This is a genomic window from Pseudomonas sp. REST10, assembly GCF_029542605.1.
In the GTDB taxonomy this organism is placed as follows: Bacteria; Pseudomonadota; Gammaproteobacteria; order Pseudomonadales; family Pseudomonadaceae; genus Aquipseudomonas; species Aquipseudomonas khazarica.
This window is the reverse complement of the sequence record NZ_CP035677.1, coordinates 1,244,591-1,301,371: the sequence shown is the minus strand read 5'-3', so window position 1 is coordinate 1,301,371 and position 56,781 is coordinate 1,244,591. Positions and strand designations below refer to the sequence as shown.

Genomic DNA, 56,781 nt, shown 5'->3' with positions numbered 1-56,781 from the left:
TTCGACCCGCAGACGCACCTGTCGTCGCTGATCGCCCTGGCCGTGCTGGTCGCCTTCGCCTCGGCCACCCAGGACATCGCCGTCGATGCCTATCGCCTGGAGATCCTCGGTGACGAACACCAGGCAGCCCTGGCGGCCGCCTACATGACCGGCTATCGCGTCGCCGCACTGCTGGCGACGGCGGGCGCGCTGTACTTCGCCGAGGGCTTCGGCTCGACGGCGGAGAACTACCGCTTCGGCGCCTGGACCGGCACCTACCTGGTCTTCGGCCTGCTGATGCTCCCCGGCCTGCTGACCTCCATCTGGATGCGCGAGCCACCCGCACCGCCACACATCCACGCGGCGCCACCCAAGCATGGTTTCTTCCACCAGTTGCTGGCGATCGCGGCGGTCATCGTGCTGGTGATTGCCGTGCCGACGATGTTCATCCAGTTCTACCAGAGCGACCTGGTGGCCATGCTGCTGGGTGAGGTCAGTGCGCAGGAGCTGCTCTACAACGACCGCGCCTTCCTCCGCGCCATGCTCTACAGCACCCTGGCCTGCGTCTGTGCGTCGGGGCTGTTCTGGGGCGGCCTGGCGCCGGTGCTGAAGACCGCTGCGGCGAAGTACGGCTTCTTCCATCAGTTGCTGTCCGTACTGCTGCTGATCATCCTGCTGATCTCCGTGCCGGCGATGCTCACGCAGTACTACGAAAGCGACCTGATCCTGCTGTTCCAGGGACAGATGAGCCTGCAGGAGCTGCTGTACTACGATCGCGCCTTCCTGCGTGCCCTGCTCTACACCCTGCTCACCGGTCTCTCCATCTCCAGCCTGTTCTGGGGCGGCATGGCCCCGGTGCTGACGCCGGTCAACGACTTCATCCTGCGCTATCGCTGGCAGGCCCTGCTGCTGCTCAGCCTGATCGCCACCTATCGCCTGTCCGACACGGTGATGGGGGTGATGGCCAACGTCTTCTACATCGACCAGGGCTTCAGCAAGGAACAGATCGCCAGCGTCAGCAAGGTCTTCGGCCTGGTGATGACCCTGCTCGGCGCCGGCGCCGGCGGACTGCTGATCGTGCGCTTCGGCATCATGCCGATCCTGCTGATGGGCGCGGCGGCCTCGGCAGCCACCAACCTGCTGTTCATGGTGCTGGTCGGCATGGGCCCGCACCTGAACATGCTGATCGTCACCATCAGCTGCGACAACTTCAGCGCCGGCCTGGCCACCTCGGCCTTCGTCGCCTACCTGTCGAGCCTGACCAACCTGAAGTTCTCCGCGACCCAGTACGCCCTGCTCAGCTCCATCATGCTGCTGCTGCCGCGCCTGATCGGCGGCTACTCCGGGGTGATGGTCGAGCACCTGGGGTATGCGCAGTTCTTCTTCGCCACCGCGCTGATGGGCATACCGACGCTGATCCTGATCCTGATCCAGTGGCGACGCGACAAGCGCCAGCCGCAGCTCGCCGCGACGCCGGCGAACGCGGAACAGGCCTGACCGACAGGCAAAAAGAAGCCCCGGACCTGCCGGGGCTTCTTCGTTGCGGCGGCTGCCTCACTCGGCCTTGGCCAGGTGCACCACGCGCTGCGGGAAGGGAATGCCGATCCCGGCCTCGGTCAGGCGCTCCTTGGCCAGCTCGGTGAAGGAGAAGGTCACCGGCCAGAAATCGCCGGTCGCCACCCAGACGCGCAGCGACAGGTTCACCGCGCTGTCGCCCAGCCCGGTGACGAATACGACGGGCTCAGGATCGAGGTGTACGCGCGGGTCCTTGGCGATCTCCAGCAAAACCTCACGCGCGCGCTTGATATCGCTGGAGTAGTCGATACCGACGTTGATGTCGGCACGCCGCCGCGGTTCACGCGAGTAGTTGGTGATGTGGCCGTTGGACAGGTTGCCATTGGGCACGATCACCACCTTGTTGTCGGCGGTCTTCAGCGTGGTGTGGAAGATCTGGATGTTGTCGACGCTCCCGGAAACGCCCTGCGCCTCGATCCAGTCGCCGGCGCGGAAGGGCCGGAACAGCATGATCAGCACGCCGCCGGCGAAATTCGCCAGGCTGCCCTGCAGCGCCAGGCCGATGGCCAGGCCGGCGGCACCGATCATGGCGATGAACGAGGTGGTCTCCACGCCGACCATCGAAGCCACGCTGATCAGCAGCAGAATGCGCAGGACGATGCGCACCAGGCTGCCGATGAAGCTGCCCAGGGCGCGGTCCACGTTACGCGCCTCGAGAATCCGCCCGATGCTGGCAGTGAGCTTGCTGATCAGCCACCAGCCGATCAGCAGGGTAATTACCGCCAGAGTCAGCTTGCCGCTGTACTCCAGCACGACTGGCAGCCAGGCCTCTGACAGCTTGACCAGTTCGTCGACGTTCATCTCCATGGAGGGCTCCTGTTTCCTGTGCATGAAACGAAACCGCCATGGCATGCCATGGCGGTCAAAGTGCTATCAACCTAGGGTGCGACGCCCGAGGGCCGCAAAAGGTTCAATCGCGGAAGTTGTTGTACTGCAGCGGCATGCCGAACTCGTGACCACGCAGCAAGGCGATGGCTTCCTGCAGGTCGTCGCGCTTCTTGCCGGTGACCCGCACCTGCTCGCCCTGGATGGCGGCCTGCACCTTGAGCTTGGCATCCTTGATATGGGCGACGATCTTCTTCGCCAGCTCCTTGTCGATGCCCTCGCGGAAGGTCACTTCCTGCTTCATCACCTTGCCGGAGGCGTAGGGGTCCTTGGTTTCCATGCACTGGCAGTCGATCTTGCGCTTGATCAGGCTGTTGCGCACGATGTCGAGCACCTGCTCCAGCATGAACTCGGCCTCGGCCGTGATGGTGAGGGTCTTGTCCTTGCTTTCGATGCTGCATTTGCCACGCAGGTCGAAACGGCGTTCGAGTTCCTTGGTGGCGTTGTCGACCGCGTTGGTCAGTTCGTGTTTGTCCAGTTCAGACACGACGTCGAACGAAGGCATGAGTAGGCTCCTGATGGACGGCGCGATACTCTTCACGGAGTGAACGCGCCTGACTTGACGATAACTAAGACGCGCCCATTATAACCAGACTGATACACGCCGCTTGGCGTCCTTCCTATCTGCCTACGAGCCAGCCCCAATGCCAAACCCCCATCTCAGCATCCTGGTGGTGGATGATGCCAAGTTTTCCAGTGCCATGATCGGCCGCGCGCTCAGCCAGGCCGGCTATCAGGACGTGCGCTTCGCCAGCAGCGCCACGGAGGCCCTGCAGTTGCTCGAACAACGCCCGGCCAGCGTGCTCCTGGCCGACTGGCTGATGCCCGAAATCGATGGCCTGGAACTCACCGCGCGGGTGCGCCAGCTGGACGAGACCGCCGATCACTACACCTACATCATCCTGCTCACCGGCAAGGAAGGCGAAAACGTCCTGGGCGAGGCCTTCGACCGCGGAGTCGACGACTTCATCAGCAAGGCCGCGATGAACGAGCAACTGGTGCCCCGCGTCTACGCCGCGGACCGCCTGTGCAACACCCTGCAGCGCCTGCTGCATGAGAACCGCATGCTGACGCAGAACATCGCCAGCCTGGAACGACGCAACCTGATCGACCCCCTCACCGGCCTGGGCAACCCCCGCTACCTGCGCCAGAAGCTCACCGACAGCCTGCGCCAGGTCGAATCGCGCGGCGGTGCGGTGTGCTACCTGCTGATCGGCCTGCAGGAGGCCAGCCAGCTGCGCAGCCGCTACGGCGACCGCTTCTTCAACGAACTGCTGCACGGCGTGGCGCGACGCCTGCAGCAGCTGGTCAGACCGCTGGACGTGCTGACCCGCCTGGACGACAACCACTTCGGCCTGATCACCCTGCTCGAAGACCTCCACGAATGCTCGCCCAGCAGCTTCAAGCGGCTGCACGAGGGCCTGAACCTCAAGGCCTTCAAGACCAGCGAAGGCTTCATCACCCTGAAAGCCGGCATCAGCCTGGTCGGCCTGGACGCCAAGGCCCTGCCCACCACACCCGAGCAGCTGCTCCAGCACGCGGAAACACTCCTGGCCGAATCCTACGCCAGCGGTCGGGTCGCCGCCGTGCGCCTGCCTCTGCCGTGACCTGGCACATCCTCGGCGCAGGCAGCCTGGGCAGTCTCTGGGCCACGCGCCTGGCCCGCGCCGGCCTGCCGGTCCGCCTCATCCTGCGCAGCCCGCAACGCCTGGCGGCCTATCGCGCAGCAGGCGGCCTGACCCTGATCGAGGCGGGCCAGCGCAGCCAGTACGCGATTCCCGCCGAGCTGGCAGAGGCCGACACGCCGATTCATCGCCTGCTCCTGGCCTGCAAGGCCTACGACGCCGAACCCGCAGTGGCGAGCATCGCCTCGCGCCTGGCAGCGGACGCCGAGCTGCTGTTGCTGCAGAACGGCCTGGGCAGCCAGGATGCCGTGGCGCAGCGCCTGCCCCGGCAGCGCTGCCTGTTTGTGTCCAGCACCGAGGGCGCGTTCCGCCCCGCCGACTTCCAGGTCGTGTTCGCCGGCAATGGCCACAACTGGCTGGGCGATCCGCGCGACCCTCTGCCGCCCACCTGGCTGGACGAGCTGCAGCGTGCCGGCATCGCCCATCAATGGAGCCCGGACATCCTCACCCGGTTGTGGCGCAAGCTGGCGCTCAACTGTGCGATCAACCCGCTGACCGTGCTGCATGACTGCCGCAACGGGGGGCTGAGCGAGCACCCCGCCGAAGTGGCTGCGCTCTGCGCGGAACTGACCGAGCTGCTGCAGTGCTGCGGTCAACCGGCGGCGGCGCAGGACCTGCACGCCGAGGTGCAACGGGTGATCAGCGCCACGGCGGCGAACTACTCCTCCATGCATCAGGACGTGGCCCAGGGCCGCCGCACCGAGATCACCTACCTGCTGGGTCATGCCTGCGCGACCGCGCAACGGCACGCCCTGCACCTGCCACACCTGAGCCACCTGCAGCAGCGCCTGCTACGACACCTGCGCGAGCGCGGGCTGCCGCTGGACTGAGTGCCGGGTGAGTGCAATCCGCCACTCACCCCGGCCTGACGTGGCAATGCCCCGGCAGCCGCGTTAACCTGCCGCTTCCATCCGCGACCTCGACACGCCCATGAGACTGCGCCAACGCCTCGACAACCTGCCGGTCGGCCGCAAACTGCTCGCGGCGCTACTGGTGTTGCTCGCGGCGGTCCTGCTGGTCGCCAACCTGGCCTTCATCAGCGCCGCCTACTGGATCACCCAGGAGAGCATGGCGCCTCAGGCCCTGCACACGCTCGCCCGGCTCATAGCCAGCCCGGCGCTGAGCAAGGAGGCCTTGCACTCGCCCGCCTCCGCCCAGGCGCTGCTCAAGCGCCTGGATGAATACGCGCCGCTGCGCGCCGCCGTGATCTACGACAGCAACGGCACCAGCCTGGCGCAGCTGCAACGCGGGGAAAAACTGCAGTTGCCGGAGCAGCTGAGCGAACTGCAGAACTGGCGCAACACCGCCTTCCGCACCAACCTGCTGGTGGACCTGCCGCACCCCAGCGGGCGCCCTGGCGCGCTGCTCCTGGTCGCCTCCAGCGAGCTGCCCGGGGCGTTCTACACCGGCACCCTGACCGCAAGCCTGGTGATACTGGCCTTCAGCGTGCTGCTCTGGCTGCTGGTGGCCAAGCAGATCAGGCGCCTGGTGACCAAGCCGATCCGTCGCCTCGAGGAATTGTCGCGCCAGGTGACCCGCGAAGAGAACTACGCCCTGCGCGCCACCCGCGGCAACCGCGACGAGATCGGCAGCCTGGCCGAAGCCTTCAACACCATGCTGATGCGCATGGAGGCACGCGAGCAGCAGCTCAGGCGTGCCCGCGACGATGCCCAGCAAGCCTTCGACCAGGCGCAGAGCCTGGCCGAAGAAACCCGTCACTCCAACCGCAAGCTGGAGCTGGAAGTCCAGGTGCGCGGCAAGATCGAGAAGAAGCTCACCGGCTTCCAGAACTACCTCAACAGCATCATCGACTCCATGCCCTCGGCGCTGATCGCCCTGGACGACATGCTCTACGTCACCCAGTGGAATCAGGAGGCCAGCGCGCTGTCCGGCACGCGCCTGGATGAGGCGCTGAACCAGCCGGTATTCCTCGCCTTCCCGCCGCTCAAGCCGTTTCTCGCGCAGCTCAAGCGAACCGCCGAACAGCACAAGGTGGAAAAGATCGAGCGCGTCACCTGGCACAAGGACGAGGAACCACGCCACTACGCCCTGACTTTCTATCCGCTGATGGGCAGCGCCGGCCGTGGCGTGGTGATCCGCATCGACGACATCACCCAGCGCCTGGCGCTGGAGGAAATGATGGTGCAGTCGGAGAAGATGCTCTCCGTCGGCGGTCTGGCAGCGGGCATGGCGCACGAGATAAACAACCCGCTCGGCGCCATCCTGCACAACGTGCAGAACATCCGCCGGCGCCTGTCCGCCGACCTGGAGAAGAACATCGAGCGGGCCGAGCAGGCCGGCGTCAGCCTGGAGGCCATCCAGCACTACATGGATGCGCGGGAAATCCCCCGCCTGCTCGACGGCATCCAGCACGCCGGGCAGCGCGCCGCCAAGATCGTCAGCCACATGCTCAGTTTCAGCCGGCGCAGTGATCGCCAGCTGTCGCCCTGCGAGCTGCCGGCGCTGATCGACCAGGCGCTGGAGATCGCCGGCAACGACTTCGACCTGGCCGACGGCTTCGACTTCAAGACGCTGCAGATCGAACGCCACTTCGAAGCCGGCCTGGGCCCGATAGCGGGCACCGCCAACGAGCTGGAGCAGGTGCTGCTCAATCTGCTGAAGAACGCCGCGCAGGCCATTCACCAGCGCGACGACGACAGCGAGCCGGGGCGCATCATCCTGCGCACCCGGCAAACCGGGCAATGGGCGGAAGTGCAGGTGGAGGACAACGGTACGGGCATGAGCGAGGTGGTGCGCAAGCGCATCTTCGAGCCCTTCTTCACCACCAAGGAAGTCGGCCAGGGCACGGGCCTCGGGCTGGCCGTGTCCTATTTCATCATCACCAACAACCACAAGGGGCAGATGGAGGTGCATTCCACGCCGGGCCAGGGTACCTGCTTCACCCTGCGCCTGCCGCTGGCCACCCTGCTCGACAACACAGGACACTGAACCATGGGTTTCCGCCTCTCCAAGATCTACACCCGCACCGGTGACCAGGGAGAAACCGGCCTGGCCGATGGCCGTCGGGTCGGCAAGGACCATCCGCGCATCGAGGCCATCGGCGAACTGGACAGCTGCAACAGCCAGCTCGGCCTGCTGCTGGCCGAACTGGACGAGGCGAGCACCACCTGGCCCGGCCTGCGGGAGGTCAGCGATGTGCTGCGCCCGTGCCAGCATCGCCTGTTCGACCTTGGCGGCGAACTGGCGATGCCCGACTACCAGGCCCTGCAGCAGGAGGAAGTGGAGCGCCTGGAAGTGGTGATCGACCGCTGGAACGAGGAAGTCGGCCCACTGCAGAACTTCATCCTGCCCGGCGGCTCGCGCCTGATTGCCCAGGCCCACGTCTGCCGCAGCTTCGCCCGCAGCAGCGAACGCCGCTGCCAGCACCTCAACGCCGTGGAGCCGCTGCGCGCCGTCGGCCTGGCCTACGTCAACCGGCTGTCCGACCTGCTGTTCGTCGCTGCGCGCCTGATCGCCAGGCGCCAGGGCGTCGCCGAGGTCCTCTGGCAGGCTGCCGAAAAGCCCTGAACCGCGACTACAGGGCGGCGCCTGGCCAGAACGCGCGGATACCGGCGACACCCTGCGCGCCGACCTGCCAGGCGCGCTCGATATCGCTCGGGCCAACGCCCCCCAGCAGATAGGCCGGCAGGTTGCAGCCCGCGAGCAGCTCGCTGGCTGCGTCCCAGCCCAGGGGTTGTGCCTCGGGGTGGGTGGCGGTGGCCTGTACCGGCGACAGGGTGACGAAATCCACCCCCATCTGCGCGGCCAACGCCAGCTCCTCGGCTGCGTGGCAGGATGCAGCCAGCCAGCGCTGCTCCGGGAAAGGCCGCCCACCCGCCGCATACTTGCGCAGCTGTTCGGCCGTCAGGTGCCAGCCGGCAGCGGGGAAGTCTCCCAGCCACTCCAGCGGCCCCTTGAGCATCAGTTGCGCCTTGCCTGCGCACAGCCCCTGCACGTCCACCGCCAGGTCGCGGTACTGCGGGTCGAACATGTTCGGCGCGCGCAGCTGAATCAGCCGTACGCCGGCGTCCAGGGCCTTGCGTACGCCGGCGAGCAGCTCGGCGGACTGCAGCCCGTCCGGGGTGATCAGGTAGCGCTCAGGCAAGCGTGCAGCGGCGACAATCGGCGTGTTGGCAGCGGGAAACTCGTACTCCAGCAACTGCCGCTCGCTGACCCAGGCCAGCGGCTGTCCCTCGGCACCGTGGGGCTCGCCGGTGAACGCCGTAACCTCCCAGACATCCAGCAGGACCTGCTTGTCCGGATAGTCATGGCGAATCTGGATCAGCGGACGGCTGGCCGTCGGACGGATCGCCAACTCCTCTTCCAGCTCGCGAGCCAGGGCCACGCTCACCGCCTCGCCCGCTTCCACCTTGCCGCCGGGAAACTCCCACAGGCCACCCTGATGCTTGTCCTCGGGGCGCCTGGCGATCAGGATGCGCCCATCGACGCCCCGAATCACCGCTGCCGCGACATGCACACGCTTCACCGCTTTACCTCCTGCAATGCTGCCTGGTACCAGCGCTGAAACGCTGGCCAACGATAGATGGTTTCGACATAGGCCGCCGCCGCTGTCGGCAGGGCCACATGGTAACTGCGCAGACGCGCGGCGACCGGCGCATAGAAGGCGTCGGCGATGCTGGCCGGGCCGAACAGGTAGTTGCCCTTGGCCGCGAAGCGCTCGCGACAGCCCGCCCAGATCGCGCAGATGCGATCGATGTCGGCCTGGGCGTCGTCCGCCAACTCGGTCAGCGCCTGGTCGCGTGCCAGGTCCATCGGCAGCTGGCTGCGCAGGGCGGTGAAGCCACTGTGCATCTCCGCGCAGACGCTGCGCGCCAACGCCCGGGCCTGGCGCTCCGCCGGCCACAGCTGAGCCTCGGGGTAGCTTTCGGCCAGGTATTCGGCAATCGCCAGGGAGTCCCACACCGGCCCCTGCTCGGTGATCAGCACCGGCACCTTGCCGGTGGGCGAATGGCGCAGCAGTTGCGCACGGCTGTCCGGCTGGTACAGGCGCACCAGCACCTCGTCGCAGGCCGCGCCCGACAGATCCACCGCCAGCGCGGCGCGCAGTGACCAGGAGGAGTAGTTCTTGTCGCCGATCACCAGTTGCATTGCCATGTCGCGTCTCCCGAGCATTCCATCGTTGAAGTCAGCCGACGTTAAGAGCCCGCTCGCCCAATAGCAAATTCCCGCGCGTCATGGGCTCATGAGGCGCGGGAATAGCTGGAGAACGACAGGCGAGGGACGAAACTCCCAGGCGGTTGCCGCCCAGGGTCTGACGCTCATCGCTGCCTCTGTCAGGTGCGATATTCGGCGTTGATCTTCACGTACTCGTGAGACAGGTCGGTGGTCCAGATCGTCTCGCTGCACGCACCGCGGCCGAGCTCGATACGGATGGTGATCTCCTCCTGGGCCATCACCGCCGCGCCCTGCTCTTCGGTGTAGGTGGTCGCACGGCAGCCCTTGCTGGCGATGCAGACTTCGCCCAGGAACACGTCGATCTTGCTCACGTCCAGTTGCGGCACGCCGGCATAGCCCACCGCCGCGAGAATGCGCCCCCAGTTCGGGTCGGAGGCGAACAGTGCGGTCTTGATCAGCGGCGAATGCGCCACGGCATAGGCCACGTCCAGGCATTCCTGGTGTGTGCCGCCACCGTTGACCTGCACGGTGACGAACTTGGTCGCCCCCTCGCCGTCACGCACGATGGCCTGGGCCACTTCCATGAACACCTCGAATACCGCCTGCTTGAGCTTGCTGAACAGCTCGCCGGAAGCCTCGGTGATTTCCGCCAGCGCGGCCTGGCCGGTGGCGATCAGCATGCAGCAGTCGTTGGTGGAGGTATCGCCGTCGATGGTGATGCGGTTGAACGACTTGTTCGCCGCATCGCGCACCAGGTCCTGCAGCACACCCTGGGCGACCTGGGCGTCGGTGGCGATGTAGCCGAGCATGGTGGCCATGTTCGGACGAATCATGCCGGCGCCCTTGGAGATGCCGGTGACGGTCACCGTCACGCCGTCATGGGAGAACTGGCGGCTGGCCCCCTTGGGCAGGGTATCGGTGGTCATGATGCCGGTGGCGGCGGCTTCCCAGTTGTCCGCCTTGAGATCGTCGAGAGCGGCCTGCAGGGCGCTCTCGATCTTCTCCACCGGCAGCGGCTCGCCGATCACGCCGGTGGAGAACGGCAGCACGGCGTTCTCCGTGACGCCTGCCAGTTCGGCCAGGCGCGCGCAGGCACGACGGGCACGGGCCAGACCGTCGGCTCCGGTACCCGCGTTGGCGTTGCCGGTGTTGGTCAGCAGGTAACGCACCTCGCCGCCCAGGCGCTCGCGGGTGACCAGCACCGGCGCCGCGCAGAAGGCGTTGGTGGTGGTGACCCCGGCGATCCGCGAACCTTCGGCACAGCGCATCACCACCACATCCTTGCGCCCCGGTCGCTTGATGCCGGCAGAGGCAATGCCCAGTTCGAAGCCGGGAACCGGATGCAGGGTAGACAGCGGGCCAAGACCAACAGCCATGAGATGCGCTCCTTCAAATAGATGGTGATCGCCTCGAGGCGACCGAATGAGATGGTAAAACGCCGCGAACGGTCGAACCGTTCGCGGCGCTGTCAGGGCGCTGGCAGCATAGCCGAAGCGCCCGCTACTGCAAGCGACGGGATCAGCTGATCTGGCCGTGGCAGTGCTTGTACTTCTTGCCCGAACCGCAGGGGCACGGCTCGTTGCGACCGACCTTCTGCTCGCTGCGCACCGGGGCGGAGGCCACCGCGACGTCGCCCTCTTCGGCGTTGCCTTCGTCAGCGGCCAGCGCCGATGCATCGGCGTGCTGGAACTGCATGCGCTCGGCCATGGCCTCGGCCTCGCGACGCAGGCGGGCTTCCTCTTCCGCCGGGTCCTCGCGGCGCACCTGAACGTGGCAGAGCACACGGATGGTGTCGCGTTTGATCGACTCGAGCAGCTCCTGGAACAGGGCGAAGGACTCGCGCTTGTATTCCTGCTTGGGGTTCTTCTGCGCGTAACCACGCAGGTGGATGCCGTGACGCAGGTGATCCATGGTGGACAGGTGGTCCTTCCACAGGTCGTCGAGCACGCGCAGCAGAATCTGCTTCTCGAAGGTGCGCAGCGCTTCGGCGCTGGCCTGGGTTTCCTTCTCGTTGTAGGCGGTGATCAGCTCGGCGAGGATGCGCTCGCGCAGGGTTTCCTCGTACAGCTTGTCGTCTTCGTCCAGCCATTGCTGGATTGGCAGCTGGATGCCGAAATCGCTCTGCAGCGTCGACTCCAGGCCTGCAATATCCCACTGTTCCGGCATCGACTGCGGCGGGATATGGCCGTTGATGGCGGCGGTCAGCACTTCCTCGCGGAACTCGGCGATGGTGTCGCCGACGTTCTCGGCAGCCAGCAGGCTGTTGCGCATGTGGTAGATCACCTTGCGCTGCTCGTTGGCCACGTCGTCGAACTCGAGCAGCTGCTTGCGCATGTCGAAGTTGCGGCCTTCGACCTTGCGCTGGGCCTTCTCGATGGCATTGGTGACCATGCGGTGCTCGATGGCCTCGCCGGACTGCATGCCGAGGGCCTTCATGAAGTTCTTCACCCGGTCGGAGGCGAAGATGCGCATCAGGTTGTCTTCCAGCGACAGGTAGAAGCGGCTGGAGCCCGGGTCACCCTGGCGACCGGCACGGCCACGCAGCTGGTTGTCGATACGACGCGACTCGTGGCGCTCGGAGGCGATCACGTGCAGGCCGCCGGCTTCGATCACCTGCTGGTGGCGCTTCTGCCACTCGGCCTTGATCTGCGCGACCTGCTCGTCGGTCGGGTTCTCCAGTGCCGCGACTTCCACTTCCCAGTTGCCACCGAGGAGGATGTCGGTACCGCGACCGGCCATGTTGGTGGCGATGGTCAGCGCACCTGGGCGGCCGGCCTGGGCGATGATCTCGGCTTCCTTGTCGTGGAACTTGGCGTTGAGCACCTTGTGCTCGATGCCTTCCTTGTTCAGCAGCTGGCTGACGTACTCGGAGGTCTCGATGGTCGCGGTGCCGACCAGGATCGGCCGGCCCTGGGCCTGGCAGTCCTTGATGTCGGCGATGATCGCCTGGTACTTCTCTTCCTGGGTCAGGTAGACCAGGTCGTTGAAGTCCTTGCGCGCGATCGGCTTGTTGGTCGGGATCACCATCACGTCCAGGCCATAGATCTGGCGGAACTCGAACGCTTCGGTATCGGCCGTACCGGTCATGCCGGACAGCTTGTTGTACAGGCGGAAGTAGTTCTGGAAGGTGGTCGAGGCCAGCGTCTGGCTCTCGGCCTGGATGTTCACCCCTTCCTTGGCCTCGATGGCCTGGTGCAGGCCTTCGGACAGGCGACGCCCCGGCATGGTACGGCCGGTGTGCTCGTCGATCAGGATCACCTGGCCGTTCTGCACGATGTATTCGACGTTGCGGTGGAACAGCGTGTGCGCGCGCAGGCTGGCGTAGACGTGGGTCAGCAGGCCCAGGTTGTGCGCGGAGTACAGGCTTTCACCCTCGGCCAGCAGGCCGGCGGCGGTGAGCATTTCCTCGACGTACTGGTGACCCGCCTCGTTCAGCTCGACCTGGCGCGACTTCTCGTCGACCTTGTAGTGACCTTCCTGGGTCACCACGCCCTCTTCTTCCTCGATGTGCTGCTTGAGGCGCGGGACCAGCTTGTTGATCTCGATGTACAGCTTGGAGCTGTCTTCGGCCTGACCGGAGATGATCAGCGGGGTACGGGCTTCGTCGATGAGGATGGAGTCGACTTCGTCGATCACGGCGAAATTCAGCTCGCGCTGGAACTTGTCTTCCAGGCTGAACGCCATGTTGTCGCGCAGGTAGTCGAAACCGAATTCGTTGTTGGTGCCGTAGGTGATGTCGGCGGCGTAGGCGGCGCGCTTGTCTTCCGGCGGCTGGAACGGGGTGACGATGCCCACGCTCAGGCCGAGGAATTCGTACAGCGGACGCATCCAGTTGGCGTCGCGGCGAGCCAGGTATTCGTTGACCGTGACCACGTGCACGCCCTTGCCGGACAGTGCGTTGAGATAGACGGCCAGGGTGCCGACGAGGGTCTTGCCCTCACCGGTACGCATCTCGGCGATCTTGCCCTCGTGCAGGGTCATGCCGCCGATCAGCTGCACGTCGAAATGGCGCATGCCCATGACCCGCTTGCCGGCCTCCCGGGCCACGGCGAAGGCTTCGGGCAGCAGTTGGTCGAGGGTTTCGCCCTTGGCCAGACGGGCCCTGAACTCTTCGGTCTTGCTCCGCAGCTGATCATCCGAAAGGGCGATCATCTGTTCTTCAAGGGCGTTGACGGACTGCACCGCCTTGAGCATGCGTTTGACTTCACGCTCATTCTTGCTTCCGAAAAGTTTTTTCAACAGAGGCGCAAACATATCGACAGGACTTCCGGCGAATGGATTGAGGTCGGCGCAAATCGCGACCTGGCAGCCAGCATGGCTGCGGGCGAAGGGGGCATTCTACCCGGAAAAGCCGGGGAGGAAAGTGACGTTGTCAGCCGATCGCTACCGCGTGATGGCACAGACAGCACAGGTCCCCGGACCAGCCCGGAAACACGGCCTGGCCCTATAGATGGGGACGATTGCGAACAATTCAAGAGAGGGCAGGCGCCGCTCGATCACTCGACGCCGCTGGTACGCGCGATGTACAGCGCCGGGTTGACCTGACGGCCGTCCTTGCTGACTTCGAAATGCACGTGATAGCCCGTGGAACGGCCGCTGCGACCGACCTTGGCGATGGTCTGACCGCGCTGCACCAGGTCACCGATCTGCACGGTGTTGCTCTGGTTGTGCGCGTAGAGGGTGACGTAACCGTCGGCGTGGCTGATCTCCACCACATTGCCGTAGCCGTTCTTCTTGCCGGAGAAGGTGACGATGCCGGCGGCCACCGACATCACGTCGCTACCCGGCTTGGAGGCGAAATCGATACCCTTGTGCACGCTGACCCGCCCGGTCAGCGGATGGATGCGGCTGCCGAACGGCGACGACACGTAGCCCTGCAGAACGGGACGACCGGAAAGGGTCTCGGCCTCGTTCAGGCGGCGCTCGCCGAGCAACTGTTCGAGCACTTCCAGTTGCTGCTCGCGGCTGTCCACGCGCAACGCCAGCTCATCCAGCGCATTCATGAACGGCGGCGGCGAATAGGCCGAGGCGCCGAGCGCATCTTCCGCACCACCCTGGCCGACGCTGAGGGAGAAATCGAATTCGCCGGCATCCAGCTCGGCCAGCTCGGTGAGGCGCTCGCCCAGGGCATCGAGACGTGTCAGTCGTGCCTGCAGCTCCGCCACATGCGCGGCGAAGGCGTCCAGCTGACGCTGCGCGTCCTGGCGCACCGCGCCAACCTGCTTGCGCTGCTGATCCAGCGCCTCGACCAGCGACGTGTCGACCACCGGTTCCGCGGTCAACCACTTGGCACCCAGCGCGGCGCCGGCGCCCAGGCTCAGTGCCAACGCCAGGAAAGCGGCCAGCAGCAGCCAGCGCAGATCCAGATTGATCGTTCGCGCCGAACCATGGCGGCTATTGAGTAGGATGATTTGCATGGCTTCCCCTCTCGCGGAGCACTATCGGCAGCACGCTCTGCTACCATGACCGCTCTGCAACCTAAGGCCTCCTGCCATGACGTTTCGTCCCTTGCCGGCCCAGGCACCCGCTACGCTGCTACGCGAAGCCAAGCCCCTGAAAGCGCTGTTCGGTCAGGCCCAACGCCTGACCAACCTGCAGCGTCTTGTGGAAAGCCAGCTACAACCGGCGGCCCGGGAACACTGTCATGTAGCGTCCTGGCGTGACGGCTGTCTGCTATTGATCGTGACCGATGGCCACTGGGCAACACGCCTGCGTTATCAGCAAAGAAGGCTGCAACGACAACTACAGGCACTCGAAGAATTCGCGACCTTAACGAAAATACTGTTCAAGGTGCAACCTTCGACAGGTCCGAATCGTGGAACCGTTCGCAGCGTTCGCCTGTCCAATAGCGCCGCACAGAGTATCCAGGCAACGGCCGAGGGCATCAGCGACCCCAGCCTGAAGGCCGCCCTTGAGCGCCTGGCCAGCCGTAGCGACAGCCAGACGCCCTGACCCGGAACTACTGCGTACCCTTGCGCCGCAGGCTGGCCGGGGTGAAGTAACTCGCCGGCGGCGGCGACAGATGGTACTGGCGCGGCGCCTTCTCGTTGTTGCGCAGACCGATCACCGTATAGCTGCGGGCGATCAGGTCATGGTAGACGATGTTCACCGGGGCGATGACCGGCACCTCGTAGGCATTCTTGGTGAACGCCAGGTTGACGTGCCACAGCTCGCCACGGGCGTCGTAGTTCTCCACCATCAGGGCGTACCAGCTGTCTTCGTCGAGGTAGAAGCGGCGCTTGGCGTGCACGTGGCGCTGGCCCGGACGCAGGGTCGCCTCGACCACCCACACGCGGTGCATCTCCCAGCGGGTCAGGTCGCTGTTGAGGTGGCCCGGCTTGACCAGTTCAGCGGCGTCCATGCCCGGTTTCTCCATGGCGTAGTTGTGGTACGGCACCAGCAGCGAACGCTTGCCGACCAGCTTCCAGTCGTAGCGGTCGGTGGCACCGTTGTACATGTCGGTGTCATCGGCGTAGATGCCATCGATCGGCATGTCGTAGGCCAGGGTCGGCGCACGCCGCACACGGCGCTGGCCGGGGTTGTAGATCCACGCCGAGCGCGGCTCGGCGACCTGGTCGATGGGCTCGTGCACCAGCAGCGCGCGGCCCACATCGCGCGACGGCGGCAGCAGTTCGCTGGCGAAATAGTAGAGGCGATTGCCCAGGCTCCCGGCGTCCTTCTTCGGGTCGTAGTAGCTGGACAGCAGCTGGATGCGCTCGCGCAACAGCGAGTAGCTGCCGCTGGTGGTGACCTGCGCGGTCACCGCCACCTCGTCGGTGTAGCGCGCCTGCCAGCGGGCGATGTGGTTCCAGATCGCCTCGCGGCCATCGGCCGGGATCGGGAACGGAATGCCGCCATAGGCGCCCACCAGGCCGTAGCCAGAGTCGCTCAGCTCGGCCTGCTGCGCATTGACGGCGGTGTTGCGGTAGATGTCCTCCGGTGCGGAAAAGCTGCGGTGGCTGGGGTAGACCGGCAGCTTGAAGGTCTGCGGATAGGCCTTGAGCAGCGCCTTGACGCCGTCGCTGAGGTTGTCCGCGTCGGCCTGCATGGTGCTGGCGTCGATCACCCGCAGCGGCGTTTCCTCGGCATAGGGATCGACGTGGAAGCTGCCCGGGCCGCCATAACCGGCCGGCGGCTGCGTCATGCCACCGGTCCACTGCGGAATGCCCTTGGCCGCATCGCCCTGGCGCTCGGCGCCGAAGGGGGTCAGCGTGCCCTGCAGTTGCGCCGCCTGTTCGGCACTCACCCTGGCCTGGGCTGCCAGGGGCAGCAGCAGGCCGAGGGAACACAGGACCGTACAGGTCCGTAGAAGGGTTCTGGTCATTGCGGGTCCTGCCATCAGAAGGAGTAGGAGACGTTGAGCGCGAGGTGATCGCGGTCGATCAGCGCGTTGTACTTGCGTGCGCCCCAGAACGAGGTGTAGGACAGCTTGCCGGCCAGCTTCTGGCCGTACCTGGCACCCAGTTCGACGGTGGCGGACTTGCGCCCCTGGATGAAGTTCTCGTTGAGCGCCGGCGAGGTGCCGGACACGTCCTGGCGGAAGGTGATCGCCGGCATCAGGTCGAAGTTCGGCGTCACGTCCTGGACCAGACCGGAGAGGTTCACCGTGTAGCCCCAGGCGAAGCTGTCCAGGTACGCATAGTTGACCGTGTCGAGCAGGCCGCCCGGCACATGGTTGAAGGCCGCCTCGGCCAGTACTACCAGGTCGTCCAGGCCGGCGCTGGGACCGAAGGCGTGGATCGCGGAGATCGAACCGGTGTACAGCTCGTGGCGCTTGTACAGGTCGATGCTGCGGCGTGGGTCATTGGCCGAGCCGTCGCCGAACTCGCCCAGGTCGATGCTCCCGCCACTGGCACCGCCGGCGCCGAGGGCGCTCTCGGCCAGTTGCTCCAGCTCGTAGGTCATCGACGGTTCCAGCGGCGCATTGGGCCGGTAGGTCAGCTCGCCTGCCAGACTGGTGTCGCCGATGGTGCCGGACACGCTGAGGCCGAACAGACGGATGTCCTCGGGGTAGACGAAGTCGTAGTAGGTGCTGTCGAGCATGGCCAGGCCGTCCACCAGCGGCACCGAGGCCGGGTCGAGCAGCTTGGTCAGGCCGCACAGGTCAGCGAAGCGCCCGCCGCTGCCGGCGCTGCAGGCCATGGACTGGCCCTTCTGCACACGCAGGAACGGCACCTTGCTGTGGTAGTTGAGGTAGTAGAGGCTGAACTCGGTGTTGTTCCACTGCTCCACCAGGTAGCGCAGGGCCAAGCCGTACTGGCCGTCGTCGCGGGCGTCGTGTTCACGGCCATAGCGGGCGCCGGCGACGATGCCGTTCTCGCCATTGAGCCCCGGCGCCAGCTCGGCCAGCGCCCCCAGCTCGCTGCGCAGGTCCACCAGTACACCGTTGCTGCCCTTGCCGAAGTAGTCCTGGTTATTGAGGAAGGCACCAGTGGGGATCATCTCGTGCCCCTTCCACTCCAGCCCGTAGAAGGTCTCGACGTTGAGCGCGTCGGTCAGGCCGAACTGCGCGGAAACCATGTTGGTCGGCAACAGGGCGTCCTTGAGGCTGGCGTTGGGCAGCACCACGCGGCCGATGTCCACCGGGTTGATCACGTTGAGACCGTCGGCATAGAAGATGCCTTCGCCCCAGTTGATCACCTGGCGACCGAGTCGCACGCTGACCGGCATCTCGCCAAGGTAGCGGTTGGTATAGAGGTAGGCATCGAGCAGGCGCGCGCGATGGCCGGCGCGGTTTTTCAGGTCCGAGGGGTAGCGCTTGTCGCTGTCGGTGTTGTGGGTAGCGAAGCCATCGCCGCTGGGCGCGTGATCCATGATCTGGGTGTCGTACCAGGCGGTACCGCGGACAAACAGGCCGTCCTGCTCGGTGCGCACGTGCAGCTCGGAGGTCAGCTTGAATTCGTTGGAGACGAACCCCTTGCCGTAGTACTCGCTGCCGTCGTTGTTGTTGATGAAGACGTTCTGCCCAGCGCGCGTGATGTGCTCGGGCGAACGGGTGCGGTACACCGATGTGAATTCGACGACGCTCTCGAGCGAGGTCGTCAGATCGGGACCGGTCTCGATTTCGAAAGCCTGCAGCTGCGTCCCCCACAGCCCCAGCCCCACCGCCAATGCCACCTTGTTTTTGTTGTATGACATATGTACCTCCTGAGTCCCGATGAAACTAACGGCAACCCCAAAGCCGGCATGGGGCCAGAACGGACAAAAAGGAGGGCTCAAGAGGCCTGTCACATTTTCAAACACTTTCATCGCGCGCCATTTGCGGCACACTGCCAGGCAGCCATCTTCGGGCAGTGAGGGATGCACAGGCATGAAACCCATCGTCGATCCGCGCTATTCGGAAGCCTCGGCACCGCCGCTGATTTCCCGCTTCCTGCTGCAGCACGCGGTCGCCTGCGGGCATGACCCGGAACTGCTGTGCCGTGGCCTGGGCTTCGCCCCGGAGGATCTGAAGCGGCCGGACTATCGCCTGTCCTTCCGCCAGAGCTACAGACTGGTGCGGCGTGCCCTCCAGGTGCTGGGCGACAACGGCCTGGGGCTGACGGTCGGCAGCCGGCAGACGCCGGTGTCCTGGGGGCTGGCCGGTCTGGCCATGCTGGCCTGCCCGGACCTGGGCACGGCACTGGACCTGGGGCTGCGTTACCAGTGGCACATCGGCAGCCTGCTCGACTATCACATCGAAATCGTGGACGACCAGGTGCTGTTCTACGCCACCCCGCGCTTCTTCGACCCGGAGGTGGCCGTGTTCTACCTGGAGGAAGCCTTCGCCAGCAGCCTGGCCATCGTGCGTTTCCTCACCGGCGCGGACCTGGTCGCCAGCCACATCGAGGTGCAGTACCCCGCCCCGCCCCACGCGCAGCGCTACGCGGAACTGTTCCGCTGCCCGGTGCGCTTCGCCTGCGAGCACAACCGGATGCAGTTCCCGGCCGCCTGGCTGCAACTGCCGCTGCCGACCCGCGACGACTATGCGGCGGCCGAGGCCTGCATGCTGCTGGACAGCGCGGGCCGGCACGAACAGGGACTGAGCGACCTGATCGAGACCATCGAGCGCGAGGTGCGCAAGCGCCTCGAGTCACCGCCGTCGCTGAGCCAGCTGGCCAGCCAGTTGAACCTGAGCGAGCGCACCCTGCGCCGGCGCATCGGCGATGCGGGCCTGAGCTATCACGGAATCGTCGACGAACTGCGCCGGACGCGGGCGCTGCAACTGCTCGGCCAGCGTGACAACCGCTTGATCGACGTGGCCTGCGCCACCGGTTTCAGCGATGTGCGCAACTTCCGCCGCGCCTTCAAGCGCTGGACCGGCGTGACCCCGCGCACGGCAAAACAGCGCATCGCCCAGGAATGACCGCGCCCCCTCAGGACTCCTGATACACCGGCCAGCGCTCGACGATGCGACCACCGCGCAGCGCCAGCAGGTCGCCGAACTGCAGCAACACCGACTCGCTCTGGGTCGGCCGCAGGAACACCTGGTCCTCCACCCCCAGCGCCACTGCCGGCGAGCCGTTGACCAGTTCCTGGTTCGAGCTGCGCCCGAACACTTCACTCAATTGCAGGCCGGCGGGCGAGGCGAAGTCGGCCTGCCAGTTGCCGCCGTAGATGAAGAAGGTCTCGCGCTGGTTGACGTCCCACCAGGAGAACAGCCGCGACTTCTCGTCCAGCGCCGGGATGCGCAGCGCCCCGGTACGCTTGAGCACCGGGGTGGCGATGTACACCGCAGGCACATGCTCGGCCAGCGACGGCAGATCGTAGTGGCTGGGCTTGAGCAGGCCGGTTCCGACGGCCACCTCGGTGCTCAGCGACTCGCCCTCGTGGGCGCGGTAGCTGGGGCTGCCGGCGGTGTTCAGGGTCAGGCCCTCGCGCCACAGCGCGGGGAAGCGCTGGCGGGTGAAGTCCACATGCCCCTGGTACCGCGCCATCACCTTGGCCAGCAGCTCATCCTGGGTACCGAGCAGCTCCGGCAGGTTCATGCCGACGAACGGGTCGTAGCCCATGAAGCCGGCGAATTCCAGATGCTGCGGGTTATCCGCGATCAGTTGCAGCAACTGCCCCAGCACCTGGGTGTCATGCACGCCACCACGGTGCAGGCCGACATCCAGTTCGATGTTGATGCGCAACCGCGTGCCCAGGCCCTGGGCCAGCGCCAGGTATTGCCCCAGCCGCTCGGGGCTATCGATCAGCCACTGCAACTGGCGGGCAGGGTCGAACGGCCCGCGGTGGTGCTCGTAGAACAGCTGCGCCGAGCGCACCGGCAGCGGCTTGCCGAGCAGGATGTCGGCCTCGGGGAAAAGCCGCGCGTCGTGATTCAGGAACGGCTGGTGGAAGGACATCAGCCGCCGGGTGTCCAGGCGCTCACCGATGTAGCGCAGCAGGCCGGGAGCCGGCAGCGATTTCTCCACCAGGCGCAGCTGCTTGCCGCTGCGTGCGAGCGACTGCCGGACCACCTCGATGTTGTGGTCGAGCCGGTCAAGGTCGATCAGCAGCGCCGGGCGCATCGGGCCGTTGGCCTTGAGCTCCTGGTTCAGCGCCTGGAAGTAGGCGTCATGCGGCTGGCCATGGTCGCGCGGCCGCAGCCAGGCAGCGGCCAGCAAGCCACCGGCACCGAGGCCGGCCAGTACGAAAGAACGTCGCTTCATCGTGGTTCCTCAGGCAAGACCGAAGATGCCGGCCAGGTGCGCGTTGACGAAGCGGCCGTGCGGGTCCAGCGCCTGGCGCACCTCGGTGAATGCCTGCCAGCGCGGGTACAGCGCCTGCAGCTGGCGCGCGCCCAGGCTGTGCAGCTTGCCCCAGTGCGGACGGCCCTGGTATTTCCAGAAGATCGGCTCGATCGCGGCGAAGAAGTTGTGGTGATCCATCGCGTAGTGCTGATGTACCGAGATCGAGCAGCTGTCGCGGCCCTCGAACATGCTCAGGGGAATGTCGTCGGCCTTGACGTAGCGGTACTCGATGGGGAACCAGGTGCGCAGGCTGCCCTCGTCGATGCGCTTGAGGATCTCGCGCAGGCAGGCCGGACCCAGCTCGGCCGGCACCGAGTACTCCATCTCGTTGAAGCGCACGTTGCGCACGTTGGCGAAGACTTCGTAGGAGTCGTCCACCCGGTCCTCGAAGCTGGCCAGGTGGCGCATGTTGTTCAGCAGGCTGCGGCGCAGGTCGGGGAAGTCGCTCAGGTACTTGTCCAGCCCCTCGATCAGGCCGACGAAGCCGTTGCCCCCCTCCTCCTCCGGCGACAAGGGCGGCGTCTCCGGGTCCTCGGTCTCGTTCAGCGCCACCGACAGCGCGTAGTCGGAGTGCGTGACCACCAGCATCTCCCAGTGCTGGTTGTCGCGCGTGAGGTTGTCGATATCCTCCAGCAGCTCCTCGGTCCTGGCTATCCACTGGCGCTCGCGCAGGCGATAGGCGTGGCGGTTCTGCAGGCGCACGCGGGTAACCACCCCCAGCGCACCGAGCGACACCCGTGCGGCATCGAACAGCGCAGGATTGTTGTCGCGGCTGCAATCGAGCACGTCGCCGGCCGCACTGACCAGCTGCAGGCCACAGACCTGGGCGGAATAGGAGCCGAAGTCGACGCCGGTGCCGTGGGTCGAGGTGGCGATCGCCCCGGCCAGGGTCTGGTAGTCGATGTCGGCCATGTTGACCAGCGCCTGGCCGACCTCCTTGAGCGGCGCGCCCATCTGCGACATCGGCGTGCCACCGGCGAATTCGGCCTGTAGGCTCTGCGCATCATGCTCCAGCAACCCGGAGAAGTGGCTGAGCGACAACAGGGTGCCGTCGGTGGGAACCAGCGCGCTGAAGGAATGCCCCGAGCCGACCGGACGGATCTTGCCCGGTGCCTGGCGAATGGCCTGGATCAGCTCGTCCAGGTTCTTCGGCGCCAGTCTTTCCAGCGGCAGGCAGCTCTGCGCACCGGACCAGTTGCGCCACGGGATCGGCCGCGAGGCGAGCGGCGATTCGGCCCAGAGCGGACGGCCCGGTAGTGCCAGCAGGGCGCCCAGCAGGCTGGCGCGCTGCAGCAGTTGACGGCGGGAGAACGGCTGGCCCATGTCAGCGGCCCTCCGTCGTTGCGGTCGACATGAACGCGATCAGCGCCTGGAACTCCTCCGCCGAGCACTGCATGCACAACCCCATCGGCGGCATGCCCTGGAATCCGCTGATGCTGTGCTCCAGCAGGGTGTCCATGCCCTTGGCCAGACGCGGTGCCCAGGCCTGAGCATCGCCGGTCAGCGGCGCGCCGGCAGACGGGCTGGCATGGCATTGCTGGCAACTGGTGGCATACAACTGCGCCAGCGCCGCGTCCGCCGGCACGGCATCCGCTCGCACCTGCGGCCCGGCCTCCTCGCCACAGCCGCCCAGTGCCAGGCAGGCAATGCACAGCGCAGCCATCCCCTTCCAACCCAACAGCCCTGCCCGCATGCTCGCCTCCCGACATCTTTGCTCACTCGATGGCGCCACACTAAAGCAGCACCACGCGGCGCATGAGGGCCCAAACGGCCAGCGAACAACCGGGAAACGGCCAAGGCGGGCGGCCGCAGGGAACGGGCAAACAAGCTTTCACGGCGCAGCCGTTCACGGGCACACCGGCTCACGCAGGGCCCGGAACACGATGAGCCGCTCAGCGGCGGCCATAAAAAAGGCCACCCGAAGGTGGCCTCAATTGCAGCTAGGAAGAGAGTTCGCTTACACGGCCGCAACCGGGCGCATGTAAGAGATTGGCGCGAGCGTGGCGTCCTCGAAGGTCACCATCTCCCAGGCATCGGTCTGTTCGATCAGGGTGCGCAGCAAACGGTTGTTCAGTGCGTGACCGGACTTGAAGCCCTTGAACTCGCCAATCAGGCTGTTACCCAGCAGGTACAGGTCGCCGATGGCATCGAGAATCTTGTGTTTGACGAACTCGTCCTCGTAACGCAGGCCGTCTTCGTTGAGCACACGATATTCGTCGACCACGATGGCGTTTTCCACGCTGCCACCGAGTGCCAGGTTCTGCGAACGCAGGAACTCGATGTCACGCATGAAGCCGAAGGTGCGGGCCCGGCTGACTTCCTTGACGAAAGACGTGCTGGAGAAATCCACACTGGCGCTCTGCGTGCGATTGCGGAACACGGGGTGATCGAAGTCGATCTCGAAACTCACCTTGAAACCGTCGAAAGGCACGAAGGTGGCGCGCTTGTCGCCCTCCACCACCGTGACCTCACGCAGGATGCGGATGAACTTCTTCGGCGCTTCCTGCTCCTGCAGGCCAGCGGATTGAATCAGGAATACGAAAGGACCAGCGCTACCATCCATGATCGGCACTTCGGACGCGGAGAGCTCGACGTAGGCGTTATCGATGCCCAGGCCTGCCATGGCCGAAAGCAGGTGCTCTACCGTATCCACCTTGACATCACCATTGATCAACGTGGTCGACATGGTGGTTTCACCGACATTCCCGGCCGATGCGCGGATTTCCACGACAGGGTCGAGATCGGTGCGACGGAACACGATGCCAGTGTCCACCGGTGCCGGCTTCAGGGTCAGGTAAACCTTTTCCCCCGAATGCAGGCCAACGCCGGTGGCACGGATAATGTTCTTCAGGGTGCGTTGTCTGATCATGGCTTGGCCGCTATATCGCTAGTTGCGAACTGTTTTCAACAATGGTCGGAAATGATAGCAGAACCGACCTTTGCTGAACACCAATCACTTTCATACTCCTGATAAGTTTCATCAATCAGCCTGACGACGCAGGAACGCCGGAATATCCAGGTAATCGAGATCGTCCTGGGTATTGAGCTTGGCTGCGGTAGCCGCGCCGCTGTGGCTCTGACGCTGCACGGTCGGACGCTCGTAGTCCTTGTAGTTGACCGACTGCTCGCTGCGCGGTTGTTGCGCGGCAGGCTGCTGGGCAACCGGCTGGCTGACGGCGACCTGCACGGTGTTGTCGATCACCTTGACCGGCTTCTCCATGCGCGCGCCCAGACCGGTGGCGACCACGGTGACGTGCAGTTCGTCGCGCATGTCGGCGTCGATCACGGTACCGACCTTGACGGTGGCCTGCTCGGACGCGAACTGCTCGATGATGTTACCCACGTCGGAGTACTCGCCCAGCGACAGGTCCGGACCTGCGGTGATGTTGACCAGGATGCCGCGAGCGCCCTGCAGGTTGACGTCCTCCAGCAGCGGGTTGCGGATCGCCGCCTCGGTGGCTTCGCGCGCACGGTTCGGACCGCTGGCGCAGCCGGTACCCATCATCGCCATGCCCATCTCGCTCATCACGGTCTTCACGTCGGCGAAGTCGACGTTGATCATGCCCGGACGCTTGATGATGTCGGAGATACCGCGCACGGCGCCGGCCAGCACGTCATCGGCCTTGGCGAAGGCGGACAGCAGGCTGGCATCCTTGCCCAGGATGGTCAGCAGCTTTTCGTTGGGAATGGTGATCAGCGAGTCGACGCTCTCGGCCAGCGCGCGAATGCCCTCGTCGGCAATCACCATGCGCTTCTTGCCTTCGAACGGGAACGGACGGGTGACCACGGCCACGGTCAGGATACCCATCTCCTTGGCCACTTCGGCGATCACCGGAGCAGCACCGGTACCGGTACCACCGCCCATGCCGGTGGTGATAAACACCATGTCGGTGCCCTGCAGCACTTCGGCGATGCGCTCGCGGTCTTCCAGCGCGGCCTGACGACCGACCTCCGGATTGGCGCCGGCACCCAGGCCCTTGGTCACGCCCGGGCCGAGCTGCAGCACGGTGCGCGCACCGATGTTCTTCAGCGCCTGCGCATCGGTGTTGGCGCAGATGAACTCGACGCCTTCGATGTTGCTGACGGCCATGTGATTGACCGCGTTGCCGCCGCCACCACCGACACCGATGACCTTGATCACCGCACTTTGTGGAATGTTGTCTACTAGTTCGAACATGATCCCTCTCCTTCCTTTCTAGTTGTAACGCCTACTGCAAATTTAGAAATTGCCTTGGACCCAGCGCTTGATGCGCTCGAGTACCGGGGTCTTGCTTTCGTCCTGGTAAGGACTGCCCACCGACATGGAAATGCCGTCGTGCTGCTTCTGCAGCCCGTACAGCAGCAAGCCCACACCGGTGGAATAAATCGGGTTGCGCACGACATCGGCCATGCCCTTGACGCTGTGCGGCACGCCCAGGCGCACCGGCATGTGGAAGATTTCCTCGGCCAGTTCGACCGCGCCTTCCATCTTCGCCGTGCCACCGGTCATGACGATGCCGGCCGGAATCAGGTCTTCGTAGCCGCTGCGACGCAGCTCGGCCTGGATCAGGGTGAACAGCTCGTCGTAACGCGGCTCGACCACCTCGGCCAGGGACTGGCGCGACAGGTCGCGCGGCGGACGATCACCGACGCTCGGCACCTTGATGGTTTCCCCGGCACCGGCCAGCTTGGCCAGGGCGCAGGCATAACGAATCTTGATTTCCTCGGCGTACTGGGTCGGCGTACGCAGGGCCATGGCGATATCGTTGGTGACCTGATCGCCGGCGATCGGAATCACAGCGGTATGGCGGATGGCGCCTTCGGTGAAGATGGCGATGTCGGTGGTGCCGCCACCGATGTCCACCAGGCACACGCCCAGTTCCTTCTCGTCCTCGGTCAGCACCGAATACGCGGATGCAAGCTGCTCGAGGATGATGTCGTCGACCTCGAGGCCGCAGCGACGCACGCACTTTTCGATGTTCTGCGCGGCGTTCACGGCACAGGTGACCACGTGCACCTTGGCCTCCAGACGCACGCCGGACATGCCCAGCGGTTCGCGCACGCCCTCCTGGTTGTCGATCACGTAGTCCTGCGCCAGGGTGTGCAGCACCCGCTGGTCCGCCGGAATGGCGACGGCCTGCGCGGCGTCGAGCACGCGCTCGATATCGGCGCCGCTGACCTCGCGATCGCGGATGGCGACGATGCCGTGGCTGTTCAGGCTGCGGATGTGGTTGCCGGCCACGCCGACGAACGCCGAGTGGATACGGCAGCCGGCCATCAGCTGGGCTTCCTCCACCGCGCGCTGGATCGATGCCACGGTGGACTCGATGTTGACCACCACGCCCTTCTTCAGCCCGCGCGACGGATGGGTGCCGATGCCGACGATCTCCAGCTGGCCGTCGGCCGTCACCTCGCCCACCAGCGCCACCACCTTGGAGGTGCCGATGTCCAGGCCAACGATCATCTTGCCGCTATGCGCGCTACTCATTTAATCCTGCCTCTTCTCAATTCACTTTCTGCTCGGCCGCAGCCGGCTCCACCGGCTCACGCCAGGCCACGGCCAGGCCGTTGGCATAACGCAGGTCGATGCGCGCGATCTTCGCGCTCTGGTCTTTCAGTTCCCGCTCGTAGATGGCGGCGAACCGACGCATCTTTTCCACCACGTGGTCCCGTCCCAGCAGGATGTCGATACGCTGCCCGCTGGCATTCTCGGTCGCCGAGAGAAACCAGCTGCCCCGCTCGCGCAACTGCAGCCCGACCACGGTGAACCCCATCGGCCGCAACAGCTGGCTGAGCATCTGGTACTGCTGCATCACCTTGGTCTGCGCACGCTTGGGCCCGGACAGCTGCGGCAGGTGCTGGTAGTTGTCCACCTCCTGCGGAGCAAAGGCCTGACCCAGGTTGTTGAGCAGCGCCTCGTCGCCCCAGCGGGCGATGGGCAGTTGTTCTTCCAGGCGCACGTCGATCTGGTCCGGCCAGACGCGGCGCACCTCGGCATGGGCGATCCAGGGCATGCGCTCCAGCTCCTCGCGCATGCCGCGCAGATCGACGCTGAAGAAGTTCGCGGCGATGAACGGGGCGATGCGGCGCTGCACGGCCTGCTGACTGACATAGGCCAGGTCGCCCTGCACGCTGATGCGCGCAATCGGGCGGTCGGCATAGGGCAGCAGGCGCTGCGCACCCTCGTATGCACCGAACCCCAGGCCGAGCAGCAGCAGCGGCCAGAGCAGACGGCCCATCCAGGCGAAGTCCGGCTTGGGCATGCGCAGGCGCATCGGCTCCTTGGCCACCAGACGGCTGGCGCCACGCGGCGCGGGCTTGCCGCGCTGCGGAGCCCTCAGCGAGTCCTGATGACGCAGAGCGATACTCATCGCTTAACCCCTCGCCTCGACGCTGTCAGCCAGGATCGCCAGCACCAGCTGCTGGAAATCCAGGCCGGCAGCGCGCGCGGCCATCGGCACCAGGCTGTGATCGGTCATGCCCGGTACGGTGTTCACTTCCAGCAGCCAGAACTGGCCACTGGCATCCTGCATCACATCGGCGCGCGCCCAGCCCTGGGTACCCACGGCCTCACAGGCGCGCGCGGTCAGGTCCTTCAGCTCGGCTTCCTTCTCGGCGGACAAGCCGCAGGGAATGCGGTACTGGGTGTCATCGGCCAGGTACTTGGCGTCGTAGTCGTAGAAGCTGTGCGGGGTGCCCAGGCCAATCGGCGGCAGCACTTCGCCACGCAGCACGGCGATGGTGTATTCCGGACCGGCGATCCACTGCTCGACCAGCACCTGGCTGTCGTAGCGGGCGGCATCCTGCCAGGCCGCGAGCAGCGCCTGGGCACTGTCCACCTTGGCCATGCCGATGCTCGACCCTTCATGGGCCGGCTTGACGATCAGCGGGAAGCCCAGCTCGGCCGCAGCGGCCTCGCAGTCGGCCGGCGAGGTCAGCACGGCGTGGCGCGGCGTCGGCAGGCCGAGGCTGTGCCAGACCTGCTTGGTGCGCAGTTTGTCCATGGCCAGGGCAGAGGCGAGGATGCCGCTGCCGGTATAGGGAATGCCGGCACACTCGAGCAGGCCCTGCATGGAGCCATCCTCACCGCCGCGACCGTGCAGCACGATGAAGGCGCGGTCGATCTTCTCGCGGCCCAGACGCTGCAGGAAGTCATCCCCCACATCGATGCCGAAGGCGTCCACACCGGCGGCCTGCAGGGCGCCGAGCACGGCATTGCCGGACTTCAGCGAGACCTCGCGCTCGGCGCTCTTGCCGCCGAACAGTACGGCGACGCGGCCGAAGGCCTTGGGGTCGAGGGTACTGTGCAGACTCATTTCGACTCCCCCACGAACAGCGGGTGCTTGATCAATTGCGGCGCCACTGCGCCGATATCGCCGGCGCCCTGGCACAGCAGGATGTCGCCGGCACGCAGCAGCGGCTTGAGCAGCGGTGCCAGATCGACGCCACGCTCGACGTAGATCGGATCGAGCTGGCCACGCTGCCGGATGCTGTGGCACAGCTGGCGGCTGTCGGCGCCCGGAATGGGTTCCTCGCCGGCCGGGTAGACTTCCACCAGCAGCAGCACGTTGGCCTCACCGAGCACCTGCACGAAGTCGTCGTACAGATCACGGGTGCGGCTGTAGCGGTGCGGCTGGTAGACCATCACCAGGCGGCGTTCCGGCCAGCCACCACGCACGGCCTTGATCACCGCGGCGACTTCGCGCGGATGGTGACCGTAGTCGTCCACCAGCATCACGCTACCGCCGTCGACCGGCAGCTCGCCGTAGACCTGGAAGCGCCGGCCGACACCCTGGAAGCCCGACAGACCGGCGACGATGGCCGCATCGTCGATGCCTTCGTCGCTGGCGATGGCGATGGTGGCCAGGGCATTGAGCACGTTGTGATTGCCCGGCATGTTGACCGACACGTCGAGCGGCTCGCAGTCCGGACGCAGCACGGTGAAATGGGTCCGCATGCCTTCCTGGCGCACGTTGATGGCGCGCACGTCGGCATCCTCGGAGAAGCCGTAGGTCACGGTCGGACGACCGATCTGCGGCAGCAGTTCACGCACCACCGGGTCGTCGACGCAGAGCACGGCCAGGCCATAGAACGGCAGGTTGTGCAGGAACTCGACGAAGGTCTTCTTCAGTTTGTTGAAGTCGCCGCCATAGGTGCTCATGTGGTCGGCATCGATATTGGTGACCACCGAGACCATCGGCTGCAGGTGCAGGAAGCTGGCGTCGCTCTCGTCCGCCTCGGCGATCAGGAAGCGGCTGGAGCCGAGCTGGGCGTTGGTCCCGGCCGCGTTCAGGCGGCCGCCGATGACGAAGGTCGGGTCCAGGCCACCGGCAGCGAACACCGAGGCCAGCAGGCTGGTGGTAGTGGTCTTGCCATGGGTACCGGCCACGGCGATGCCATGGCGGTAGCGCATCAGCTCGGCCAGCATCTCGGCACGCGGCACCACCGGGATGCGCCGGTCCAGAGCGGTGGCGACTTCCGGGTTGCTGGTGTTGACGGCACTGGATACCACCAGCACATCGGCCTGCTCGGCGTTCTCGGCACGATGGCCGATGAATATCTGCGCGCCGAACTTCTCCAGGCGCTCGGTCACTGGCGAGGCTTTGAGGTCCGAGCCGGACACTTCATACCCCAGGTTCAGCAGCACCTCGGCGATACCGCACATGCCCACACCGCCGATACCGACGAAATGGATGCGGCGGATACGGCGCATGCGCCGCACTTCGGCCTTGACGGCAGCGGGAGACTTAGCCACGGATCACCTCCTGGCAGATGTCGACCACCGTACGGGTGGCATCGGGCTTGGCCAGGCGCCGCGCGGTAGCGCCCATGACGTTGAGTTTTTCCAGGTGCATCAGAACCTCGGTGAGCTGCGCGGCGAGCTCGCCTGCGTCAGTGGCATGTTGCGGAAGAAGGACAGCGGCGCCCTCCTTCGCCAGGTATTCGGCGTTGCGGCTCTGGTGGTCGTCGATCGCATGCGGCAGCGGCACGAGGAACGACGGCAGACCAGCGGCGGCGAGTTCACTGACGGTCAGTGCGCCGGCACGGCAGACCACCAGGTCGGCCCAGCCATAGGCACGCGCCATGTCCTTGATGAACGGCGCGACCTCGGCTTCGACCGCAGCATCGCGATAACGCTCCGCAGTGATTTCCGCGTGTTGCTTGCCAGCCTGGTGGAACACTTGCGGACGCACGTCGGCAGCGACCTTGGCCAGCGCGGCAGGCAGCAACTTGTTCAGCGGTTCGGCGCCCAGGCTACCGCCCAGCACCAGCAATTTCGGCTTGCGCCCGGCCAGCGGCTCGCGCGGGGTTTCCAGGAACAGCTCCTCACGCACCGGGTTACCCGTGGTGCGCCGCCTGTCGGAGGCCTTGAAGGTGTTCGGGAAGGCCTCGCAGATGCGCGCGGCGATGTGTGCGAGCAGGCGATTGGCGGTACCGGCGACGGCGTTCTGTTCATGAATGACCAGCGGCACACCGGCCATGCGCGCGGCCAGGCCGCCCGGCCCGGTCACGTAGCCACCCATGCCGAGCACGCACACCGGCTGCAGCTCGCGCACGATGCGCCGTGCCTGCAGCAGCGCACGCAGCAACTGGAACGGTGCCTTGAGCAGGGACAGCTTGCCCTTGCCACGCAGGCCGCTGACATCGATCAGGTGCAGCGGCAGATCGGCCTGCGGCACCAGTTCGTTCTCGATGCCACGCGGCGTCCCCAGCCAGTGCACGCTGTAGCCGCGCGCCTGGAATTCGCGCGCGCAGGCCAGCGCCGGGAACACGTGCCCGCCGGTGCCGCCCGCCATGATCAGGACATTACCGCGCATGGGCGACCTCCTCGCTCGGTTCGACGAAGTCGTCTTCGCTGAACTCGATATCCTCGTTGCCCAATACGTTGCGCCGCTCCCACTCGATACGCAGCAGGACCGCCAGGCTGACGCAGCAGATCACCAGCGACGAACCGCCGTAGCTGAGGAACGGCAGGGTCAGGCCCTTGGTCGGCAGCAGGCCGGTGTTCACCCCGATGTTGATCAGGAACTGACCGATCCACAGGAACGACAGCCCGTACGCCACGTAGGCGGAAAAGAACTGCTTGGCCTTCTCGGCCCACAGGCCGATGTACAGGCCGCGCACGCAGACGAAGACGAACAGCGCCAGGGTCACCAGCGAACCGACCAGCCCCAGTTCCTCGGCCAGTACCGAGAAGACGAAGTCGGTATGCGCCTCGGGCAGGTAGAACTGCTTCTGGATGCTGTTGCCCAGGCCGACGCCGAACCATTCGCCACGGCCGAAGGCGATCAGCGCCTGGGTCAGCTGGTAACCGGAGCCGTACTGGTCGGCCCAGGGGTCGGTGAAGGTGATCAGACGCTGCAGGCGGTATTCCTGGGTCTGCACCAGCACGAACACGGCCCCCACGGCCAGCGCCACCATCAGGCCGAAACGCAGCAGGCCAACGCCGCCGAGGAACAGCATGGCCATGGCCGAGCCCATCATCACCACGGTGGCACCGAAGTCCGGCTCCAGCAGCAGCAGGCCGGCCATCGGCAGCAGCACCACGAACGGCTTGAAGAAGCCCATCCAGCTCTCGCGCACCTCTTCCTGTCGCCGCACCAGGTAGCCGGCCAGGTAGACCACGACGAAGACCTTGGCGATCTCCGATGGCTGTACGTTGAACGCGCCGAAACCGATCCAGCGCCGCGCACCGTTGACCTCGCGGCCGATACCGGGAATCAGCACCAGCACCAGCAAGCCGATGGCCGCCAGCAACAGGATCCAGCCGTAGCGCTGCCAGAAACTCATCGGGATCATCAGCACCACGCCGGCGGCGCCCAGGCCGATGGCCAGGTACACCAGGTGACGGATCATGTGGTACAGCGGGTTGCCGGACATCGCCGCCGCCACTTCCGAAGAGGCTGAGGTGATCATCACCAGCCCCAGACCGAGCAGGCCCAGGCAGCCGGCCAGCATCGGGAAGTCGACATCGAAGCCACGACCGAACAGCGGTGAGGGACGAACGCGCAGGAAGCCCAGCATCAGTGCAGTCCTCCCACGGCCTGGGCGAACAGGCGCCCGCGTTCCTCGAAGTTCTTGAACATGTCCAGGCTGGCGCATGCAGGCGACAGCAGCACGGCATCGCCGGCCTCGGCCAGCTCGCAGCCACGCTGCACCGCTTCCTCGAGAGTCCCCACCCGCACCAGCGGTGCGGCGTCGCCCAGGGTTTCGGCGAGCCGCTCGGCATCACGTCCGAGCAGCACCACGGCGCGGCAGAAACGCGCGACCGGCTGTTTCAGGGCAGAGAAATCGGCACCTTTGCCGTCACCACCGGCAATCAGCACCAGCTTGCCGGCGATGTCCGCGCCCAGGCCTTCGATGGCGGCCAGGGCGGCGCCGACGTTGGTGGCCTTGGAATCGTCGTAGTAGTTCACCCCGGCGCGCTCACCGACCCACTGGCAGCGATGCGGCAAGCCGGCGAACGTGCGCAGGGTGGCAAGCATCGCCTCCATCGGCAGGCCCGCGGCATGACCGAGCGCCAGCGCCGCCAGGGCGTTGGACTGGTTGTGCGCGCCGCGAATCTTCAACTCGCTGACCGGCAGCAGTGCGTCGAAGCGGAACGCCAGGGCCTTCTCGCCATTTTCCTCGAGCAGGCCGAAGCGCTTGAAGTCGGGTTTGCCCAGGCCGAACTCCCAGCAGGTCACCTGGTCGGCGATCAGCGGCCGCGAGAGGGCATCGTCACGGTTGATCACCACCTGACGCGCACCGCGAAAGATCCGGTGCTTGGCCAGGTGATAGGCCGGCAGCCCACTGTAGCGGTCCATGTGGTCTTCGCTGATATTCAGGCAGGTGGCCACTTCGGCATTGAGCTGGTCGGTGGTCTCCAGCTGGAAGCTGGACAGTTCGAGCACGTACAGTTCGACATCGTCGGCCAGCAGATCCAGCGCCGGGGTGCCGAGGTTGCCGCCCACCGCGACCCGTTTGCCGGCCGCCGCCGCCATCTCACCGACCAGGGTGGTGACGGTGCTCTTGGCGTTGGAACCGGTGATGGCGATGATCGGCGCCTTGGCATGGCGGGCGAACAGGTCGATGTCACCGGACAGCTTGACCCCGCGCGCCGCGGCTTCGGCCAGCGCCGGCGTGGCCACGGCCAGGCCCGGGCTCACGTACAGCTCCGAGGCACGGCTGAGAAAGTCCGCGTCCAGCTCGCCGCAGCGCACTTCCACCTGCGGGTAGTCGCGCTTGAGCGTTTCCAGCTCCGGCGGATTCGCGCGCGTGTCGGCCACGGCAAAGCGCACGCCCTGCTGCGCCAGGAAGCGCACCAGGGACATGCCGCTCTTGCCGAGGCCGACAACGATGCGGAATTGGTCGGAAGCGATCAACGACACGCGCAATTACCTCAGTTTCAAAGTGGCCAGGCCGATCAGCACGAGAATCACGGTGATGATCCAGAAACGGACGATCACGCGCGGCTCGGGCCAGCCCTTGAGTTCGAAGTGGTGATGAATCGGCGCCATGCGGAACACACGCTTGCCGGTCAGCTTGAAGCTGGCGACCTGGATGATCACCGACAGGGTTTCCATGACGAACACGCCGCCCATGATGAACAGCACGACCTCCTGGCGGACGATCACGGCGATGGTGCCCAGTGCGGCGCCGAGCGCCAGCGCACCGACATCGCCCATGAACACCTGCGCCGGGTAGGTGTTGAACCAGAGGAAGCCGAGGCCGGCGCCGACCAGCGCCGCGCAGAACACGATCAGCTCGCCCGAACCCGGCACATAGGGAATCAGCAGGTACTCGGCGAAGTTCACGTTGCCCGACAGGTAGCAGAAGATGCCCAGCGCACCGCCGACCATCACGGTCGGCAGAATGGCCAGACCGTCGAGGCCGTCGGTGAGGTTGACCGCGTTGCTCGAACCGACGATGACGAAGTAGGTCAGCACCACGAAACCGATGCCCAGGGGGATGCTCACGTCCTTCAGCAGCGGCAGGATCAGGGTGGTCTCCACCGGGTTCTGCGCCGTCATATAAAGGAAGAAGGCCGCGCCCAGGCCGAACACCGACTGCCAGAAGTACTTCCAGCGGCTCGGCAGGCCACGCGAGTTCTTTTCGATCACCTTGCGGTAGTCATCGACCCAGCCGATGGCACCGAACAGCAGGGTCACGGCCAGCACCACCCACACGTAGCGGTTGGACAGGTCGGCCCAGAGCAGGGTGCTGACCGCGATCGCGGTGAGGATCAGCGCGCCGCCCATGGTCGGTGTGCCCTTCTTCGACAGGTGCGACTGCGGGCCATCGTTGCGCACGGCCTGGCCGATCTGGCGCACCTGCAGGGTGCGGATCATCCACGGGCCGAGCCACAGCGACAGCGCCAGGGCGGTCAGTACGCCGAGGATGCCGCGCAGGGTCAGGTACTGAAAGACCGCGAAGCCCTTGTGGAACTGTTGCAGGTACTCCGCCAGCAGCAGCAGCATTTAGTGACTCTCCCCAGATACGTCGCACAGCGCCGCCACGACCTTGTCCATGGCTGCGCTGCGTGAACCCTTGATTAGTAATGTGCTGCCGGCCTGTTCGGCACGAAGCGCTTCGATCAGCTCGGCCTGATCGGAGAAATGGCGACCCTTGGCGCCAAACTCTTCAACCGCATGGCGCATCAGCGGGCCGATGGCATACAGCGCGTCGACCTTGCCGGCGGCATGGCGGCCCACATCGCGGTGGCCCTGCTCGGCCCACGCGCCCAGCTCGCCCATGTCGCCCAGCACCAGAACGGTGCGGCCGGAGAAGGCGGCGAGTATGTCCACCGCCGCGCACATCGACACGGGGTTGGCGTTGTAGCTGTCGTCGATCACCCGCACACCGTTCGGCGCCAGTTGCGCGACGGCGCGACCCTTGACCGGTTGCAGGCCCTGCAGCCCCTCGACCATGGCAGCCAGCGGCATGCCCAGGGCATGGGCGGCGGCGCAGGCGGCCAGGGCGTTGGCGACGTTATGCTCGCCCAGCAGGTTGAGCTGGATACGTGCGCTGCCCAGCGGGCTGCGCAGGATGAACCCCGCGCAACCACGCTCGTCGCGGGTCAGTTCACTGCCATGGAAATCGGCACGGGTGTCACGCAGGGCGAAACTCAGCACCTGGCGCCCCGCGGCGCGGCGCTGCCAGGTAGCGAACGCCTTGTCATCGAGATTGAGCACGGCCACGCCGTCCTGTGCCAGTCCCTCGAGAATCTCGCCCTTGGCTTCGACGATCTTTTCCGGGCCACCGAACTCGCCGACATGAGCGTTGCCGGCATTGTTGATGATGGCTACGTGGGGCCGGGTCAGGCTGACGGTGTAGGCGATCTCGCCGACATGGTTGGCGCCCAGTTCGATCACACCGGCGCGATGCTCCGGCGCCAGTTCGAGCAAGGTCAGCGGCGCACCGAGGTCATTGTTGAGGTTGCCACGGGTGGCCAGCACCGCGCCGTCCAGGCCGGCACGCAGGATGGCCGCAAGCATTTCCTTGACGCTGGTCTTGCCGCTGGAGCCGGTCACGGCCGCCAGCGGCCCGCTGAACGCCTGACGATTGAGCGCGCCCAGCTGACCGAGGGCCATGCGGGTGTCGCTGACCAGCAACTGCGGCAGCGGCGCACCCGCCACTTCGCGCTCGACCAGCGCGGCGACGGCGCCCTTGGCAGCGACTTCCGCCAGATAGTCATGACCGTCGAAGCGCGGCCCGGTCAGCGCCACGAACAGCTGACCGGCGGCGATGCTGCGGCTATCGGTGCCGACGGCGGAGAAGGCGACATCGGCGCCGATCACACGACCATCCAGATCACCCGCGACTTCGCTGAGCAGCCAGGGCTTAAGCATGGGCCGCCTCCCAGACCGCCAGGGCCTTGTTCGCTTCGCTGAGGTCCGAGAACGGCTGACGCACACCCATGATTTCCTGGTAATCCTCGTGGCCCTTGCCGGCCAGCACCAGCACATCGGCGGCATCGGCCTGGGCAATCAGCCTGGCGATGGCGTCGCCACGACCGTGAACGAACTGCACCGCCTCCGGCGCGGCGAAACCGGCGCGGATATCCTCGATGATCTGTGCCGGGTCCTCGGTGCGCGGATTGTCGTCGGTCACCCAGACCACGTCCGCCAGGCGCTCGGCCACGGCGGCCATCAGCGGGCGCTTGCCGCGATCACGGTCACCGCCACAGCCGAACAGGCAGACCAGGCGCCCCTCGACATGCGGGCGCATGGCTTGCAGCACCTTTTCCAGGGCATCCGGCGTGTGCGCGTAGTCGACCACCACCAGCGGCTTGTCAGCGCCACCGAGGCGCTGCATGCGGCCAACCGGCCCCTGCAGCTGCGGCAGCACCTTGAGAATCTCGTCGAGCGCGTAGTCCATGCCGAGCAGGGCACCGACCACGGCGAGCAGGTTGCTCAGATTGAAACGACCGAGCAGGCTGCTGCGCAGCACACCTTCGCCACGCGGCGTGAGCAGGCGCGCACGCACGCCGTGATCGTCGAACTGCGCGTCGCTGCAATAGAGGTAGGCGGCACTGTCTTCCAGGCTGTAGCCGATCAGACGCGACTCGTGCGCCTGCACAGCCAGCTCACGACCGAAGGCGTCATCGAGGTTGAGCACCCGGCAACTCAGGTTCGGCCAGGTGAACAGCCTGGCCTTGGCAGCACCGTAGGCCTCCATGCTGCCGTGATAGTCGAGGTGGTCACGCGACAGGTTGGTGAACACCGCGACATCGAACTCCAGTGCGGCGACCCGTCCCTGGTCCAGGCCATGGGAGGACACCTCCATGGCGACGGCGCGCGCACCGGCCTGCTTGAGCGAGGCCAGGGTCGCCTGTACACCGACCGGATCGGGCGTGGTGTGCTTGCCCTGCTCCAGCGCGCCATGGAAACCGTTACCCAGGGTACCGACGATGCCGCACGGCTGGCCGAGCAGGTCGAGGGCCTGCGCCAGCAACTGGCTGACACTGGTCTTGCCATTGGTGCCCGTGATGCCGACCAGGTGCAGGCCACGGCTCGGCTCGCCATAGAAGCGTCCGGCGATGGCCGAGAGCTGGCCAGACAGGCCCTTGACCGGCACCAGCACGGCGCTCTCGGCATGCATCTCGGCAGCGCCCTCGGCCTCGTAGGCGACCGCAGCCGCGCCGCGCGCGATCGCATCGACGATATGTACACGGCCATCCTGCTGGGTGCCGGGCACGGCCAGGAACAGATCACCCGGACGCACCTTGCGGCTGTCCAGCGTCAGCTCACGAATCAGCACGCTGCCATTGGCGGCCGGCAACAGTTGATTGAGCGGCATGGGCATCAGTTGCGCCCTCCCTGTGCGACAGCGACGGACTTCTGCGCCTCGGTGGGCAGGTTGTCCGGCGCGATATTCATCAAGCGCAGCGATCCGGCCATCACGCGGCTGAACACCGGCGCAGAGATCAGGCCGCCGTAATAGGCGCCCTTGCCGGGTTCGTCGATGACCACCACCAGCGCGATGCGCGGGTCCTGAGCCGGGGCGAAGCCGGCGAACAGCGAACGGTAGGAGTTGGCCTGGTAGCCCTTGCTGCCGACACTGGTCTTGCGTGCGGTACCGCTCTTGCCGGCCACGTGATAACCGGGCACCTGAGCGCGGAAAACGCCTCGCGGCGCCTCGATGACCTGCTGCATCATGCCCTGCACGGTCCTGGCCACTTCGCCCGGCACCACCTGCGTCGCGTGCGGCTTGTCGTCCACGCGGATCATCGACAGCGGCGTCATGCCACCGCCATTGGCCAGCGCGGAGTAGGCGTGCGCCAGTTGCACGGCGGTTACCGAAAGGCCATAGCCGTAGGACAGCGTGGCAGTCTCCGCCTCGCGCCACTGGCGATGGTTGGGCAGGTTGCCCACCCGCTCACCGGGGAATCCCAGGCCGGTATCGCGACCGAAGCCGAGGTCGCTGAACACCCGGTACAGCTGCTCACCGCCGACATCGAAGGCGACCTTGCTCATGCCCACGTTGCTGGAGTTGATCAGGATGCCGGTCAGGTCCAGCGCCGGCCCCTGGGTACGGGACACGTCACGAATGGTGTAGCGACCGATCTGCAGCGTACCGTTGCCGACCTGGACGATATCGCTGGGCTTCCAGCGACCGGTCTCCAGCGCGGCGGCCATCGACAGCGGCTTGATCGTCGAGCCGGGCTCGAAGACATCGATCATGGCGCGATTGCGCATGGCTGCCGGGGTCAGGTTGCGCCGGTTGTTCGGGTTGTAGGTGGGGTGGTTGACCATGGCCAGCACCTCGCCGGTCTTCACGTCGACCATCACCAGGCTGCCGGCCTTGGCATCGTTCTCCAGCAGGGCGTTGCGCAGCTCGCGGTGAGCCAGGTACTGCAGGCGCAGGTCGATGGACAGGGCCAGGGCCTTGCCAGCCTTGGCGTTCTGCACCACCTGCACGTCCTTGATCAGCTTGCCGCGACGGTCCTTGAGCACCTGGCGCTTGCCCGGCACGCCGGCCAGCCAGTCCTCGTAGGCCAACTCCATGCCTTCACGACCACGGTCGTCGATATCGGTGAAGCCGACCACATGGGCGGCGACCTCGCCGGCCGGGTAGAAACGACGGAATTCCTCGATGGCGTAGACGCCAGGCACCTTCAGGTCGAGCACGCCCTGCCCCTTTTCAGGGGTCAGGCCGCGCACCAGGTACATGAACTCGCGATCCTTGTTCTGCTCCAGACGCTCGGCGAAGCTCTTCGGTTCCTGCCCCAGCGCGGCAGCCAGTGCCGGCCATTGTTCGCGCCCGGCCTGCAGCTCCTTGCCGTTGGCCCACAGGGTGGTCACGGGGGTGCTGACAGCCAGCGGCTCGCCATTACGGTCAGTGATCAGGCCACGGTGCGCGGGGATCGGAATGTGCCGCACGCTGCGCGCATCACCGTGCGCCTTGAGGAAGTCGTGATCGAGCACCTGCAGGTCGAGCATGCGCCAGGCGATGGCCGCGACCATCAGGGCGAGCAGCGCCAGCACCAGGCGGAAACGCCAGGGGTAGAGCGCGCCTTCGAGACCGATCATGGTCGCACCATGCGCACGGCGGCGGGATCGGGGATGTGCATCTTCAACTGCTCGCTGGCCAGCGCCTCGATGCGGTTGTGTGCAGTCCAGGTGCTCTGCTCGAGAATCAGTCGGCCCCACTCGGCCTGTGCCTTGTCGCGCACGCTCAACTGGCCGTACAGCTCGTTGAGCAGCAGGCGATTCCAGTGCGCGCTGTACGACACCGCCACGGCAGAAACCAGCACGCCGATGAACAGCAGCAGCATCAGGAAGCTGCCGCCGGGCATGGACTTGATGAGCCGGCGGTTCACCGCAACTTCTCCGCGATGCGCATCACGGCACTGCGTGAACGCGGATTGGCCTTGAGCTCCTCGTCGCTGGCATAGACCGGCTTGCCGATCAGCTTCAGACGCGGCTCGAAGGCCTTGGGAATGATCGGCAGGTCACGCGGCAGCTTGTCCGCCTCGCCCTTGGCCTGGCGCTTCATGAACTGCTTGACGATGCGGTCTTCCAGCGAGTGGAAGCTGATCACCACCAGGCGACCACCGACTTCGAGCGACTCCAGCGCCGCCTCGAGGCCACGCTCGAGATCACCGAGCTCGTTGTTGACGAAGATGCGGATGCCCTGGAAGGCACGCGTCGCCGGATTCTTGCCCTTCTCCCAGGCAGGGTTGGCATCGGCCAGGACCTTCGCCAGATCGGCGGTACGGGTGAACGGCTGCTCGACTCGGCGCTGCACCACGGCGCGGGCCATGCGCTTGGCGAAGCGCTCCTCGCCATAGTCCTTGAATACCCGAGCGATATCGTCCTCGTCGGCGCGGGCGATCCAGTCCGCCGCGCTGACGCCGGCGTCGGGATTCATGCGCATGTCCAGCGGCCCGTCATTGAGGAAGCTGAAGCCACGCTCGGGATCGTCGAGCTGCGGCGACGACACGCCGAGGTCCAGCAGGATGCCCGAGACCTGGCCGTCGAGGCCGCGGACAACAGCCTCCTCGCCAAGTTCCGCAAAACTGCGCTGCACAACGACAAAGCGGCCGTCTTCGGCCGCCAGTGCTTCCCCGGTAGCTATTGCCAGGGGATCTTTATCGAATCCCAACAACCGCCCATCTGGCCCGAGCTTCTGCAGGATCAATCGGCTGTGCCCGCCCCGACCGAAGGTGCCGTCCATATAGCAACCGTCGCCGCGCACGGCGAGTCCCTCGACGGCCTCGTCGAGCAGCACGGTGATATGGCGGTAGTTGGTATCGGTCATGGTCACAGGATCAGGTCACGCAAATCATCGGAAAGAGCGCCCGGCTGCTTGATGGCAGCGAGGTCGGCCTCGGCTACGGCATTCCAGGAATCTTCATCCCAGAGCTGGAATTTGTTCAGCTGACCCACGAGCATCGCTCGCTTGTCCAGCTTGGCGTACTCGCGCAAACGCGGCGGTACCAGGAAGCGGCCACTGGCGTCGAGCTCGAGGTCGACGGCATTGCCGATCAGCAGACGCTGCAGGCGGCGGTTCTCCTCACGGAAGGAGGCCAGCTCGCGCAGCTTGTTCTCGATCAGCTCCCATTCGGCCAGTGGATAAACGCAAAGACAGGGGTCGACGGCATCGATGGTCACGATCAGCTGGCCACCACAACGCGCAACGAGCTCGTCACGATACCGACTCGGCATCGCGAGGCGCCCTTTGGCGTCGAGACTGATGGCGTTAGCTCCGCGAAACACGGCTGCGCTTCCCCTGTAATTAGCTTTCCATGCCCAAAAAAACCCACTTCATGCCACTTCCCACCACTTGCGCACACTATAGGAATGGGCACGCCCCACCGTCAAGGCACGCCAGAAGGGAAAAATCCTTACAGGACGGAGATTTAGCGAACGAAAGCGAGGAGAAAAGCGATGCAGGAAGGCGGATTCGACAGGCAAAATTCAGCCACAGCAGCAAGCTGAAATTCGAACTTAAAGTAATTTCTTAAGAGTAAGACTTTTTCGGTATCAGACGAGCGGGAGATAGAAGTACAACGAGAGGAAGAAAGGAGGAGAGTCGATCTGTAAGCCGGGTTCTGTCGAGGACAGTCATTCCTCTACGGCGTACATCACTGCACGCCTTTAGCAACCTACCCGGTTCCAGCGCGGGCCACGCCAATGGAACCCTATTTGGTCTTGCTCCGAGTGGGGTTTACCTAGCCACGGACTGTTACCAGCCGTGCGGTGCGCTCTTACCGCACCTTTTCACCCTTACCGGCGCCGAAGCGCTTAGGCGGTTATTTTCTGCGGCACTTTCCGTAGGCTCACGCCCCCCAGGCGTTACCTGGCACTCCGCCCTATGGAGCCCGGACTTTCCTCCCCCCCGCATCGCGGAACGAAACGAGGCAGCGACTGTCCGATCGACTCTCCGCCGCCAAGGTTACCGACAGGCGCCCTCGAGAACAAGCTCGGCGCTCAGCCTTGGCGCTGCAATGCCACCTGATAGAGCAGGTTCTTGCGCACCCCGGTGATCTCGGCCGCCAGCGCTGCCGCGCGCTTGAGCGGCATTTCCGCCAGGAGCAGATCGAGCACCCGCAGCGCGTCTGCGTTCACCGCCTCTTCACCTTCCGGCGCCTGCCAGCCTGCCACCAGCACCACGCACTCGCCGCGCTGCTGATTGCTGTCCGCCGCGACCCAGGCGCACAACTCGGCCAGCGGCAAGCCCTTGAGCGTCTCGAAGGTCTTGGTCAGCTCACGCGCCAGCAATGCCGGACGCTCCTCACCGAAGACACTGCGCATATCCTCCAGGCACTCGAGAATCCGGTGCGGCGCCTCGTAGAAGATCAGCGTGCGCGGCTCCTCGCGTACCTGCTCGAGACGCGCGCGGCGTCCAGCGGCCTTCGCCGGCAGGAAGCCCTCGAAGATGAAACGATCGGACGGCAGCCCGGCCGCCGACAGCGCGGCGATCAGCGCACAGGCTCCCGGCACCGGCACCACCGGATAGCCGGCAGCGCGCACCTGGCGCACCAGGTGGTAGCCCGGATCGGAAATCAGCGGCGTACCCGCATCGGAGATCAGCGCTACATCCTCGCCCGCCTGCAGACGCGCGAGAAAGCGCCCGCCCTGCTCGCGCTCGTTATGCTCGTGGCAGGCCGCCAGCGGCGTCTCGATGCCGAAGTGCTGCAGCAGGCGCACGGAGTGCCGGGTGTCCTCGGCAGCGATCAGCGCCACCTCACGCAGAATGCGCAGTGCCCGCGCACTGATGTCGTCCAGGTTGCCAATCGGCGTGGCGACCACATAAAGAGTGCCGGGCTGGACGCTGGTGACGACGGACTGACTCACGGGTAACACCTCGTTAATTGAAAGAGCGCTCATTCTAGCCGCTTCCGACCCAGCGGCATCGCACCATCCTTGGCGCTTGGGTACAATCGCCGCTTGTTTTGCTCAAGTATCAGGATGACCCGATGATCGCTAGTCTGCGCCCTCTTTCCGCCATCTTCCTGGCCGGCATGCTTGCGGCATGCGCCAGTTCGCCCAACAACGGCCTGGGTGAACTGCCACGCACGCCCAAGGCCAGCATTGAGCAGATGCTGCAACAGGCGGCCGAGAGCAAGCCCGAACAAGCCGCCCTGCTGCGCCTGTCCGCAGCCGACCAGGCCTACCGCCAGAACGATGTGGCCGGCTCCGCGCGCATTCTCGAACAGATCGACCTTGCCAGCCTGCAACCCGCCCAGCAGATGTTCGCCTGCACCCTGAACGCGGAACTGGCGATGGCGCGCAAACAGCCCAAGAGCGCCCTGAAGGCCCTGCGTCATCCCAGCCTCGAGCGCCTGAGCGAACTGCCCGTGGAACAGCAGATCCGCACCCAACTGGTACGCGCTCGCGCACTGGAAGCCGACGGCCAGGCACTGGCCGCTGCCCGCGAGCGCGTCTTCATCGCGCCCCTGCTGAGCGGTCAGCAGGCCCAGGACAATCACGAGAAGATCTGGGAGCTGGTTGCCAACCTGCCGGAACAGACCTCCGCCGGCGGCGACGCCGACCTGGCCGGCTGGCTGGCACTGGCCCGCGTGACCAAGGGCGCGGCAACGCTCGAACAACAGCAGGACGCCATCGACCAGTGGGTCGCGCAGAACCCGCAGCACCCGGCGGCGATGCAGCTCCCGGAGGCACTGGTGAAACTGCGCGAGCTGGCCAGCCAGCCCCTGACCCGCATCGCCCTGCTGCTGCCGCAGGAAGGCCAGCTGGCCAGCGTGGCCCGCGCCCTGCGCGACGGCTTCCTCGCGGCTCACTACGAGGCACAGCAAGCCGGGCAGAATCCCCCGGACGTGAAACTCTACGACAGCGCCCGCATCGGTTCGCTGGACGCCTTCTACCAGCAGGCACAGGCCGACGGCGTGCAACTGGTGGTCGGCCCTCTGGAGAAGCCGCTGGTCAAGCAGCTCAGCGATCGCGAGCAGCTGCCGATCACCACGCTGGCCCTCAACTACAGCGACGCCGGCCAGGAAGGCCCTGTGCAGCTGTTCCAGTTCGGCCTCGCCGCCGAGGACGAAGCGCGCGAAGTCTCGCGCCGCGCCTGGAGCGACGGCATGCGCCGCGCCGTGGCCCTGGTACCGGCCGGCGAATGGGGCGACCGCGTGCTGGACGCCTTCCGCCAGAGCTGGCAGGCCCAGGGCGGCACCCTGATCGCCGCCGAGCACGTGGACCAGCCCGTCGAGCTGGCACGCCAGATCGCCGACCTGTTCCAGCTGCGCGAGAGCGAAGCACGCGCCCGCCGCCTGCAGAACACCCTGGGCAGCAGCGTCGACGCACTGCCGGCACGCCGCCAGGACATCGACTTCATCTTCCTCGCCGCGACACCGCAGCAGGCGCAGCAGATCAAGCCGACCCTGGCCTTCCAGTACGCCGGCGACGTACCGGTCTATGCCACCTCCCACCTGTTCACCGGCACCCACAGCCAGGCCCAGTACCAGGACCTCGAAGGCATCCGCTTCTGCGAGACCCCATGGCTGCTGGACGCCCACGCACCGCTGCGCCAGGAAGTCACCCAGCAGTGGCCGCAGGCCGGCGGCAGCCTCGGCCGCCTGTACGCGATGGGTGTCGACGCCTATCGCCTGGCGCCACGCCTGGGCCAGCTCAAGGCCCTGCCGGAGTCGCGCATCGACGGTCTTTCCGGCACCCTCAGCCTCAACCAGGCCCAGCGTGTGGAACGCCAGCTGCCCTGGGCAGAGTTCCGCGGCGGCCAGGTCCAGCGCCTTCCTGAAAGCCTCAATTGAGCACCCACAACGACCTGGGACGAGCCGCCGAACAGGCGGCCCGTCAGCATCTGGAACGTAATGGCCTGCGCCTGATCGAAGAGAACTGGAGCTGTCGCCGTGGCGAGCTTGATCTGGTCATGCTCGACGGCGATACAGTAGTATTCGTCGAAGTCCGCGCCCGCCGCCACAGTGCCTGGGGCGGCGCCCTGGAGAGCATCGATGCGCGCAAGCGTGGCAAGTTGGTCATCGCCGCCGAGCTCTTCCTCCAGCAGGAATCCCGCTGGGCCCGCCACCCCTGCCGCTTCGACGTGGTCGCCATCAGTACCGATGGCGCCACTCGCCTCGACTGGATCAAGAACGCCTTCGATGCCTGATGGCCGTACACTCAAGGTTTAACCGATGGACATGCAATCCCGAATCTGCCAGCTCTTCCAAGCCAGCATCGACACCAAGCAGCAGGCCATGGAAGTCCTCGCACCCTACATCGAGCACGCCAGCCTGGTCATGGTCCAGGCGCTGCTCAACGAGGGCAAGATTCTTTCCTGCGGCAACGGTGGTTCGGCCGGTGACGCCCAGCACTTTTCCTCCGAGCTGCTCAACCGCTTCGAGCGCGAACGCCCGAGCCTGCCCGCCGTGGCCCTGACCACCGACAGCTCGACCATCACCTCGATCGCCAACGACTACAGCTACAACGAGATTTTCTCCAAACAGATCCGCGCACTGGGTCAACCGGGTGACGTGCTCCTGGCGATTTCCACCAGCGGCAACTCAGCAAATGTCATCCAGGCCATTCAAGCTGCGCATGATCGCGAGATGACCGTGGTCGCCCTGACTGGCCGCGACGGCGGCGGCATGGCATCGCTGCTGCTGCCGGAAGATGTGGAAATTCGCGTTCCAGCCAAAGTTACCGCACGCATCCAGGAGGTCCACCTGCTGACCATCCACTGCCTGTGCGACCTGATCGACAGTCAATTGTTTGGGAGTGAAGAATGAAGCGTTTCGCCCTGATCCTGGCCACCCTGGCCGTTACCCTGAGCCTGGCAGCCTGCGGCAGCCGCAGCATCGGCAACAAGATCGATGACCAGTTCCTCGGCCCGGACGTTGCCTCCAGCATCAGCAACGCGCACGCCGACCTGTCCAGCCCCACCTCGCGCATCGTCGTCACCGCCTACAACGGCGTGATCCTGATCGCCGGCCAGACGCCACGCAGCGAGCTGAAGGACCTGGCCGCCCAACGCGCGCGCAACGTCCAGGGCGTGAAGAAGGTGTACAACGAGCTGCAGGTCCAGCAGCCGGCCTCGCTGCTGGCGCGCAGCAACGACTCCCTGCTCACCAGCAAGATCAAGACGCAGATGCTCGCCGACAGCAACGTGCCGAGCACCAAGATCAAGGTCATCACCGAGAACGGCATCGTCTACCTGCTCGGCGTGGTCAATCGCAGCGAAGCGAACGCAGCGACCGCCGTAGTCCAGAGCGTATCGGGCGTGCAGAAAGTGGTGCGCCTGTTCGAGTACACCAACTGAGACAACGGCAAGCCGGCAGCCTTAAGCAGCAAGCAAAGAAAACGGGCGCCCCAGGGCGCCCGTTTTTATTTCGATCTCACAGCTCGCCGGTAGCGTGCAGCTGCTTCACTTCACCACTTTCAGGCTCGGCCGGCCACTCGGGCGCGGCGGTTCGCCACCGGACGGGCCATCATCATCCGGGCCCGGCTCGTCGGCAGCACCGGCGAGCGGCGGCTCCATGTCGAACACCATGCCCTGCCCGTTCTCCCGCGCATAGATCGCCAGGATGGCCGCTGACGGGATGTAGAGGCTGTGCGCCACACCGCCGAAGCGCCCTTCGAAGCTGACCGCCTCGTTGTCCATGTGCAGGTGACGCACCGCACTGGGCGATGCGTTGAGCACAATCTGCCCGTCACTGGCGAACCCCGGAGGCACCTGCACCCCCGGATACTCGGCATTGACCAGCAGGTACGGCGTGCAATCGTTATCGACGATCCACTCGTACAACGCGCGGACCAGATAGGGACGACTGGAATTCATGTGATCCTCCTTCTCAGCGCATTGCGCGCTCGACAGCGGAAAGACTGGCCTGAAAGGCCTCACGGGCAAACTGGCGCTCCATGTAGTCGAGCAACGGCTTGGCCGGACGCGGCAATTCGATGCCCAGCAACGGCAAACGCCAGAGGATGGGCAGCAGGCAGCAATCCACCAGGCTCAGCTCGTCACTGAGAAAGAACGCCTTGTCAGCGAACAGCGGCGAGACGCCCGTCAGGCTCTCACGGAGCTCCTTGCGCGCCAGCTGGCGCTCCGCCTCCTTGCTGCGCTTGTCGAGAATACGGTCGACCAGCGCACACCAGTCACGCTGGATACGGTGCATCAGCAAACGACTGTTGGCGCGTGCGACCGGATACACCGGCAGCAGCGGCGGGTGCGGATAACGCTCGTCCAGATACTCCATCACCACGGACGATTCGTACAGCGCCAGGTCGCGATCGACCAGCGTCGGCAGACTGCCGTAGGGGTTGAGCTCCGCGAGCTTGGGCGGGCAGCGGCCCTGCTCGACATCGATGATCTCGACGCTGACACCTTTCTCGGCGAGCACCAGACGCACGCGATGGGAATAGTGGTCGGCGGGGTCGGAGTAGCAGGTCAACCTGTTGGTCACCGCCATGGCGATCCTCCTCGCTTTTATTGGATGTTCCAGAAACACGGAAATTGTCTGCGGCACTTCCGACATCGCTGCCAGCAGCGCAGAGCGCGCCTGACATGACGAGGAAGGAAAACGCCTCGAGCAACTCTTGATTCGCTGGCCGCCACCTCACAAGGCAGCACCAGGATGCTAAAGCACAAAAACCTGCGCGCCCATCAGGGCGCGCAGGTTCGAGACGGAACCCGGAACGACTTAGTGCACGTCCTTCCAGTACTCACGCTTGAGCAGGTAGGCGAACACGAAGAAGAACGCCAGGTACAGCAGCACGTAGGTGCCGATGCGCTGAGACTTCAGCTTGACCGGGTTGGCCGAGTAGGCCAGGAAGGTCACCAGGTTCTTGATCTTCTCGTCGAACTCGGCCTCGCTCAGGGTGCCGGTGTTCGGCTCCACGGTCAGCTGATCACAGGCTTCGTGAGTGATCGGCGCGCCGGTCAGCGGGTCGTACTGCTTCTTGCCATCGGTGACCACCTGAACCTGCTTGCAACCGATGACCTGGTTACCCTGCAGGCCGACCAGCACGTTCGGCATGCCCACGTTCGGGAACACCTTGTTGTTGGCGCCCAGCGGACGGGTCGGGTCGGCGTAGAAGCTGCGCAGGTAGGTGTACAGCCAGTCGTTGCCACGCACGCGAGCCACCAGGGTCAGGTCGGGCGGAGCCGCACCGAACCACACCTTGGCGTCGTCGGGCTTCATGCCGATCTTCATGTGGTCGCCGATCTTGGCGCCGCTGAATACCAGGTTCTCCAGCATGATTTCGTGCGGCACGCCGAGGTCATCGGCAACCCGCTCGTAACGCTGAAACTTGGCCGAGTGGCAGCCCATGCAGTAGTTGGCGAAGGTACGCGCACCATCTTGCATGGCAGCCTTGTCGGTCAGGTCGATATCGACCTTGTCTAGGTGCACGTTGCCACCGGCCGCGAAGCCCAGGGCCGGCAGTGCAGCGAAAACAAATGCAGCAAATAGCTTTTTCATCAGCCCGTCACCCTTTCCGGAACCGGTTTGGTCTTTTCCATCCTGGTGTAGAACGGCATCAGGATGAAGTACGCGAAGTACAGGATGGTGCACACCTGCGACAGCAGGGTACGACCCGGGGTCGGTGCCAATACACCCAGTACGCCGAGGATGACGAAGGAAATGCAGAACACCACCAACCAGATCTTGCTCATCCAGCCCTTGTAACGCATGGACTTGACCGGGCTACGGTCCAGCCACGGCAGGACGAACAGCACGGCGATCGCAGCACCCATGGCGATGACACCCATCAGCTTGTCCGGCACGGCGCGCAGGATGGCGTAGAAGGGCGTGAAGTACCACACCGGGGCGATGTGCTCAGGCGTCTTGAACGGGTTGGCCGCTTCGAAGTTGGGCTTCTCGAGGAAGTAACCACCCATCTCCGGGAAGAAGAACACCACGAAGCAGAACACGAACAGGAAGACCACCACACCGACGATGTCTTTCACGGTGTAGTAAGGGTGGAAGGCGATACCGTCGAGCGGCACACCGTTCTCGTCCTTCTTCTTCTTGATGTCGACGCCATCCGGGTTGTTCGAACCGACTTCGTGCAGCGCCAGGATGTGCAGCACGACCAGGCCGAGCAGGACGATCGGCAGGGCGATCACGTGCAGGGCGAAGAAGCGGTTCAGGGTGATGCCGGAAATCAGGTAGTCACCACGGATCCACTGGGTCAGGTCGTCACCGATCACCGGAATCGCACCGAACAGCGAGATGATCACCTGGGCACCCCAGTACGACATCTGGCCCCACGGCAGCAGGTAGCCCATGAAGGCCTCGGCCATGAGGCAGAGGTAGATCAGCATGCCGAAGATCCACACCAGCTCACGCGGCTTCTGGTAGGAGCCGTAGAGCAGACCGCGGAACATGTGCAGGTAGACCACCACGAAGAACGCCGAAGCGCCGGTGGAGTGCAGGTAGCGGATGATCCAGCCGTACTCCACGTCGCGCATGATGTACTCGACGGACGCGAAGGCTTCCTCGGCGGACGGGGTGAAGCTCATGGTCAGCCAGACACCGGTGAGGATCTGGTTGACCAGAACCAGCAGCGCCAGCGAGCCAAAGAAGTAGAAGAAGTTGAAGTTCTTCGGGGCGTAGTACTTGGAGAGATGGTCTTCCCACATCTTGGTGGCGGGGAAGCGCGCATCCACCCATTCCATGAATTTGCTCATCAGGCCTTCTCCTGGTCCACACCGATGATGATCACATCATCCGTCTCGTAGCTATGCGGCGGTACCGGCAGGTTCAGCGGAGCCGGCTGGGCCTTGTAGACGCGCCCGGCGAGGTCGTAACGAGAACCGTGGCAGGGGCAGAAGTAGCCACCGACCCAGTCGGCGCCCAGATCGGCAGGCGCCACTTCCGGACGGAAGGACGGCGAGCAGCCCAGGTGGGTGCACAGACCGACCACGACCAGCAGCTCCGGCTTGATCGAGCGAACAGTCGGGTCCACATAGGTCGGCTGTACCGACGCCTGGGACTCGGGATCTGCCATGCGATCGTGGATCTTGGTGAGGTTACCCAGGATCTCCTCGGTACGGCGGACGATGAACACCGGCTGACCGCGCCACTCAGCAACCATCTGCTGGCCAGCCTCGATCTTGCTGACGTTCACCTTCACCGGTGCACCGGCCGCCTTGGCCTTGGCACTGGGGAACCATGACCCCACGAACGGAGTCGCAGCACCTACCGCTCCCGCCGCGCCCACCACAGAGGTGGCCGCGACCAGAAAGCGACGTCGGCCTGCATTCACGCCGTCATTGCTCATTCAGTCGTCTCCCATCAGCTTTGTGGCCTGTTGTTCAGGCCTCTACTAAGTAAAAATCGGGCCGCGCAAAAAATTCGCCAAATGGTAAAGAAAAGCCCCTTTTCTGACAAGGTAATTACCCCGGAAGAGGCTGGCGAAAGCCTTGGCGCGCGCGGCCTGCGGGTATGCGGCACGTTGTCGCAGCACTTTGCCACCCCCATAAAAAACGCCCAGCTCCGTAAGGAAACTGGGCGCTTTTGGAAGCGTAGTAGCGATTAACGCTTCGAGTACTGCGGACGCTTACGCGCTTTGCGCAGACCGACTTTCTTACGCTCGACTTCACGGGCGTCACGAGTGACGTAACCGGCTTTACGCAGCGGGCTGCGCAGGGTCTCGTCGTACTCGATCAGAGCGCGGGTGATGCCGTGACGGATGGCACCGGCTTGACCGCTGACACCACCACCGGCAACGGTGACGAAGATGTCGAACTTCTCGACGGTCTCGGTCAGCTCCAGCGGCTGACGCACGACCATGCGAGCGGTCTCGCGGCCGAAGAACACGTCCAGGCTGCGGTTGTTGATCGAGATGTTACCAGTGCCCGGACGCAGGAATACGCGCGCGGTTGCGGTCTTGCGACGGCCAGTGCCGTAGTTTTGAGTCGCCGACATAATGAACTATTCCGTTAAATCTTCAGTTCTTGGGGCTGCTGAGCGGTGTGCGGGTGAGCGGCACCCTTGTACACTTTCAGCTTACGGTACATGTCGCGACCCAGCGGGTTCTTCGGCAGCATGCCTTTGACCGCGGTCTCGATCACGCGCTCAGGGGCACGAGCGATCAGCTTCTCGAAGTTGATCTCTTTGATGCCGCCCGGGAAACCGGAGTGGGAGTAGTACTTCTTGTCGCTGGCTTTGGCGCCGGTTACACGCACCTGCTCGGCATTGATCACGACGATGTAGTCGCCGGTATCAACGTGCGGGGTGTACTCAGGCTTGTGCTTGCCACGCAGACGGCTCGCGATTTCGGTGGCCAGACGACCCAGGGTCTGACCAGCAGCATCAACGACGAACCAATCGCGTTTTACTGTTTCCGGTTTAGCAGTAAAAGTTTTCATTCTTTATAGCCTCAGGGGCCGCCCAGCAAAAATAGACGGCGGATCTTACTGGTTAGTGCGTACTTTGACAAGTCAAAGGCAGCCGCATACGGACGCTATCGGGGGCTCGGGTCAGCGCGTCCACAGTACGGCAAGATTCTTCGGCAGGCGGCGCATCACTTCCACCGCAGAAAGAGGTGCCGGATTATCCTGATTGCGAAAAAAATTTCAACCTGATTGTATGACTCTTTTGCCAAGGAGCACCCCATGGAATACCGCAAGCTGGGCCGAACCGATTTCGATGTCAGCGCACTGTGCCTGGGCACCATGACCTGGGGCGAGCAGAACAGCGAGGCCGAAGGCCATGCCCAGATCGAACGCGCCAAGGCCGGCGGCATCAACTTCATCGATACCGCCGAGATGTATCCGGTACCGCCGCGAGCCGAGACCTACAGCAAGACTGAGCAGATCATCGGCAGCTACTTCCAGCAGCGCGGCGACCGCGCAGACTGGATCCTGGCCAGCAAGATCGCCGGCCCCGGCAATGGCATCAGCCACATTCGTGACGGCCAGCTGAAATTCGATCGCCAGCACATCGTCGCAGCCCTGGACGCCAGCCTGAAGCGCCTGCGCACCGACTGGATCGACCTCTATCAGCTGCACTGGCCAGAACGCCCGACCAACTTCTTCGGCCAGCTGGGCTATCGCCACCAGGACAGCGACTTCACGCCCCTGGAAGAAACCCTCGCCGTGCTCGACGAGCAGGTCAAGGCCGGCAAGATCCGCCACATCGGCCTGTCCAACGAAACGCCCTGGGGCACCATGAAGTTCCTGCAACTGGCCGAGAGCCGTGGCTGGCCGCGCGCCGTGTCGATCCAGAACCCCTACAACCTGCTCAACCGCAGCTTCGAAGTGGGCCTGGCCGAGGTCGCGATTCGCGAGCAGTGCGGGCTGCTGGCCTACTCACCACTGGCGTTCGGCATGCTCAGCGGCAAGTACGAGGGCGGCGCGCGCCCCGAGGGTGCGCGCATCAGCCTGTTCAGTCGCTTCGCCCGCTACACCAACCCGCAGTCGGAGGCGGCCTGCTCGCGCTACGTCGCACTGGCCCGCGAGCATGGCCTCGATCCCGCGCAGATGGCCTTGGCCTTCGTCACCGCGCAACCTTTCGTGACTAGCAACATCATCGGTGCCACCAGCCTGGAACAGCTGGAGAGCAACCTGGCCAGCGCCGAGCTGAGCCTCTCCGCCGAGGTGCTGGCCGGTATCGAGGCGATCCACAAGGCGCAGCCCAACCCGGCGCCATAACAACAAGCGGCAAGCTGCAAGCTAAAAGCCAGTGCGCGGGCGCAAGCTCAACCTGCACCTGCTTTTCCTTGGAGCTTGCCGCTTGAGGCTTGCAGCGGCTCTCAGACCAGCGAGCGGGCGATGATTTCCTTCATGATCTCGTTGGTCCCGGCGTAGATGCGCTGCACCCGCGCATCAGCCCAGGCACGCGCCACCGAGTACTCCCACATGAAGCCGTAGCCGCCGTGCAACTGCACGCACTCGTCGAGCACCTTGCACTGCAGATCGGTGCCCCAGTACTTCAACATCGCGGCGGTCGGCACGTCGAGCTTGCCCTGCAGATGCAACTCCAGGCAGCGATCGACGAACACGCGCCCGACCTGGATCTCCGTGGCCATCTCGGCCAGCTTGAAGCGGGTGTTCTGGAAGTCGGCGACCGCCTTGCCGAATGCCTTGCGCTCACGGGTGTAGTCCAGCGTCCAGTTCAGGGCGGCCTCGGCCGAGGCCAGGGCGCCGATGCCAACGGTCAGGCGTTCCTGCGGCAACTCCTGCATCAGGTAGGCGAAGCCCATGCCCGGCTGGCCCAGCAGGTTTTCCCTGGGCACGCGCACGTCCTGGAAGAACAGCTCCGAGGTGTCCTGCGCCTTCATGCCGACCTTCTCCAGGCGCTTGCCCTTGGAGAAGCCGGGCGTGTTCGCCTCGACCAGGAACAGGCTGGTGCCCTTCGCTCCGGCCTTGGGATCGGTCTTGGCCACCACGATGACCAGATCGGCCAGCCAGCCGTTGGTGATGAAGGTCTTCGAGCCGTTGATCACGTACTCGTCGCCGTCCAGCACCGCAGTGGTCTTCACGCCCTGCAGGTCGGAGCCGGCCCCCGGCTCGGTCATGGCGATGGCGGTGACCATCTCGCCGCTCACCAGTTTGGGCAGGTAGTGCTGCTTCTGCGCCTCGCTGCCGTAATGCAGGATGTAAGGCGCGACGATGTCCGAGTGCAGGGAGAAGCCGATGCCGGTCAGCCCCAGGCGACCGATTTCCTCGATCACCACGGTGCTGTAGAGGAAGTCGGCGGCCATGCCACCGTACTCTTCGGGGATGTGCGAACAGAGCATGCCGGCCTCCCCCGCCTTGTTCCACAGCGCGCGGTCGATGTGGCCATCCTTTTCCCATTGCTGATGGAAGGGCACGGCCTCCTGCTCGAGGAACTTGCGTACGCTGTCGCGAAACAATTCATGGTCGGAGCTGAATATCGTTCTGGGGATCATGGCGCTACCTGTGTCTGGCTCGGGCAAAAATCTGGCCTCGACTTTAGCCAAGCAAACGCTTGGTTACACTGGACACAAGCGCCAAAAAATAAGACGATCCAGCCGCTGCTTGACCACTTAGCCTTGAACAAGAACAACGAACCATGGTTATTCCACAGCCGCGTGCGGCCTTGCACCGCGTCAGCATTCTCGCCACCGATGGCGTATTCGCCTCCACCCTCATGCAGGCCAAGGACTTTTTCCACATGGCCGGCATTCGTCATGCCCGCCAACAAGGACTGGGCCACGAACCCCCTTTCGAGATTCACCTGGTGAGCCCGGACGGCCTGCCGGTGAACAGCTTCAGCAAGGTGCAGGTCCCGGTGGACGGCGGCCTGGATGCCTGCGACGTGATCATCCTGCCCGCCTTCTGGGACGACTTCGACGCGCTCAGCCGCCGGTACCCACAGGTGCTGGAGTGGCTCAGGCGTCAGCATGCGGCCGGCAGCGCAATCTGCGGCGAAGCCAGCGGCGTGTTCTGGATGGCCGAGGCCGGCCTGCTCGACGGCAAGGAAGCGACCACCTACTGGCGCTTCTTTCGCGAGTTCGCCGAACGCTTCCCCAAGGTGCTGCTCAATCAGGACAAGCACCTGTCCGACGCCGACAATCTGTACTGCGCCAGCGGCGTCACCTCGGCATGCGACCTCTACATCTATCTGATCGAGCGCTACTGCGGCACGGGCGTGGCGCAGGGCGTGGCACGCGACATCCTCTACGAGGTCCAGCGCAGCTATACCCCCGGGCGCATCGGTTTCGGCGGGCAGAAGCTGCACCAGGACGTCACGGTGCTGCAGATCCAGCACTGGCTGGAGGAGCACTACGCCGACAAGTTCCGCTTCGAGGACGTCGCCCGCGAACACGGCATGAGCATTCGCAACTTCATGCGCCGCTTCCAGGGCGCCACCGGCGACAAACCCCTGCATTATCTGCAGCGCCTGCGCATCGAGACGGCGAAGAGCCTGCTCTCCGCCACCCGCAAGAGCATCAAGACCATCAGCTACGAGGTCGGTTACGACGACGCCAGCTTCTTCGCCCGCCTGTTCCGCCAGCACACCGAGCTGTCGCCGAACCAGTACCGCCGCCAGTTCCAGCAGAAGGACAAGCAGGACTGAGGCACGTCCAGCGGCAGCGCAACGCCTGCCGGCTGGACGGCAAAACGCCAGCCCACCCTTGGTTAGGTTGGCACCCCGCCATGGCGCCCTATGATCGGTCGGTGCACATAACAACAACAGGTTCACCGCCATGCGCCGTCTATTGATTGCCCTGCTTGCCACCGCCAGCCTGAGTGCTGCCGCAGCCGACAACTGGAAACCCTTCCCGCTCGACCAGAGCGCCTACGACTACAGCGGCGACAAGCTGCGCCAGGCCTGGCCGCAGCTGACTCGCGGCTTCGGCGACTACCCCTTCCCCGATGCCGACTGGGTGGTGACCATGGCCACGAGCTATCCGCAGGCGCTGGAGAAGACCGTCGCCGCCGGCACCGGCTTCACCGGCAAGCCGGAAGAAGCCGAACGCTATGCGCAGCAGCTGCAGGACGTGTGGCGCCTGATGTTCCGTGGCGATTTCGCCCAGGCCAAGGAGCAGGGCCTGGCCCTCGGCGTCGGCGGGCAGATCCCGGCGATGTTCGCCCAGGTCATCTATGCCATGTTCCTGGTGCCGGACCAGGCCGAGAAGCACCGCCTGCTGGAAGAAGTGATCGCCTACACCGACGAGGCTGGGGACCTGGTGCAGGCGGACACCGTCGCCCAGTTCGGCCGCGTCTACGCCAAGGCGCGCCTGGGCGAGGAGCTGTCGGTACCGGTCGTGCTCAAGCGCGGCTACACCTCGCAGATCCCGGAGGAACTGAAGGCACTGCTGGCCAAGCAGCCGCAGCAGCCCTTCGCGCTGGCCCTATATGGCGGCTATGAAGCCGGGGTGATTCGCAAGGTGGGCAAGCTGGTCGGCCGGATGACCTACGGCGTCAGCGCGGACAACATGGAGAAGTACTTCCGGCGCAGCTTCCAGGCCCGCGACGACCTGCCCATCGGCCACTACGAATACGCCAATGCGCTGACCTACGTGTACGGCGACGATGAAGAGCAGAAGGTCATCGAGCACCTCAGGCTCGCCGCGGCGATCAAGCCGATCAACGCAATGGAAGCGCTGGAAGTGGCCCACGCGCAGAAGCTGCTGGCTCAACACCAGCACAAGCTGGCGCAGAACTGACCGGCTGGCGCCAGCAGGCGCAGCATCTACGGGAACGAAAAAGGCGACCTTGTGGGTCGCCTTTTTCGTTTCGCCATCCCTCAGGGCCGGTGTGGGCGCGAGAGGAACTCGTGCGACTGCATCTCCAGCAGACGGCTCAGCGTGCGCTGGAACTCGAAACTCAGGCGACCGCCGGTGTACAGATCCTTGAGCTCCACCTCGGCGGAGATGATCAGCTTAACGTTGCGGTCGTAGAACTCGTCCACCAGGTTGATGAAGCGGCGCGCCATGTCGTCCTTGGCCACGCTCATCTGCTCGACGTTGGCGAGGATCACCGCATGGAAGATCTTGCCCAGCTCGATGTAGTCGTTCTGGCTGCGCGGGCCGTCGCACAGTTCGCGAAACTCGAACCAGGCCACGTCCTCGCAGACGCGCACGGCATTGATGGCGCGATTCTCGATCATCAGCGCCTCGTTCTCGACCATGTGCATGCAGTCAGGCAGCAGGCTCTGGAAGCTCTTGCGCAGGCTTTCCTCGGCGGCCACTCCCAGCGGGAAGTGGAACAGCTCGGCCTGCTCCAGCGCGCGCAGGCGATAGTCGACGCCGCTGTCGACGTTGACGATGTCGGTGTGCTGCTTGAGCAGGGCGATGGCCGGCAGGAAGCGCGCCCGCTGCAGACCGTCGCGGTACAGGCCGTCCGGCACGATGTTGGAGGTCGCCACCAGGGACACGCCGTTCTTGAACAGCTCCTCCAGCAGGGTCGCCAGGATCATCGCGTCGGTGATGTCGCTGACGAAGAACTCGTCGAAGCAGATCACCCGCGCCTCGTCGGCGAAGCGCTTGCCGATGATGGTCAGCGGATTCTTCTCGCCCTTGAGGGTCTTCATTTCCTCGTGCACGCGCTTCATGAAGCGGTGGAAGTGGGTGCGCATCTTCTGCTCGAAGGGCAGCGCATCGAAGAAGGTGTCGACCAGATAGGTCTTGCCGCGCCCTACCCCGCCCCAGAAGTACAGGCCCTTGACCGGCCCCTGCGGCTTCTTGCCGAACAGCTTGCCCAGCAGCCCGCCCTTGCCCTGGTCGGAGGCGACCAGATCGTCGTACAGACGCTGCAGGTGGCGAACGGCATTTTCCTGGGCCGCATCATGGAAGAAGTCGGGCCGTTTGAGATCGGCCTGATAACGCTCGAGGGGAGTCATGATTCGTTAGAGCCTGTTCAAAGTCTGCTGCGCGTCGGGTCTGTCGCGTGAGAAGCAAGCCCGGAATGCCCATGTACGCCCGTACAGGGTGCTTCCTCGCCTGCTTCTG

At 65.1% G+C, this 56,781-nt stretch carries 52 protein-coding genes and 1 other RNA gene (1 of these 53 running past the window's edge); 14 read left to right on the top strand and 39 right to left on the bottom strand.

The window, feature by feature from the left end:
- Positions 1-1,476 carry the 3' portion of an AmpG family muropeptide MFS transporter gene (locus tag EWH21_RS05975; protein ID WP_277700027.1) on the top strand. 321 nt of this gene lie to the left of the window's left edge, so 1,476 of the gene's 1,797 nt are visible here — the last part of the coding sequence; its start codon lies beyond the left edge, outside the window; the stop codon is at positions 1,474-1,476.
- 57 nt (positions 1,477-1,533) lie between these two features.
- On the opposite strand, the gene EWH21_RS05970 is transcribed toward EWH21_RS05975, so the two are convergent.
- Together EWH21_RS05970 and EWH21_RS05965 are read right to left on the bottom strand one after the other, a co-directional pair.
- The gene (locus tag EWH21_RS05970; RefSeq protein WP_037046694.1) at positions 1,534-2,361 is read right to left on the bottom strand and encodes a mechanosensitive ion channel domain-containing protein; all 828 of its coding nucleotides are present in this window, start codon (positions 2,359-2,361) and stop codon (positions 1,534-1,536) included.
- Positions 2,362-2,464: 103 nt separating this feature from the next.
- On the bottom strand, positions 2,465-2,944 hold the full coding sequence (locus EWH21_RS05965) for a YajQ family cyclic di-GMP-binding protein (protein WP_037046692.1): 480 nt from the start codon (positions 2,942-2,944) through the stop codon (positions 2,465-2,467).
- A gap of 139 nt (positions 2,945-3,083) precedes the next feature.
- Here EWH21_RS05965 and EWH21_RS05960 point away from each other — a divergent pair, with 139 nt between their 5' ends.
- From EWH21_RS05960 to EWH21_RS05945, 4 genes are all read left to right on the top strand, one after another.
- The gene (locus EWH21_RS05960) at positions 3,084-4,046 is read left to right on the top strand and encodes a response regulator (protein ID WP_134678133.1); all 963 of its coding nucleotides are present in this window, start codon (positions 3,084-3,086) and stop codon (positions 4,044-4,046) included.
- The gene (locus EWH21_RS05955; RefSeq protein WP_152487957.1) at positions 4,043-4,954 is read left to right on the top strand and encodes a putative 2-dehydropantoate 2-reductase; all 912 of its coding nucleotides are present in this window, start codon (positions 4,043-4,045) and stop codon (positions 4,952-4,954) included. Before EWH21_RS05960 ends, EWH21_RS05955 begins: the two co-directional genes overlap by 4 nt.
- A gap of 100 nt (positions 4,955-5,054) precedes the next feature.
- Complete coding sequence (locus EWH21_RS05950; RefSeq protein WP_134678135.1) at positions 5,055-7,073, top strand: HAMP domain-containing sensor histidine kinase; 2,019 nt, start codon at positions 5,055-5,057, stop codon at positions 7,071-7,073.
- Between the two features lie 3 nt (positions 7,074-7,076).
- On the top strand, positions 7,077-7,652 hold the full coding sequence (locus EWH21_RS05945) for a cob(I)yrinic acid a,c-diamide adenosyltransferase (protein WP_277700026.1): 576 nt from the start codon (positions 7,077-7,079) through the stop codon (positions 7,650-7,652).
- A gap of 7 nt (positions 7,653-7,659) precedes the next feature.
- Here EWH21_RS05945 and EWH21_RS05940 read toward each other — a convergent pair whose 3' ends face one another.
- From EWH21_RS05940 to EWH21_RS05920, 5 genes are all read right to left on the bottom strand, one after another.
- Positions 7,660-8,610: a Nudix family hydrolase gene (locus tag EWH21_RS05940; protein ID WP_047590307.1), complete on the bottom strand. Its 951-nt coding sequence runs from the start codon at positions 8,608-8,610 to the stop codon at positions 7,660-7,662.
- Positions 8,607-9,239 carry a glutathione S-transferase family protein gene (locus EWH21_RS05935; RefSeq protein ID WP_277700025.1) on the bottom strand — a complete coding sequence of 211 codons (633 nt, stop codon included), beginning with the start codon at positions 9,237-9,239 and terminating at the stop codon, positions 8,607-8,609. The genes EWH21_RS05940 and EWH21_RS05935 overlap by 4 nt, the downstream gene beginning before the upstream one ends.
- A 179-nt stretch (positions 9,240-9,418) precedes the next feature.
- Positions 9,419-10,636, bottom strand: coding sequence for a bifunctional glutamate N-acetyltransferase/amino-acid acetyltransferase ArgJ (argJ, locus tag EWH21_RS05930; protein ID WP_277700024.1), 1,218 nt, complete (start codon positions 10,634-10,636; stop codon positions 9,419-9,421).
- 142 nt (positions 10,637-10,778) lie between these two features.
- Positions 10,779-13,514 (bottom strand): preprotein translocase subunit SecA, encoded by a 2,736-nt coding sequence (gene secA / locus EWH21_RS05925; protein WP_152487951.1) that lies wholly within the window; start codon positions 13,512-13,514, stop codon positions 10,779-10,781.
- A 242-nt stretch (positions 13,515-13,756) separates the two neighbouring features.
- Entirely contained in the window at positions 13,757-14,677 is a 921-nt protein-coding gene (locus tag EWH21_RS05920) for a M23 family metallopeptidase (RefSeq protein ID WP_037046670.1), read from the bottom strand.
- A gap of 76 nt (positions 14,678-14,753) precedes the next feature.
- Here EWH21_RS05920 and EWH21_RS05915 point away from each other — a divergent pair, with 76 nt between their 5' ends.
- On the top strand, positions 14,754-15,212 hold the full coding sequence (locus EWH21_RS05915; RefSeq protein WP_037046666.1) for a DciA family protein: 459 nt from the start codon (positions 14,754-14,756) through the stop codon (positions 15,210-15,212).
- 7 nt (positions 15,213-15,219) lie between these two features.
- Here the strand turns inward: EWH21_RS05915 and EWH21_RS05910 are convergent, their stop codons facing one another.
- Complete coding sequence (locus tag EWH21_RS05910) at positions 15,220-16,584, bottom strand: DUF1329 domain-containing protein (RefSeq protein WP_277700023.1); 1,365 nt, start codon at positions 16,582-16,584, stop codon at positions 15,220-15,222.
- A 14-nt stretch (positions 16,585-16,598) separates the two neighbouring features.
- Positions 16,599-18,398: a DUF1302 domain-containing protein gene (locus tag EWH21_RS05905; RefSeq protein WP_277700022.1), complete on the bottom strand. Its 1,800-nt coding sequence runs from the start codon at positions 18,396-18,398 to the stop codon at positions 16,599-16,601.
- 172 nt (positions 18,399-18,570) lie between these two features.
- Here EWH21_RS05905 and EWH21_RS05900 point away from each other — a divergent pair, with 172 nt between their 5' ends.
- Entirely contained in the window at positions 18,571-19,605 is a 1,035-nt protein-coding gene (locus EWH21_RS05900; protein ID WP_206596680.1) for an AraC family transcriptional regulator, read from the top strand.
- Between the two features lie 10 nt (positions 19,606-19,615).
- Here the strand turns inward: EWH21_RS05900 and EWH21_RS05895 are convergent, their stop codons facing one another.
- From EWH21_RS05895 to rsmI, 21 genes are all read right to left on the bottom strand, one after another.
- On the bottom strand, positions 19,616-20,830 hold the full coding sequence (locus tag EWH21_RS05895) for a DSD1 family PLP-dependent enzyme (RefSeq protein ID WP_277700594.1): 1,215 nt from the start codon (positions 20,828-20,830) through the stop codon (positions 19,616-19,618).
- 72 nt (positions 20,831-20,902) lie between these two features.
- Complete coding sequence (locus EWH21_RS05890) at positions 20,903-22,297, bottom strand: D-arabinono-1,4-lactone oxidase (protein ID WP_277700021.1); 1,395 nt, start codon at positions 22,295-22,297, stop codon at positions 20,903-20,905.
- A 1-nt stretch (position 22,298) separates the two neighbouring features.
- Positions 22,299-22,637: a c-type cytochrome gene (locus EWH21_RS05885; RefSeq protein WP_277700020.1), complete on the bottom strand. Its 339-nt coding sequence runs from the start codon at positions 22,635-22,637 to the stop codon at positions 22,299-22,301.
- A gap of 294 nt (positions 22,638-22,931) precedes the next feature.
- Positions 22,932-23,843 (bottom strand): UDP-3-O-acyl-N-acetylglucosamine deacetylase, encoded by a 912-nt coding sequence (gene lpxC / locus EWH21_RS05880; RefSeq protein WP_037046645.1) that lies wholly within the window; start codon positions 23,841-23,843, stop codon positions 22,932-22,934.
- A 111-nt stretch (positions 23,844-23,954) separates the two neighbouring features.
- Complete coding sequence (gene ftsZ, locus EWH21_RS05875; RefSeq protein WP_037046642.1) at positions 23,955-25,151, bottom strand: cell division protein FtsZ; 1,197 nt, start codon at positions 25,149-25,151, stop codon at positions 23,955-23,957.
- Between the two features lie 42 nt (positions 25,152-25,193).
- Positions 25,194-26,441: a cell division protein FtsA gene (gene ftsA, locus EWH21_RS05870; RefSeq protein ID WP_037046640.1), complete on the bottom strand. Its 1,248-nt coding sequence runs from the start codon at positions 26,439-26,441 to the stop codon at positions 25,194-25,196.
- A 16-nt stretch (positions 26,442-26,457) separates the two neighbouring features.
- A complete protein-coding gene (locus EWH21_RS05865) occupies positions 26,458-27,324 on the bottom strand; it encodes a cell division protein FtsQ/DivIB (protein ID WP_037046638.1) in 867 nt (288 codons plus the stop codon).
- A 3-nt stretch (positions 27,325-27,327) separates the two neighbouring features.
- On the bottom strand, positions 27,328-28,269 hold the full coding sequence (locus EWH21_RS05860) for a D-alanine--D-alanine ligase (protein ID WP_037046636.1): 942 nt from the start codon (positions 28,267-28,269) through the stop codon (positions 27,328-27,330).
- A complete protein-coding gene (murC, locus tag EWH21_RS05855) occupies positions 28,266-29,666 on the bottom strand; it encodes a UDP-N-acetylmuramate--L-alanine ligase (protein ID WP_218571709.1) in 1,401 nt (466 codons plus the stop codon). The genes EWH21_RS05860 and murC overlap by 4 nt, the downstream gene beginning before the upstream one ends.
- A gap of 34 nt (positions 29,667-29,700) precedes the next feature.
- Positions 29,701-30,771 carry an undecaprenyldiphospho-muramoylpentapeptide beta-N-acetylglucosaminyltransferase gene (gene murG, locus EWH21_RS05850; RefSeq protein ID WP_037046632.1) on the bottom strand — a complete coding sequence of 357 codons (1,071 nt, stop codon included), beginning with the start codon at positions 30,769-30,771 and terminating at the stop codon, positions 29,701-29,703.
- Positions 30,761-31,978: a putative lipid II flippase FtsW gene (ftsW, locus tag EWH21_RS05845; protein ID WP_047587023.1), complete on the bottom strand. Its 1,218-nt coding sequence runs from the start codon at positions 31,976-31,978 to the stop codon at positions 30,761-30,763. The genes murG and ftsW overlap by 11 nt, the downstream gene beginning before the upstream one ends.
- Complete coding sequence (gene murD / locus EWH21_RS05840; RefSeq protein ID WP_152487946.1) at positions 31,978-33,324, bottom strand: UDP-N-acetylmuramoyl-L-alanine--D-glutamate ligase; 1,347 nt, start codon at positions 33,322-33,324, stop codon at positions 31,978-31,980. The genes ftsW and murD overlap by 1 nt, the downstream gene beginning before the upstream one ends.
- A gap of 6 nt (positions 33,325-33,330) precedes the next feature.
- Positions 33,331-34,413 (bottom strand): phospho-N-acetylmuramoyl-pentapeptide-transferase, encoded by a 1,083-nt coding sequence (gene mraY / locus EWH21_RS05835; RefSeq protein WP_037046623.1) that lies wholly within the window; start codon positions 34,411-34,413, stop codon positions 33,331-33,333.
- The gene (gene murF / locus EWH21_RS05830; protein ID WP_277700019.1) at positions 34,414-35,784 is read right to left on the bottom strand and encodes a UDP-N-acetylmuramoyl-tripeptide--D-alanyl-D-alanine ligase; all 1,371 of its coding nucleotides are present in this window, start codon (positions 35,782-35,784) and stop codon (positions 34,414-34,416) included. It abuts the gene before it with no gap.
- Positions 35,777-37,240: a UDP-N-acetylmuramoyl-L-alanyl-D-glutamate--2,6-diaminopimelate ligase gene (locus EWH21_RS05825; protein WP_277700018.1), complete on the bottom strand. Its 1,464-nt coding sequence runs from the start codon at positions 37,238-37,240 to the stop codon at positions 35,777-35,779. The genes murF and EWH21_RS05825 overlap by 8 nt, the downstream gene beginning before the upstream one ends.
- Positions 37,240-38,967 carry a penicillin-binding protein 2 gene (locus EWH21_RS05820; protein WP_277700017.1) on the bottom strand — a complete coding sequence of 576 codons (1,728 nt, stop codon included), beginning with the start codon at positions 38,965-38,967 and terminating at the stop codon, positions 37,240-37,242. Before EWH21_RS05820 ends, EWH21_RS05825 begins: the two co-directional genes overlap by 1 nt.
- Positions 38,964-39,257 (bottom strand): cell division protein FtsL, encoded by a 294-nt coding sequence (gene ftsL / locus EWH21_RS05815; protein ID WP_037046613.1) that lies wholly within the window; start codon positions 39,255-39,257, stop codon positions 38,964-38,966. Before ftsL ends, EWH21_RS05820 begins: the two co-directional genes overlap by 4 nt.
- Complete coding sequence (rsmH, locus tag EWH21_RS05810; RefSeq protein WP_277700016.1) at positions 39,254-40,198, bottom strand: 16S rRNA (cytosine(1402)-N(4))-methyltransferase RsmH; 945 nt, start codon at positions 40,196-40,198, stop codon at positions 39,254-39,256. Before rsmH ends, ftsL begins: the two co-directional genes overlap by 4 nt.
- 2 nt (positions 40,199-40,200) lie before the next feature.
- On the bottom strand, positions 40,201-40,656 hold the full coding sequence (gene mraZ, locus EWH21_RS05805) for a division/cell wall cluster transcriptional repressor MraZ (protein WP_047587012.1): 456 nt from the start codon (positions 40,654-40,656) through the stop codon (positions 40,201-40,203).
- 308 nt (positions 40,657-40,964) lie between these two features.
- An RNA gene (rnpB, locus tag EWH21_RS05800) (RNase P RNA component class A) lies at positions 40,965-41,323 on the bottom strand.
- Positions 41,324-41,370: 47 nt separating this feature from the next.
- On the bottom strand, positions 41,371-42,270 hold the full coding sequence (gene rsmI / locus EWH21_RS05795) for a 16S rRNA (cytidine(1402)-2'-O)-methyltransferase (RefSeq protein ID WP_037046606.1): 900 nt from the start codon (positions 42,268-42,270) through the stop codon (positions 41,371-41,373).
- A gap of 89 nt (positions 42,271-42,359) precedes the next feature.
- Between rsmI and EWH21_RS05790 the strand changes: the two genes are divergently transcribed.
- From EWH21_RS05790 to EWH21_RS05775, 4 genes are read left to right on the top strand one after another with little or no spacing between them, the layout of a single operon-like run.
- Complete coding sequence (locus EWH21_RS05790) at positions 42,360-44,168, top strand: penicillin-binding protein activator (protein WP_277700015.1); 1,809 nt, start codon at positions 42,360-42,362, stop codon at positions 44,166-44,168.
- The gene (locus tag EWH21_RS05785; RefSeq protein WP_037046602.1) at positions 44,165-44,524 is read left to right on the top strand and encodes a YraN family protein; all 360 of its coding nucleotides are present in this window, start codon (positions 44,165-44,167) and stop codon (positions 44,522-44,524) included. Before EWH21_RS05790 ends, EWH21_RS05785 begins: the two co-directional genes overlap by 4 nt.
- 25 nt (positions 44,525-44,549) lie before the next feature.
- A complete protein-coding gene (locus EWH21_RS05780; protein ID WP_037046600.1) occupies positions 44,550-45,143 on the top strand; it encodes a phosphoheptose isomerase in 594 nt (197 codons plus the stop codon).
- Positions 45,140-45,673: a BON domain-containing protein gene (locus EWH21_RS05775; protein WP_150608168.1), complete on the top strand. Its 534-nt coding sequence runs from the start codon at positions 45,140-45,142 to the stop codon at positions 45,671-45,673. The genes EWH21_RS05780 and EWH21_RS05775 overlap by 4 nt, the downstream gene beginning before the upstream one ends.
- Positions 45,674-45,778: 105 nt before the next feature.
- Here the strand turns inward: EWH21_RS05775 and EWH21_RS05770 are convergent, their stop codons facing one another.
- The 7 genes from EWH21_RS05770 to rplM form a co-directional block, all read right to left on the bottom strand.
- A complete protein-coding gene (locus EWH21_RS05770; RefSeq protein ID WP_277700014.1) occupies positions 45,779-46,192 on the bottom strand; it encodes a ClpXP protease specificity-enhancing factor in 414 nt (137 codons plus the stop codon).
- Positions 46,193-46,205: 13 nt separating this feature from the next.
- A complete protein-coding gene (locus tag EWH21_RS05765) occupies positions 46,206-46,823 on the bottom strand; it encodes a glutathione S-transferase N-terminal domain-containing protein (RefSeq protein WP_152487941.1) in 618 nt (205 codons plus the stop codon).
- Between the two features lie 231 nt (positions 46,824-47,054).
- Complete coding sequence (locus EWH21_RS05760) at positions 47,055-47,834, bottom strand: cytochrome c1 (protein WP_037046590.1); 780 nt, start codon at positions 47,832-47,834, stop codon at positions 47,055-47,057.
- Complete coding sequence (locus EWH21_RS05755) at positions 47,834-49,045, bottom strand: cytochrome bc complex cytochrome b subunit (protein ID WP_037046589.1); 1,212 nt, start codon at positions 49,043-49,045, stop codon at positions 47,834-47,836. Before EWH21_RS05755 ends, EWH21_RS05760 begins: the two co-directional genes overlap by 1 nt.
- Positions 49,045-49,638 (bottom strand): ubiquinol-cytochrome c reductase iron-sulfur subunit, encoded by a 594-nt coding sequence (gene petA, locus EWH21_RS05750; RefSeq protein ID WP_037046587.1) that lies wholly within the window; start codon positions 49,636-49,638, stop codon positions 49,045-49,047. The genes EWH21_RS05755 and petA overlap by 1 nt, the downstream gene beginning before the upstream one ends.
- Before the next feature lie 254 nt (positions 49,639-49,892).
- A complete protein-coding gene (gene rpsI, locus EWH21_RS05745) occupies positions 49,893-50,285 on the bottom strand; it encodes a 30S ribosomal protein S9 (RefSeq protein ID WP_037046585.1) in 393 nt (130 codons plus the stop codon).
- Between the two features lie 14 nt (positions 50,286-50,299).
- The gene (rplM, locus tag EWH21_RS05740) at positions 50,300-50,728 is read right to left on the bottom strand and encodes a 50S ribosomal protein L13 (RefSeq protein ID WP_003242947.1); all 429 of its coding nucleotides are present in this window, start codon (positions 50,726-50,728) and stop codon (positions 50,300-50,302) included.
- 246 nt (positions 50,729-50,974) lie between these two features.
- Between rplM and EWH21_RS05735 the strand changes: the two genes are divergently transcribed.
- Complete coding sequence (locus EWH21_RS05735) at positions 50,975-52,012, top strand: NADP(H)-dependent aldo-keto reductase (protein ID WP_277700013.1); 1,038 nt, start codon at positions 50,975-50,977, stop codon at positions 52,010-52,012.
- Between the two features lie 101 nt (positions 52,013-52,113).
- Here EWH21_RS05735 and EWH21_RS05730 read toward each other — a convergent pair whose 3' ends face one another.
- Positions 52,114-53,253 (bottom strand): acyl-CoA dehydrogenase family protein, encoded by a 1,140-nt coding sequence (locus EWH21_RS05730; RefSeq protein ID WP_277700012.1) that lies wholly within the window; start codon positions 53,251-53,253, stop codon positions 52,114-52,116.
- Between the two features lie 245 nt (positions 53,254-53,498).
- Between EWH21_RS05730 and EWH21_RS05725 the strand changes: the two genes are divergently transcribed.
- Together EWH21_RS05725 and EWH21_RS05720 are read left to right on the top strand one after the other, a co-directional pair.
- The gene (locus tag EWH21_RS05725) at positions 53,499-54,404 is read left to right on the top strand and encodes a GlxA family transcriptional regulator (RefSeq protein WP_167494355.1); all 906 of its coding nucleotides are present in this window, start codon (positions 53,499-53,501) and stop codon (positions 54,402-54,404) included.
- Between the two features lie 130 nt (positions 54,405-54,534).
- Positions 54,535-55,497: a hypothetical protein gene (locus tag EWH21_RS05720; RefSeq protein ID WP_277700011.1), complete on the top strand. Its 963-nt coding sequence runs from the start codon at positions 54,535-54,537 to the stop codon at positions 55,495-55,497.
- An 80-nt stretch (positions 55,498-55,577) separates the two neighbouring features.
- On the opposite strand, the gene zapE is transcribed toward EWH21_RS05720, so the two are convergent.
- A complete protein-coding gene (zapE, locus tag EWH21_RS05715; RefSeq protein ID WP_277700010.1) occupies positions 55,578-56,672 on the bottom strand; it encodes a cell division protein ZapE in 1,095 nt (364 codons plus the stop codon).
- Positions 56,673-56,781: the final 109 nt, after the last annotated feature.

Bases quoted from the DNA above. Each gene is read 5' to 3' on its own strand.
- EWH21_RS05730 (WP_277700012.1), bottom strand. From the start codon at position 53,253: ATGATCCCCAGAACGATATTCAGCTCCGACCATGAATTGTTTCGCGAC.
- EWH21_RS05910 (WP_277700023.1), bottom strand. From the start codon at position 16,584: ATGACCAGAACCCTTCTACGGACCTGTACGGTCCTGTGTTCCCTCGGC.
- EWH21_RS05775 (WP_150608168.1), top strand. From the start codon at position 45,140: ATGAAGCGTTTCGCCCTGATCCTGGCCACCCTGGCCGTTACCCTGAGC.
- petA (WP_037046587.1), bottom strand. From the start codon at position 49,638: ATGAGCAATGACGGCGTGAATGCAGGCCGACGTCGCTTTCTGGTCGCG.
- EWH21_RS05905 (WP_277700022.1), bottom strand. From the start codon at position 18,398: ATGTCATACAACAAAAACAAGGTGGCATTGGCGGTGGGGCTGGGGCTG.
- rsmH (WP_277700016.1), bottom strand. From the start codon at position 40,198: ATGACCGATACCAACTACCGCCATATCACCGTGCTGCTCGACGAGGCC.
- ftsW (WP_047587023.1), bottom strand. From the start codon at position 31,978: ATGCTGGGCTTCCTGCGCGTTCGTCCCTCACCGCTGTTCGGTCGTGGC.
- rsmI (WP_037046606.1), bottom strand. From the start codon at position 42,270: ATGAGCGCTCTTTCAATTAACGAGGTGTTACCCGTGAGTCAGTCCGTC.
- murC (WP_218571709.1), bottom strand. From the start codon at position 29,666: ATGCGCCGTATCCGCCGCATCCATTTCGTCGGTATCGGCGGTGTGGGC.
- rplM (WP_003242947.1), bottom strand. From the start codon at position 50,728: ATGAAAACTTTTACTGCTAAACCGGAAACAGTAAAACGCGATTGGTTC.
- EWH21_RS05765 (WP_152487941.1), bottom strand. From the start codon at position 46,823: ATGGCGGTGACCAACAGGTTGACCTGCTACTCCGACCCCGCCGACCAC.
- EWH21_RS05725 (WP_167494355.1), top strand. From the start codon at position 53,499: ATGGCCGGCATTCGTCATGCCCGCCAACAAGGACTGGGCCACGAACCC.
- murF (WP_277700019.1), bottom strand. From the start codon at position 35,784: ATGCTTAAGCCCTGGCTGCTCAGCGAAGTCGCGGGTGATCTGGATGGT.
- EWH21_RS05760 (WP_037046590.1), bottom strand. From the start codon at position 47,834: ATGAAAAAGCTATTTGCTGCATTTGTTTTCGCTGCACTGCCGGCCCTG.
- EWH21_RS05920 (WP_037046670.1), bottom strand. From the start codon at position 14,677: ATGCAAATCATCCTACTCAATAGCCGCCATGGTTCGGCGCGAACGATC.
- EWH21_RS05770 (WP_277700014.1), bottom strand. From the start codon at position 46,192: ATGAATTCCAGTCGTCCCTATCTGGTCCGCGCGTTGTACGAGTGGATC.
- argJ (WP_277700024.1), bottom strand. From the start codon at position 10,636: ATGGCTGTTGGTCTTGGCCCGCTGTCTACCCTGCATCCGGTTCCCGGC.
- ftsA (WP_037046640.1), bottom strand. From the start codon at position 26,441: ATGAGTAGCGCGCATAGCGGCAAGATGATCGTTGGCCTGGACATCGGC.
- EWH21_RS05900 (WP_206596680.1), top strand. From the start codon at position 18,571: ATGAAACCCATCGTCGATCCGCGCTATTCGGAAGCCTCGGCACCGCCG.
- EWH21_RS05950 (WP_134678135.1), top strand. From the start codon at position 5,055: ATGAGACTGCGCCAACGCCTCGACAACCTGCCGGTCGGCCGCAAACTG.
- mraY (WP_037046623.1), bottom strand. From the start codon at position 34,413: ATGCTGCTGCTGCTGGCGGAGTACCTGCAACAGTTCCACAAGGGCTTC.
- lpxC (WP_037046645.1), bottom strand. From the start codon at position 23,843: ATGATCAGACAACGCACCCTGAAGAACATTATCCGTGCCACCGGCGTT.
- EWH21_RS05960 (WP_134678133.1), top strand. From the start codon at position 3,084: ATGCCAAACCCCCATCTCAGCATCCTGGTGGTGGATGATGCCAAGTTT.
- EWH21_RS05865 (WP_037046638.1), bottom strand. From the start codon at position 27,324: ATGAGTATCGCTCTGCGTCATCAGGACTCGCTGAGGGCTCCGCAGCGC.
- EWH21_RS05780 (WP_037046600.1), top strand. From the start codon at position 44,550: ATGGACATGCAATCCCGAATCTGCCAGCTCTTCCAAGCCAGCATCGAC.
- zapE (WP_277700010.1), bottom strand. From the start codon at position 56,672: ATGACTCCCCTCGAGCGTTATCAGGCCGATCTCAAACGGCCCGACTTC.
- ftsZ (WP_037046642.1), bottom strand. From the start codon at position 25,151: ATGTTCGAACTAGTAGACAACATTCCACAAAGTGCGGTGATCAAGGTC.
- EWH21_RS05755 (WP_037046589.1), bottom strand. From the start codon at position 49,045: ATGAGCAAATTCATGGAATGGGTGGATGCGCGCTTCCCCGCCACCAAG.
- EWH21_RS05735 (WP_277700013.1), top strand. From the start codon at position 50,975: ATGGAATACCGCAAGCTGGGCCGAACCGATTTCGATGTCAGCGCACTG.
- murG (WP_037046632.1), bottom strand. From the start codon at position 30,771: ATGCGCGGTAATGTCCTGATCATGGCGGGCGGCACCGGCGGGCACGTG.
- EWH21_RS05860 (WP_037046636.1), bottom strand. From the start codon at position 28,269: ATGAGTCTGCACAGTACCCTCGACCCCAAGGCCTTCGGCCGCGTCGCC.
- EWH21_RS05935 (WP_277700025.1), bottom strand. From the start codon at position 9,239: ATGGCAATGCAACTGGTGATCGGCGACAAGAACTACTCCTCCTGGTCA.
- rpsI (WP_037046585.1), bottom strand. From the start codon at position 50,285: ATGTCGGCGACTCAAAACTACGGCACTGGCCGTCGCAAGACCGCAACC.
- EWH21_RS05720 (WP_277700011.1), top strand. From the start codon at position 54,535: ATGCGCCGTCTATTGATTGCCCTGCTTGCCACCGCCAGCCTGAGTGCT.
- EWH21_RS05965 (WP_037046692.1), bottom strand. From the start codon at position 2,944: ATGCCTTCGTTCGACGTCGTGTCTGAACTGGACAAACACGAACTGACC.
- EWH21_RS05820 (WP_277700017.1), bottom strand. From the start codon at position 38,967: ATGATCGGTCTCGAAGGCGCGCTCTACCCCTGGCGTTTCCGCCTGGTG.
- EWH21_RS05970 (WP_037046694.1), bottom strand. From the start codon at position 2,361: ATGGAGATGAACGTCGACGAACTGGTCAAGCTGTCAGAGGCCTGGCTG.
- EWH21_RS05915 (WP_037046666.1), top strand. From the start codon at position 14,754: ATGACGTTTCGTCCCTTGCCGGCCCAGGCACCCGCTACGCTGCTACGC.
- EWH21_RS05945 (WP_277700026.1), top strand. From the start codon at position 7,077: ATGGGTTTCCGCCTCTCCAAGATCTACACCCGCACCGGTGACCAGGGA.
- EWH21_RS05885 (WP_277700020.1), bottom strand. From the start codon at position 22,637: ATGGCTGCGCTGTGCATTGCCTGCCTGGCACTGGGCGGCTGTGGCGAG.
- EWH21_RS05825 (WP_277700018.1), bottom strand. From the start codon at position 37,240: ATGCCCATGCCGCTCAATCAACTGTTGCCGGCCGCCAATGGCAGCGTG.
- EWH21_RS05790 (WP_277700015.1), top strand. From the start codon at position 42,360: ATGATCGCTAGTCTGCGCCCTCTTTCCGCCATCTTCCTGGCCGGCATG.
- EWH21_RS05890 (WP_277700021.1), bottom strand. From the start codon at position 22,297: ATGGGCCAGCCGTTCTCCCGCCGTCAACTGCTGCAGCGCGCCAGCCTG.
- secA (WP_152487951.1), bottom strand. From the start codon at position 13,514: ATGTTTGCGCCTCTGTTGAAAAAACTTTTCGGAAGCAAGAATGAGCGT.